Below are 57,671 nucleotides of genomic sequence, written 5' to 3'. Positions count from 1 at the left end.
TCCCGACGCCAATGAAAAACAGCCCCAGCAGCAGCCCTTTGAACGGCTCGATATCGCTTTCCAGCGCGTGACGATATTCAGAGCTCGCCAGCAGAACGCCTGCGAGGAATGCCCCCATCGCCATCGACAGCCCGGCCTCTTCCAGCAGCAAACCAAAGCCAAACACCAGAAACAGCGCCACGGCGCTGAATACTTCGCGCAGGCCTGAGCGGGCAACAAACCGCAGCAGCGGACGGGTAACGTAGCGCCCAAGCAGAACCACCAGCGCCAGCGCGCCCGCCACCTTCAGTGCGGACAGCGCGAAAGCGCCCAGCGTCGTCGAGGAACCACTTGCCGCCAGCAGCGGGATCATCGCCACCAGCGGGATAGCGGCAATATCCTGAAACAGCAGCACGGAGAAGGCGCTGCGGCCCATCTGGGAGACCGTCAGGTTACGCTCGTTCATGGCCTGCATGGCAATGGCCGTTGAGGAGAGCGCCAGCGTCATGCCGATGAGCTCTGCCACTTTCCAGTCCATTCCCAGCAGGATACAGAACCCGCCCAACAGCAGGCCGCAGGCCACCATTTGCAACGCCCCACCGCCAAATACCGAGGCGCGAAGCTTCCACAAGCGCTGCGGATCGAGTTCCAGACCAATTACAAAGAGCATCAGCACAACGCCAATCTCAGCGAAATGGAGAATCGCCTCGGCATCCGTGACCAGACGAAGCCCCCACGGCCCAATGACGCAGCCGGCAATCAGATAGCCGAGAACGGAGCCCAGCCCCAGACGTACCGCCACGGGCACAATCAGCGCCGCCGCGCCGAGGTAAATCAGCGCCTGTATCAGCGTATGGCTATCCATGGTGCGCCTCCTGCCACTCAAGTAAGCGTTGTTTATAATGGCGAGCCTGCGCCTGCAGCGTTTCATCGTCGCAGACAAACGTGCAGTGCATGGCAAAAGGCGGGAGCCAGTTCAGCCCACAATAGAGCGCGGTTGCCTGCAGCGGCTGCGCCAGGACGTCAAACCCCGGGAAGGAACCAATATCAAAGTGGCTTTCACCTCCGCCGGTGGTTACTGCCCACATCAGGCTTTTCCCTTTAAGCGCATTGCCGTTGTGGCCATACGCCCAGCCGTGGGAGAAGACTTTATCAATCCACAGTTTCAGGAGCGGGGGCGTGCTGTACCACTGCATGGGATGCTGCCAGATAATCAGATCGGCGCGGGAAAGTGCCTCCTGTTCGGCGGCGATATCGATATTAAAATCGGGATAGAGTTGATAGAGGGAACGTATCTCTACGTTATCAAGCGTCCTTACCTGCTCAAGCATCCGCTTATTCGCATGCGAGTGCTGCGGATAAGGATGGGCGTAAATTATCAGAATCATTGATTAGCCTGTTGTTACTGCTTTCTTTTAACAAAAGAGTGTAGTCAGTAATTCAACAGGCTAATAGTGAATATTATTGACGGGCTTACGTCAGAATTCTGAATTAGTTATCCAGCTCGCCCATGGATTTAACCTGGTCACGGTTAATCTGCTCGGTTTGACCGGTTTCTGCGTTTTTGTACGACACCAGACCGGTATCGTCATCCACCTGCGGTTTGCCGTCGGTGACAATGGTTTTACCATCGGTGGTTTTTACGGCCTGATTGGACGAACAGCCCGCCACGGTGAACATTGCAGTGGCAGCCAGAACGGAAGCGATCAGTAATTTATTTTGCATGGTGTTTTCCCCTGCTCTCAGTTGAATTTCGTTATCGACCTAACCATTTTAGGCTAACTGACTGAATGCGGATGAAAAACCAGAAGGTTCTGAAGATGGGGAGAATGCCCGGCAACCGAACGGCTCCGGGCATAGTAACTTACTTGCTAATCTGCGCGTGCATTTCCTGCACTGAAATCACCTTCTCGGTGGCATCCGCGTTCAGCGCCATGGCCGTCGCGAAACCGCCGTTCAGGGTGGTGTCATAGTGCACTTTGTACTGCAGCGCGCTGCGACGAATCAGCTTGGAGTCTTCAATCGCCTGGCGGCCCGCGGTAGTGTTGATGATGTAGGTATATTCGCCATTCTTGATACGATCCTGAATGTGCGGACGACCTTCATGCACCTTATTCACCAGACGCGGGTTAATACCGGCTTCACCCAGCACAATCGCCGTACCGTGGGTCGCATCCAGCTCGAAGCCCTGCTTCAGCAGCTTGGCGGCCAGGTCAACCACGCGCTCTTTGTCGCCTTCGCGAACGGAGAGCAGCGCACGGCCTGATTTTCTCATGGTGGAGCTACTGCCCAGCTGCGCCTTCGCGAACGCTTCTGCGAAGGTGCGGCCCACGCCCATCACTTCCCCGGTGGAGCGCATTTCTGGCCCTAACAGCGGGTCAACGCCCGGGAATTTGTTGAACGGCAGCACCACCTCTTTCACCGAGTAGTACGGTGGAATAATTTCTTTGGTCACGCCCTGCTGCGCCAGCGTCTGGCCCGCCATCACGCGTGCCGCCACTTTCGCCAGCGGAACACCGGTGGCTTTAGAGACGAACGGGACGGTACGTGCTGCACGCGGGTTCACTTCAATCAGGTAGACTTCGTTGTCTTTCACCGCGAACTGAACGTTCATCAGACCGCGAACCTGCAGCTCGAAGGCCAGCTTCTGCACCTGCTGGCGCATCACGTCCTGAATTTCCTGGCTCAGGGTGTACGCTGGCAGAGAACAGGCGGAGTCGCCGGAGTGCACCCCCGCCTGCTCGATATGCTCCATGATGCCGCCAATCAGCACCATTTCGCCGTCGCAGATGGCGTCAACGTCCACTTCTACCGCGTCGTCCAGGAAGCGGTCGAGCAGCACTGGCGCATCGTTGGAGACGCTCACCGCCGTCTGGAAGTAGCGACGCAGGTCGGCTTCGTCATAAACGATTTCCATCGCGCGGCCGCCCAGCACGTAGGAAGGACGCACCACCAGCGGGTAACCAATCTCTTTCGCCTTCTCAACGGCCATCTCAATGGCGGTGACTGTGGCGTTCGCCGGCTGTTTCAGCTTCAGACGGTCAACCGCCTGCTGGAAACGCTCGCGGTCTTCCGCACGGTCAATCGCGTCCGGGCTGGTACCGATAACCGGCACGCCTGCCGCTTCCAGCGCGCGCGCCAGCTTCAGCGGGGTCTGGCCGCCGTACTGTACGATAACGCCTTTTGGCTTCTCGATGCGCACGATTTCCAGCACATCTTCCAGCGTCACCGGCTCAAAGTAGAGGCGGTCAGAGGTGTCGTAGTCGGTCGATACGGTTTCCGGGTTACAGTTGACCATGATGGTCTCGTAACCGTCTTCGCGCAGCGCCAGCGAGGCGTGCACGCAGCAGTAGTCGAACTCGATGCCCTGGCCGATACGGTTTGGACCGCCGCCCAACACCATAATCTTGTCGCGGTCGACGGACGGATTCGCTTCGCACTCGTCTTCATAGGTGGAGTACATGTAGGCGGTGTCAGTTGAGAATTCTGCCGCACAGGTGTCCACGCGCTTGTAGACCGGGTGCAGGTCGTACTGGTCGCGCAGCTTGCGAATTTCCGCTTCACGTACGCCCGCCAGCTTAGCCAGACGCGCATCGGCGAAGCCTTTACGCTTCAGCACGCGCAGGAAGTCAGCGTCCAGGCCGGTGATGCCCAGCTCTGCCACCTGCTCTTCCAGACGCACCAGCTCTTCAATCTGCACCAGGAACCAGCGGTCGATGTTGGTCAGGTTGAACACGCCGTCGACGGACAGGCCCGCACGGAAGGCATCGGCGATGTACCAGATACGTTCTGCGCCTGCGTCTTTCAGCTCGCGGCGGATTTTGGTCAGCGCTTCCGGGTCGTCCAGGCTCACTTTCGGGTCAAAGCCGGTCGCACCGACTTCCAGGCCACGCAGCGCTTTCTGCAGGGATTCCTGCTGCGTGCGGCCAATCGCCATCACTTCACCGACAGATTTCATCTGGGTGGTCAGACGGTCGTTCGCGCCCGCAAATTTCTCGAAGTTAAAGCGAGGAATTTTGGTCACAACGTAGTCGATGGACGGTTCAAAGGAGGCAGGCGTGCGGCCACCGGTGATGTCGTTCATCAGCTCGTCGAGGGTATAACCCACCGCCAGTTTCGCCGCCACTTTCGCAATCGGGAAGCCGGTCGCTTTAGAGGCCAGCGCGGAGGAACGGGACACGCGCGGGTTCATTTCGATAACAATCAGACGGCCGGTTTTCGGGTTCACGGAGAACTGCACGTTAGAACCGCCGGTTTCCACGCCGATTTCACGCAGTACCGCCATCGAGGCGTTACGCATGATTTGATACTCTTTGTCGGTCAGGGTCTGGGCTGGCGCAACGGTGATGGAGTCACCGGTGTGGATACCCATCGCATCGAAGTTTTCGATGGAGCAGACGATGATGCAGTTGTCGTTTTTATCACGCACCACTTCCATCTCGTACTCTTTCCAGCCAATCAGCGATTCATCAATCAGCAGCTCTTTGGTAGGAGAGAGATCCAGACCGCGTTCGCAAATCTCTTCGAACTCTTCGCGGTTGTAGGCGATACCGCCGCCGGTGCCACCCATGGTGAAGGATGGACGGATGATGCACGGATAGCCCACGTCAGCCGCGACGGCCAGCGCTTCTTCCATATTGTGTGCGATACCGGAACGCGCGGTGTCGAGGCCGATTTTCTTCATCGCCACGTCAAAGCGACGACGGTCTTCTGCTTTATCAATCGCGTCGGCGGTCGCGCCAATCATGGTCACGCCGAACTCTTCCAGCACGCCCTGACGCTCCAGCTCCAGCGCACAGTTCAGCGCCGTCTGGCCGCCCATGGTTGGCAGTACCGCGTCCGGACGCTCTTTCTCGATGATTTTACGCACCACTTCCCAGTGAATCGGCTCGATGTAGGTTGCATCAGCCATTTCCGGGTCGGTCATGATGGTCGCCGGGTTAGAGTTCACCAGGATAACGCGGTAACCCTCTTCACGCAGGGCTTTACATGCCTGCGCGCCGGAGTAGTCGAATTCGCAGGCCTGGCCGATGACGATCGGGCCAGCGCCAAGGATCAGGATGCTTTTTATGTCTGTACGTTTTGGCATTGTCTTCTCGGCTCCTGATTATTTAGCGGTCTTACGGTATTGCTCGATAAGTTCGATGAAGTGATCGAACAGCGGCGCGGCATCGTGTGGGCCCGGGCTGGCTTCAGGGTGGCCCTGGAAGCTGAATGCTGGCTTATCGGTACGGTGGATACCCTGCAGGGTGCCATCGAACAGCGACTTATGGGTCACGCGCAGGTTAGCCGGCATGGAGGTCTCATCGACGGCGAAACCGTGGTTCTGCGCGGTGATCATCACCGTGTTGTTATCAATGTCTTTCACCGGGTGGTTACCACCGTGGTGGCCGAACTTCATCTTAACGGTGTTCGCACCGCTCGCCAGAGCCAGCAGCTGGTGGCCGAGGCAGATGCCGAATACCGGAATGTCTGTTTCCAGGAAGGACTTGATGGCAGCGATGGCGTAGTCACAAGGAGCCGGGTCGCCTGGGCCGTTAGAGAGGAAGATGCCGTCCGGGTTCATCTTCAGTACGTCTTCGGCAGAGGTCTGCGCTGGCACCACCGTCAGGCGGCAGCCGCGGTCAACCAGCATGCGCAGGATGTTGCGCTTGGCGCCGAAATCGTAAGCCACCACGTGGAACGGCAGCTCGCTCTCTTTTTTCGCTTCCGGCAGGTCGCCTTCCAGCGTCCAGCTACCCTGCGTCCAGCTGTAGGCTTCAGCGGTAGTCACTTCTTTCGCCAGGTCCATGCCGTTCAGGCCCGGGAAGGCTTTCGCTTTTTCCAGCGCCAGGGCCGCATCGAGGTTATCACCTGCGATGATGCAGCCGTTTTGTGCACCCTTCTCGCGCAGCAGACGCGTTAACTTACGGGTATCGATATCGGCAATCGCCACGATGTTATGGCGTTTCAGGTAGGAAGAGAGGTCTTCGGTGTTGCGGAAGTTGCTGGCAATCAGCGGCAGGTCGCGAATGACCAGGCCTTGCGCATGTACCTGAGAGGACTCTTCGTCAGCCGCATTGGTGCCGACATTGCCGATATGAGGATAAGTAAGAGTAACGATTTGGCGAGAATAGGAAGGATCAGTGAGGATTTCTTGATAACCGGTCATTGAAGTATTGAAAACGACTTCCCCAACCGCCGAACCCGTTGCCCCTATGGCCCGACCGATAAACTGGGTTCCGTCTTCCAGAACCAATAGCGCTGACTTAATCAAAACACCCTCCAGAGAATATTCACTCACTTTATTTGCATATTAATTCATAATCATGTCATGGATCAATGCAAATGTGTTGCCAGCGGATTTTTGGCAAACGGCGGCATTCTGGGGATTTGGTGGGTAAAAGTCAACTTAAAACGGATATTTTGTTTAGTCTTTTGCAGACCTGACGGGTTGAATGCTGCTTAAGCGACAAAAAGATCAGGTAAATCACTGTAGAAAACGCTTGCGCGCCTGGTTTAATAAAAAATATCGCAATGGAGCCGAGAAAAGTGGACCAGATGGTCAAAATTTACATTTCAGCAACGGAAAAATGGACAAATAATGATACTTTTAAAGGAAAAATAGATAAAACAGGATGTAACAGACAAAATAAAAGGGCAATAAATTATTGCCCTATGCAATCAAGTAATTACGACTGCAATAACCACATCACGATGGGTAATAACTCTTAAATATTGTTGAGATCAAGCACATCTCTCATATCAAAAAGACCGTTTTTCTTGCTTTTTAACCACAAAGCGGAACGGACGGCACCATTAGCAAACGTCATTCGGCTGGAGGCTTTATGCGTAATTTCTACACGTTCGCCAATATCGGCGAACATCGCCGTGTGTTCGCCGACGATGTCACCGGCACGAACGGTGGCGAAACCAATAGTGCCAGGCACGCGTTCGCCGGTGTGTCCTTCGCGGGCATAGACCGCGCAGTCTTTTAAATCTTTATCAAGTGCATGAGCAATCGCTTCACCCATCGCCAGCGCCGTGCCTGATGGCGCATCAACTTTGTAGCGATGGTGGGCTTCAACAATTTCAATATCGGTATAGTTGCCCATTACCTTCGCGGCTTTCTCCAGCAGCTTCAGCATGACGTTAACGCCCACGCTAAAGTTGGCGGCGAAGACAATCGCAATCTCTTTTGATGCATCCTGGATAGCCTGCTTACCCGCGTCGTCAAAACCGGTGGTGCCGATCACCATCCCCTTGCCGTGCTGGCGGCAAAACGCCAGATGCGTGAGCGTTCCTTCCGGGCGGGTAAAATCGATGAACACATCGAAGTCGTCTTTTACCGCATCCAGACTGCTTTGTATGGTAACGCCGGTCTTTCCCGCGCCCGCCAGCTCGCCTGCGTCAGCCCCCAGGAGCGATGAACCTTCCCGCTCCAGCGCCGCGCCAAGCGCTACGCCATCCATCTGAAGTGCCGCCTGAATAAGCTGGCGGCCCATACGTCCACCCGCGCCCGCAATAGCGACACGGATCTGTGCATCATGCATAGTTATTCTCTTACGTTAAAATGATGTAAACCGTTTTCAGATTAACCAGCCTTGAGAAGCACTGCCAACTGAAAACACCGATAATTAGAATTTAACGTGAAACCGACTTAAATATCAGTAAAAGACATGATTTTGTCGTCACGATAAAGTAACGGGTAAAAAAAAGGCCAGCACAGGAAGTGCTGGCCTTTCATCAGAAAAGGGACTATTCGACTTCGCGGGCATCAATTCTCAGTTCTTTCGGCACTTCGAAAACGATGTTTTCTTCACGTCCTTCCAGCGGCACCGCTTCGCCGCCGCCGAGCTCCTGCAGACGAGTAATGACATTCTGTACCAGAATATCCGGCGCGGAAGCCCCTGCCGTCACGCCCACGCAGGCCGCGTTTTTAACCCACGCTTCCTGAATATCCGACGCGTCATCAATCAGGAAAGCCGCTTTCCCCATCCGCTGTGCAAGTTCGGCCAGACGGTTGGAGTTAGACGAGTTTTTGGAGCCGACCACCAGCACCACATCCGCCTGTTCAGCCAGGGCACGTACCGCTTCCTGACGGTTAGTGGTTGCGTAGCAGATGTCATCCTTACGCGGACCGACGATTTTCGGGAAGCGCTGACGCAGGGCGTCAATCACGTCCGAGGTATCGTCTACGGAGAGCGTTGTCTGGGTCATAAACGACAGACGGGCTTCATTTTTCACGTTCAGCGTTAACACATCTTCTGGCGACTCAACCAGATACATGCCCCCTTCCGGGTTGCTGTACTGGCCCATGGTGCCTTCGACTTCCGGATGCCCGGCATGGCCAATCAGAATCGACTCTTCACCACGACGACTGGCGCGCGCCACTTCCATATGCACTTTCGTGACTAACGGGCAGGTGGCATCGAACACGGTCAAATCGCGGCTTTTCGCTTCGTTGCGTACCGCCTGAGAGACGCCGTGCGCGGAGAAGATCAGGATAGCACCGTCCGGCACTTCGCTGATTTGCTCAATAAAGATGGCACCGCGCTCGCGCAGGCTGTCGACCACGTAGCGGTTGTGCACCACTTCGTGACGCACATAAATCGGCGCGCCGTAAATTTCCAGCGCGTTTTCAACAATGCTGATAGCGCGGTCTACACCGGCGCAGAAGCCGCGCGGGTTAGCCAACAGGATCTGCATTTCAGGCCTCCAGTGCAGGATCGATTTCCAGCACTTCAACATCAAAATGAACGGTACGCCCGGCAAGCGGATGGTTGAAGTCAACGGTAATCGAATCGCCGTTGATTTCGCGGATCACGCCAGGCATTTCGCTGCCGTCCATAGCGGTAAAGAGCATAATCGCCCCAATTTCCGGTTCACCCGCGTCCATAAACTCGCGGCGCGAGAAATACTGGGTCAGGTCCGGGCTCGGGACACCAAACGCGGCATCAGGCTCCAGCGAAAAGGCTTTTTTCTCACCCTCTTTCAGACCCAGAAGCTGCTGTTCAAGACCTTCAGACAGGGAGGTATCACCCAGACGAAACAGGGCCGGTTTGCCGTTATTGCGGGTGGATTCAGCCGTTGAGCCGTCATCCAGTTTCAGCGTGAAGTGAACGAGAACCGCGCTGTTGCTCTGTACGGATTTAGACATGCAAATTGCTCGCTTGTTTTGCCCGGTGACATTACACCACCGGGCGAGTGTATTACGCCTGCTCTTTCGCGGCTGGTTTCGGCAGGAAGCCTTCCAGCACGATTAACGCCGCACCGATGCAAATTGCGCTATCGGCGAGGTTAAAGGTCGCGAAGTGCCAGTCGCCGACGTAGAAGTCGATCATATCGACCACAAAGCCGTGCCACAGGCGGTCAAACAGGTTGCCCAGCGCGCCACCAATGATCAGCGCATAGGCGATGTTATTCAGCTTTTGCGTCGCCTTCGAGCGGTACATCAGCACTGCCAGGATCACGCAGATACCGAGAGCGATACCCGCAAAGAACCAGCGCTGCCAGCCACCGCTGTCGGCCAGGAAACTGAACGCCGCGCCGTAGTTGCGCGCATAGTGCAGGTTAAGCGACGGGAACAGCGGGACCGTATCCCCCAGAGCAAAATTCTGGAGGATCAAGAACTTGCTGCCCAGATCGATAATCAGCACCACCACAACCAGCCACAGCCAGCGCAGTCCTGTTGAACAGAGAGTTTTACTCATCAGGCAAACTTACGTTTTTCGCCGTCACCGGCGACGTTGCTTACACAGCGTCCGCAGATGTCTGCGTGTTCCGCCACCTGACCGACATCGGTAGTGTAATGCCAGCAGCGCGGGCATTTCTCACCGTCGGCTTTGCTCAGCGCGACTTTCAGTCCTTTGAGCAGCTCGCTCTGCTGAGCATCAGCAGAAGCTTCGGCATAATCCGCAACTTTCGCGCCGGAGGTCAACAGGACAAATCGTAATTCATCGCCCAGCGCCGTCAGTTTAGCCGCCAGCTCCGGTTCCGCGTACAGCGTGACCGTTGCTTCCAGAGAACCACCGACTTTCTTGTCAGCGCGCGCCTGCTCGATAACCTTGTTCACTTCACCGCGTACTTTCAGCAGCTCGTCCCAGAAGGCATCGTTCATCGCTTCGGTGCTGGAGAGGTCGAACAGACCTTCGTACCACTCGCCGGTGAAGACATACTTCTCGCGGTCGCCTGGCAGATAGCCCCAGATTTCATCCGCGGTGAAGGACATGATCGGCGCCATCCAGCGCACCAGCGCTTCTGCGATGTGGAACAGCGCGGTCTGGCAGCTACGACGCGCCACGCTGTCCGCTTTCGCGGTGTACTGGCGGTCTTTGATGATGTCGAGGTAGAACGAGCCCATCTCGATGGAGCAGAAGCGCATCAGGCGCTGTACCACTTCATGGAAGTCGTAAGACTCATAGGCCTTCAGGATATCGTCCTGCGCCGCTTTCGCGCAGCCTACCGCCCAGCGGTCCAGCACCACCATCTCTTCCGGTTTCACCATGTCTTTTGCCGGATCAAACCCGTTCAGGTTCGCCAGCAGGAAGCGCGCGGTGTTACGGATACGACGATAGCTGTCGGCAGCACGTTTCAGGATCTCGTCAGACACCGCCATTTCGCCGGTGTAGTCGGTGGAGGCCACCCACAGACGCAGAATGTCTGCGCCCAGTTTGTTCATCACATCCTGTGGAGAAACGGTGTTACCGATAGATTTGGACATCTTGCGGCCCTGACCATCCACGGTGAAGCCGTGGGTCAGTACCTGACGGTAAGGAGCTTTGCCCTTCATGGCGGTGGAGATCATCAGGGATGACATGAACCAGCCGCGGTGTTGGTCAGACCCTTCCAGATACATGTCGGCGGCGTGACCGGAAAACTCCGGACGCACGTCAACCACGGAGGAGTGGGTAGACCCGGAGTCGAACCACACGTCCAGGGTATCCGGCACTTTCTCGTAGCTGTCTGCGTCAGCGCCCAGGATGTCGCGCGAGTCGAGATCCCACCACGCCTGAATACCGTCAACTTCGACGCGTTTCGCCACTTCTTCCATCAGTTCCAGGGTGTTCGGGTGCAGCTCCTGCGTCTCTTTATGCACGAACAGAGACATCGGTACGCCCCAGGTACGCTGACGGGAAATACACCAGTCAGGACGGTTAGCGACCATGGATTCGATACGCGCCTGGCCCCAGTCAGGGATCCACTGCACGCCTTTGATCTCTTTCAGGGACTGCGTGCGCAGGCCTTTCTGATCCATGCTGATGAACCACTGCGGGGTCGCACGGAAGATGATCGGCGTTTTGTGACGCCAGCAGCACGGATAGCTGTGCTGCATTTTCTCTACGTGCAGCAGCGCGCCGCTGGTGCGCAGCATATCAACGATGATGTCGTTGGCTTTAAAGACGTTGATACCGTCCAGCGCCGGGTAGGTGCCAGGCAGATAAGAGCCGTCCGGACCCACCGGGTTAGCGATTTCCAGACCGTACTTCAGGCTGATGCTGTAGTCGTCAGGACCGTGGCCGCCGGCGGTATGTACCGCACCGGTACCCGCGTCCAGGGTGACGTGGTCGCCGAGGATCGCCGGAACATCGAAGTCCAGGAACGGGTGTTTAAAGCGCATCAGCTCCAGCGCGTCACCTTTTACGGTACCCAGCACGGTGTAGTCGGTGATATTCGCGCGTTTCAGCACGCTCTCAACCAGATCTTTCGCCAGGATAACTGCCTGACCTTCTACCTGCACCAGCGCATATTCGAACTCACCGGACAGGGAGATCGCGCGGTTGGCGGGCAGGGTCCACGGGGTGGTGGTCCAGATCACCAGCGAGATCGGGCCGTTTACCGAGGAGACGCCAAATTTAGCTTTCACCGCATCCTGATCCACCGCGTGGAACGCCACGTCGATAGACGGAGAGGTTTTGTCGTAATACTCCACTTCCGCTTCTGCCAGCGCAGAACGGCAGTCCACGCACCAGTGCACGGGCTTAGCGCCTTTATGCAGGTGGCCGTTACCGATGATTTTACCCAGCGCACGGATGATGTTGGCTTCGGTTTTGAAGTCCATGGTCAGGTACGGGTGCGACCAGTCGCCCAATACGCCCAGACGGATGAAGTCAGCGCGCTGACCGTCAACCTGCGTGGCTGCGTATTCGCGGCATTTCGCACGGAACTCAGCGGCGGTGAACTTCTCACCCGGTTTGCCAAACTCCTGCTCTACTTTCAGCTCGATCGGCAGACCGTGGCAGTCCCAGCCCGGAACGTAAGGCGAGTCATATCCCGTGAGGCCTTTGGACTTCACGATAATGTCTTTCAGAATCTTGTTAACCGAGTGACCAATATGAATGCTGCCATTCGCATATGGAGGGCCATCATGCAGAATGAAGGTTTTCTTGCCTTTTTTGGCTGCACGAATGATGCCGTACAGGTCATCATCGGTCCAACGCGCCAGCATTCCCGGTTCGCGCTTGGCGAGATCGCCGCGCATCGGGAACCCTGTTTCCGGCAAATTCAGGGTTGATTTATAGTCACTCATCAGATTCTCGGTTCCGTATTTATCACGTAGGCATTTAAGCCGGGTTCAAAGCCCAAAAAACTCGCGGGCCGTCAATTCATCTCGCGCAATTTGCGCTTTGAGTTCATCCAGCGAACCAAATCGCTGCTCGTTGCGTATTTTTTTACGCAGTATCACATCTATATGGCGACCATAAAGGTCCATTACAACGTCCAGCAGGTGCACTTCTAACTGTTGACGCACACCGGCAACGGTAGGACGCGTGCCAATGTTGGCGACGCCATAAAATGGCTTATCGCCCAGTCCTGCCACTTCTACCGCATAGACCCCTTTAACCGGGGAAACCTGACGACGCAGCGGTATATTCGCCGTCGGGAAACCAATGGTGCGGCCGAGCGCGTCGCCATGGACAACGCGGCCTGAGATGGTGAACGGATGCCCCAGCAGGGTTTCTGCCGTATCCAGTTCATCATTGGCCAGCGCCTGACGTACTGCCGTGCTGCTGACGCGAACGCCGCCTTCACAAAAGGTCATCGCACTGGTGACGTCAAAGCCGTACTCCAGACCAGCCTTCTGTAATAGCAAGAAATCACCCTGACGACCAGCGCCAAAGCGGAAATCATCCCCCACGGCAAGAAACTGCACGCCAAGACGCTCAACCAGCAGGTCACTGACAAAATTTTGTGCTGTCAGCGCGGCAAAGCGACGATCGAAACGTACGCACAATACGTAGTCCACGCCGGACTCCGCCAGATAGCGCAACTTCTCGCGCAGGCGGGTGAGGCGGGCGGGAGATTTATCGCCCGCAAACAGCTCCAGCGGCTGCGGTTCGAAAATCATCACTACCACGGGCAGGCCGCGGGCCTCCCCTTCTTTACGCAATCCCTGCAACAGCGCCTGATGACCACGATGCACGCCGTCGAAATTACCAATTGTCAGCACGCACCCGTGCGGTGCTCTGCTGAGATTATGTATGCCGCGTATCAGCTTCATGTCTGGCTCAAAACAGTGAAAATCGCCAAAGTATACCTTGTACAGCGGTTAAGGTTAACCGGCGATTGTTCGTGCAAAACAGAAAGCCGTAATGATTTCATCAGGCTGACCTTTCGCAGCGAAAAAATCTGCTCGTGAACTGCGATTTTTATGCCGAAAGGCTGTATTCAGAGAAGACAAGCTGGTAGAATCCTGCGCCATCACTACGTAACGTAGCGTCGCTAATTAACGGCGCTTATTTGCACAAATCCATTGACAAAAGAAGGCAAAGAGGGCATATTCCTCGGCCTTTGAATTGTCCACATAGATCATATTTGGGAGTTGGACTTGGCTAATATCAAATCAGCTAAGAAACGTGCCGTTCAGTCTGAAAAGGCTCGTAAGCACAACGCAAGCCGTCGCTCTATGATGCGTACCTTCATCAAGAAAGTATACGCAGCAATTGAAGCTGGCGATAAAGCTGCAGCGCAGAACGCATTTAACGAAATGCAACCAATCGTGGATCGTCAGGCTGCTAAAGGTCTGATCCACAAAAACAAAGCAGCGCGTCATAAAGCAAACCTGACCGCGCAGATCAACAAACTGGCTTAATCGCTACTTGTTGTTGCTTGTTTAAAGAACCCGCTTAACGCGGGTTTTTTTATGCCTTCAGATTGCCGGTGGTGTAAACAGCGCCGAGTAGTCACGGTTACAGATACGCTGCACCGCCGGGTGCTGAATCATCCTTTCCGCAAAAATCGCGTGATACTCCTCCATCACGTTATCGACCCGACCAATTTCCGTAATCCTGTTATCTGAATAGAGATCGTGCGCGTACAGCGTCGGTGCAACGAAGATAGCATTGTGCGCTTCGCCAAAGGCTTTCATCAGCGCCGCGTCGTCGAACTCGCCGAGGATCTCAACGTTCAACCCCTGTGAGTTAAACCAGTTCAGCAGCTTGCGTCCCAGCATGGAACGCCTTCCCGGTACCAGCAGGCGACGCTCTTCCAGGCAGGCCGGGAAGGGTTTTTCCGGCGGCGGGTTAATACACCAGAAGCTCACGCCGCATTCGCCAATCTTCACCGAGAACAGCCCTTCCTGCTGCGTGGAGTCGATAGGACAATCCGAGATAATCATGTCCAGCTTGTGCTGGCTCAGCTGTTCCAGCAGCATCTCGTGGGTGGATTCAAAGCAGCGCAGGTGGATTTGCTCGTCTTCTACCACCGCCGCATCCAGCACGCCACTCACCAGCCGTTTCGACAGCGCATCCGCCACACCCACGTCAAAGAGCAGGTTCGACTCTTTGCGGTAGTTGACGATATCCAGCATCTCCTGGCTTAGGGTGAACATTTTATCCGCGTAGCGGAAAACCAGCTCGCCCAGTTCGCTAGGTTCAATCCCACGCCCCTTACGCTTGAACAGCTTGCCCTGTAGACGTTCTTCCAGCGCCTTGATCTGCCCGGTGATGGTTTGCGGCGTCAGGTAAAGGGCCTCTGCCGCCCCGACCACCGAGCCCTGTTTGTAGACGTGCCAGAAGTAGTAAAGATGGTTGTAATTTAAATGAGACATTGCGTCTTCTCTCCCTGAGTGTGTATCGGGAGAAGGTTCCCCTCCCCCCGGTTTTCCGTTATGCCTGGACGGCCTGTCCGGACAATTTCACCTTCAACAAGGTATAACCGATCACCGCAGCCAGTAATGACCCGATGAGAATGCCGAGTTTAGCCCAGACGATAAGCTCAGGCGCATGCGCGCCAAACGCCAGCGTCGAGATAAAGATCGACATCGTAAACCCGATTCCGCACAGCACGCCCACGGCCATAATCTGCGTAAACGTGGTGCCGTGCGGCAATGTCGCCAGCTTCAGCTTCATCGCCAGCCAGCAGAAAAGGCTAATGCCCAGCGGCTTACCGATAAACAGCCCGGCAATAATACCCAGCGGCAGCACGGACGTCAGCCCGTCCAGCGTAACGCCGCCAAGGGAAACGCCCGCGTTGGCAAACGCAAACAGGGGCAGGATCATAAAGGCGACCCACGGATGCAGGACATGCTCCAGCTGTTTAGCGGGTGATTTGCCCTCCTGCGGCTTAAGCGGCACGAAGAAACCGACAATCACGCCAGCCAGCGTGGCATGCACGCCCGATTTCAACACCGCGGTCCACAGCACCATTCCCACGAGGATGTAGATACCGATGCGGCGAACATTAAAGACGTTCAGCAGCGCCAGGACCGCAATCGCTCCTGCGGCCACGCTCAGAGACAGAATCGACAGATCGCTGGTGTAGAACAGCGCGATAATCACAATTGCGCCCAGGTCATCGATGATCGCCAGCGCCATCAGGAAGATTTTCAGGGCAACCGGCACGCGGTTTCCCAGTAGTGCCAGCACCCCAAGCGCAAAAGCGATATCCGTCGCAGCCGGAATTGCCCAGCCGTGACGTGCAATCGGATCCTGCCAGGTAAACGCCAGGAAGAGCAGCGCCGGAACCACCATCCCGCCGAGCGCGGCAATCACAGGAAACGCCGCACGCTGGCGGCTGGCAAGCGAGCCCAGCACCAGCTCACGCTTAACCTCAAGTCCGACCAGCAGGAAGAACACCGCCATAAGCGCATCGTTGATCCACAGCAGCATGTTCTTGTTGATTTCCAGCGCGCCGACCTTCAGCTCAACGGGCGTTTCCAGAAAAGCATGATACAGATCGCGGGTAAAGCCGACGTTTGCCAGCACCATTGCGGCCGCAGCGGCAATAATCAGGATCACGCCACCGGACGCTTCACTGCTAAAGAAACGGTGTAGTAATTTCACTTTAATTCTCTCTTTTACAACAATACCTCGATAAAACCATAATACCAAGCCTTATAGCTCGGCAAAAACAGATTAATATTGAGTATAGGTTCAGTTTTACCGAACAATACCCATAAATAGAAAAAGCCCGGAATCACTTCCGGGCTTTTGCAAATGAAACCTGCTAACCGATTAGCGGGTCAAATCATCGAAGAATTTTTTGACGCCATCGAAGAAGCTTTTGGAGCGTGGGCTGTTTTTCTCACCCGTCGGGCCGCCAAAGCTTTCCTGCAGCTCTTTCAGCAGCTGTTTCTGCTTATCGTTCAGGCCGACCGGCGTTTCCACGACGACGCGGCACAGCAGGTCGCCCTGCGCACCACCGCGAACGGATTTCACGCCCTTCCCGCGCATGCGGAACAGCTTACCGGTCTGGGTTTCACCCGGGATCTTCAGATTGACGCGGCCATCCAGCGTAGGCACTTCGATTTCGCCACCGAGGGCAGCCATCGCGAAGTTGATCGGCACTTCGCAGTACAGGTTATTCCCTTCACGCTCGAAGATAGCATGCTGCTTCACCTGCACCTGAACGTACAGATCGCCTGCCGGTGCGCCGTGTTCGCCGGCTTCGCCTTCGCCAGCCAGGCGGATGCGGTCGCCCGTATCCACGCCTGCCGGAATTTTCACGGACAGGGTCTTGGTTTTCTCAACGCGGCCGTGGCCGTGGCATCTGGTGCACGGATCTTTAATCAGCGTACCGCGACCGTGACAGTGAGGACAGGCCTGCTGTACCGCAAAGAAGCCCTGACGCATCTGTACCTGACCAGAGCCGTGACAGGTTGGACAGGTCTGCGGCTGAGTGCCCGCTTTCGCGCCGCTGCCGTGGCAGACGTCACACTCTTCCAGCGTTGGAATACGGATCTCTTTGGTGACGCCGCGAACGGCCTCTTCCAGCGACAGCTCCATGTTGTAGCGCAGGTCCGCGCCGCGCGCCGCGCGCTGACGACCACGGCCACCGCCGAAGATATCGCCAAACACATCGCCAAAGATATCGCTGAAGTCAGCGCCGCCGCCAAAGCCGCCGCCGAATCCACCGCCGCCCATGCCGCCCTGTTCAAAGGCTGCGTGACCGTACTGGTCATAGGCCGCACGTTTTTGTGCATCGGTCAGCACTTCGTAGGCTTCTTTGATCTCTTTAAATTTGGCTTCAGCCTCTTTGTCACCCTGGTTACGGTCCGGGTGGAATTTCATGGCCAGGCGCTTATACGCCTTTTTGATTTCACGCTCTTCCGCAGTTTTCGGAACGCCTAAAATCTCGTAATAGTCTTGCTTTGCCATTGGTTTTTTTAAGCCCCTTAACATGCGAGCACGGGCGTGGAGAATTCTCCTACGCCCGTGCCGATTAATTACCCTGCATCAGGGCGATTATTTTTTATCTTTAACTTCTTCGAACTCAGCGTCGACAACGTCGTCATCTTTCGCGTTGTTCTGAGAAGCGTCAGCGCCTGCCTGCTGCTGGGCATGCTGCTGCTGAGCGATTTCCATCAGCTTCTGGGAAGCCTGAGCCAGCTCCTGCATCTTCGCTTCGATATCCGCTTTGTCTTCACCTTTCAGTGAAGATTCCAGCGCGCTCAGTGCAGCTTCGATAGCAGTCTTGTCTTCCGCTGGCAGTTTATCGCCAGCTTCTTCAACCTGCTTACGGGTGCTGTGCAGCAGATGGTCACCCTGGTTACGAGTCTGAACCAGCTCTTCGAACTTACGGTCGGATTCAGCGTTAGCTTCGGCATCGCGAACCATTTTTTCGATTTCCGCTTCGTTCAGGCCAGAAGATGCCTTGATGGTGATCTTCTGCTCTTTACCGCTGTTTTTGTCTTTCGCAGACACGTGCAGGATACCGTCAGCATCGATGTCGAAGGTCACTTCGATCTGCGGCATGCCGCGCGGTGCCGGGTTAATACCGTCCAGGTTGAACTGACCCAGAGATTTGTTATCCGCCGCACGCTTACGCTCACCCTGAATCACATGGATGGTTACCGCAGACTGGTTGTCTTCAGCGGTAGAGAACACCTGGCTGTGCTTCGTCGGGATGGTGGTGTTTTTGTTGATGAGCGCAGTCATCACACCGCCCATGGTTTCGATACCCAGAGACAGCGGGGTAACGTCCAGCAGCAGTACGTCTTTCACTTCACCGGTCAGTACGCCACCCTGAACCGCAGCACCGATAGCAACCGCTTCGTCCGGGTTAACGTCTTTACGTGGCTCTTTACCAAAGAACTCAGCCACTTTCTTCTGAACCATTGGCATACGCGTCTGACCACCAACCAGGATAACGTCCTGGATGTCAGAGACGGACAGACCAGCGTCCTGCAGGGCAACTTTCAGCGGCTCGATAGAACGGTTCACCAGGTCTTCTACCAGGCTTTCCAGTTTCGCACGGGTCACTTTGATGTTCATGTGTTTAGGACCGGTCGCGTCTGCAGTGATGTACGGCAGGTTCACGTCGGTCTGCTGAGCGGAAGACAGTTCGATCTTCGCTTTCTCAGCGGCTTCTTTCAGGCGCTGCATAGCCAGCGGGTCGTTACGCAGGTCAATGCCCTGATCTTTCTTGAACTCATCAACGAGGTAGTTGATCAGACGGGTATCGAAGTCTTCACCACCCAGGTGGGTATCACCGTTGGTTGCCAGAACTTCGAAGGTTTTTTCGCCGTCAACTTCGTCGATTTCGATAATTGAGATATCGAAGGTACCACCACCGAGGTCGTAAACCGCGATAGTGCGGTTGCCCACTTCTTTATCCAGACCGTAAGCCAGTGCAGCCGCGGTAGGTTCGTTGATGATACGTTTTACTTCCAGACCTGCGATACGGCCAGCATCTTTAGTTGCCTGACGCTGAGCATCGTTGAAGTATGCAGGAACGGTGATAACAGCTTCAGTTACCGGCTCGCCCAGGTAATCTTCAGCGGTTTTCTTCATTTTCTTCAGCACTTCAGCAGAAATCTGCGGTGGTGCAGTTTTGGTGCCTTTCACATCAAGCCATGCATCGCCGTTATCTGCCGCGATGATTTTGTAAGGCATGATGGAAACGTCACGCTGAACTTCTTCGTCCTGGAAGCGGCGACCGATCAGGCGTTTAATCGCAAACAGGGTGTTTTGCGGGTTTGTCACTGCCTGACGTTTAGCCGGCTGACCAACCAGAGTTTCACCATCCTGGGTATAAGCAATGATAGAAGGCGTGGTGCGATCGCCCTCGGCGTTCTCCAGCACGCGTGCAGTAGTGCCATCCATAATCGCTACACAAGAGTTGGTAGTACCCAGGTCGATACCAATAATTTTACCCATCTAAACGTCTCCACTAAAAATTCAGTCAACATGTGGTTGTGTACCTGTAATAAGGGCAGAACGTGCTTTTTCAACTGCCCAGATTTGATTTTTTTCAGGTCCACACACTGCGGTTGCTTACAAGATGGGGTCGCAACGTCATCCATCAAGGGGGAAGGATAAAAAAATTTTTAATTTCACCCCGATGAGATCATAGACGCCATCGATTGCGCCCATTATGATGCCGCGCCCCGTCAGGGAGAACTGACGCGGGTTTAACCATTTCACCATATTAATGATGATTTTTTTGAGGACTTATGGGCAACACTAAGTTGGCTAATCCGGCTCCGCTGGGCCTGATGGGTTTTGGCATGACCACTATCCTGCTGAACCTGCACAATATCGGGATGTTCCCGATGGATGGCATTATCCTGGCGATGGGCATTTTTTACGGCGGTATCGCGCAAATCTTCGCGGGCCTGCTGGAATATAAGAAAGGCAACACCTTCGGCTTAACCGCCTTCACCTCTTATGGCTCTTTCTGGCTGACCCTGGTTGCCATTCTGCTGCTGCCTAAAATGGGCCTGGCAGACGCGGCAAACGCCCACTTCCTGGGCGTTTACCTGGGCCTGTGGGGCGTCTTCACCCTGTTCATGTTCTTCGGCACCCTGAAAGGTAACCGCGCGCTGCAGTTTGTCTTCCTGAGCCTGACCGTGCTGTTCGCCCTGCTGGCGATTGGTCACCTGGTGGATAACGAAGGCATCGTTCACGTTGCAGGCTGGATTGGTCTGGTTTGCGGCGCAAGCGCTATCTACCTGGCAATGGGTGAAGTGCTGAACGAGCAGTTTGACCGCACCATTCTACCGATTGGTGAAAAACACTGATCCCTCTGTCGTGCCCGCCTCGCGGGCACGACATCCCCACGCCTGCCGAAGCCAAATTCCCAATACCAGCCCCATGACTGAAAGCGCGAGAACATACCAGGCGGGTGCCATCGGTGATACGCCCATCAGCACCGTGACCGCGATCGGCGTCAGTCCGCCAAAAATGGCATACGACACATTGTAAGAGAAAGAGATGCCGGTGAAGCGAACCTCTGGCGGGAACGCACGTACCATGACATACGGCACCGCGCCGACAACCCCTACGCACAGCCCCACCACACCGTACAACACGAACAGCTGTTCAGGATGACTACCTGCCAGGTGATAAAATGCCCAGCTGGACGCCGCCAGCAGCAGGCTGCCTGTGATAAAGGTCAGGCTCGGGCCAAAGCGGTCGACGGCCAGCCCGGCCGCAAGACAGCCAAAGCAGAGCATAATGGTCGCGATACTGTTTGCCTGCAGCGTCACCGCCGGGGCGAATCCATACTGTTTCTGCAGCCAGACCGGCGACATTAATATCACCACGACAATGCCCGCCGAAAGCAGCCAGGTAAGAAGCATCGACACCACTACCGCTTTTTTATGGCGGACCACGACGGCTTTCACCGGCAGCTCCTGCGCCAGCGCTTTGCGCTGCTGCATCTCCAGGAAAATCGGTGTCTCCTGCAGCCAGCGACGCAGATACATCGCTACCAGACCAAACGCCCCGCCCAGCAGGAACGGAATACGCCAGCCCCAGTCGTGAACGGCCTGCTGCGTCATGCTGGTGTTGACAATCGTCGCCACCACCGACCCCAGCAAGATCCCGACGGTCAGGCCCGCCGTTAAGGTTCCACAGGCGATGCCAATCCGGCGCGCCGGAACATGTTCCGCCACAAACACCCACGCACCCGGCACTTCACCGCCAATTGCCGCGCCCTGAAGCACGCGCATCAGCAACAGCAGCAGCGGAGCAAGAATGCCCAGTGAGGCATAGGTGGGCAGCAGGCCAATGGCCAGCGTGGGTACGGCCATCAGCAGGATGCTGAGGGTAAACATCTTCTTACGACCAACCATATCGCCAAAGTGCGCCATCACAATGCCGCCCAGCGGACGCGCCAGATACCCTGCGGCAAAAATGCCGAAGGTTTGTACCTGACGCAGCCACTCGGGGATATCCGCCGGGAAGAAGAGTTCCCCCACCACGGCGGCGAAGAAGACGAAGATGATGAAATCGTAAAACTCCAGCGCGCCGCCTAAGGCCGCGAGCGTGAGGGTTTTATAGTCCTGTCGATTCAGAGGTCGGGTGTTATGTGACATAGAGAACCATTTAGCTTTTATTGTGGATTTATTTTTACAGTCATCGTAAAGAAAAAATTACTATATCGTAAAAACCTTACCACGCCATCGCCGCTTCAGCTAATGTCACATAATCGTTATTTTCAGGAGATTGTTTCGCGGCGTGCGCTTTTAGGACGAAAAGCTGCTACCACTTTCTCGTCCGTCTCAACGTACGGCCCCTCCAGCAGCTGTATACAATACGGTACACTGGCAAAAATGCCGTGCACAATGACGCTGCCGTCTTCCGCTTTCAGCCCTTCCAGCGTCTCTTTGATCGACTTCGGCTGGCCCGGCAGGTTCAGTATCAACGCCTGTTTGCGGATTACGCCCACCTGACGGGAGAGAATGGCCGTCGGGACAAAGTGTAGACTTATCTGGCGCATCTGTTCACCAAAGCCCGGCATTTCACGATCGGCGATAGCCAGCGTCGCGTCCGGCGTCACATCCCGGCGAGCAGGCCCCGTTCCCCCGGTGGTCAGCACCAGATGGCAGCTCATCTCATCAACCAGCTCACAGAGCGTCTGCTCAATGATCGGCTGTTCGTCTGGGATCAGGCGGGTCTGAATTTCAAAGGGGGTAGTCAGCGCGTTGCCAAGCCACTCTTCCAGAGCGGGGATGCCTTTATCCTGGTAAACACCGCTGGAGGCGCGGTCAGAAATCGACACTAAGCCGATGCGTAAGGTATTCATATCCATTCCATTCAAAAAGTACTGATTAAAGGGAATGATACACGCAGAGAGGAGATTCAGACAGGGTATGAAGGAAGACGCGTGACCGGGAACCCGGCCACGCAGGATGATTACAGCAGGTCGCCGATCATTTTTTCCAGTTTGCCCTGGTCAACAGCAAACTTACGGATACCGTCCGCCAGTTTGTCTACCGCCATTGGATCCTGGTTGTGCTGCCACAGGAACTCGGATTCCGTGATGCGCTCTGGGCGTGCTTTCACTTCACCGGTGTAGGACAGTTTACGCTCCAGGGTACCTTCGCTTTCAGCCAGCTCTTTCAGCAGTGCAGGCGCGATGGTCAGGCGGTCACAGCCAGCCAGCTCGATGATTTCACCGACGTTACGGAAGCTTGCGCCCATAACCACAGTCTCATAGCCGTGCTGTTTGTAGTATTCGTAGATTTCAGTCACGGAAACCACGCCTGGATCTTCTGCTGGCGCATATTCTTTCTTGTCGGTGTTGGCTTTGTACCAGTCCAGAATACGGCCCACGAACGGAGAAATCAGGTACACGCCGGCTTCTGCACAGGCACGCGCCTGCGCGAAGGAGAACAGCAGGGTCAGGTTACAGTTGATACCGTCTTTTTCCAGCTGCTCTGCGGCGCGGATGCCCTGCCAGGTAGAAGCCAGTTTGATCAGGATACGGTCATTACTGATGCCAGCGTCGTTGTACATTTTGATCAGACGTTTGGCTTTCGCGATAGACGCTTCGGTGTCGTAGGACAGACGCGCATCTACTTCAGTAGAGATACGGCCAGGAACCAGCTTCAGAATTTCCAGACCGATGTTTACTGCCAGTTTATCAGTGGCATCCACAACCTGCTGCGCGCGGTCGTTGCTCTGTGCTTTCGCCCAGGTCACTGCGTCGTCAATCAGTTTGCGATACTCAGGGATCTGCGCGGCGTTAAGGATCAGAGAAGGGTTAGTTGTGGCATCCTGCGGCTGGTACAGCTTCATTGCCGCGATATCTCCGGTGTCAGCTACGACAGTGGTGAACTGACGAAGGGAGGTCAATTTATCCGTCATGATAGTGTTTCTCTTTTAACGTGCCCTGGATAATTCACGCTACCGACAGCATGCCTGCAGCGGAAAAATGACAGGTTTACTTGTTAGGGGGATGTAACCGGTCTGCCCTGATGATAACACGACGGAGGGGTAGCGCAACCGCAGACAGTGCGCTTAGGCAGAGTATGATAAACTCGGAATATTAACAGGCTGCTAAGCAACAGCATGCCCAATCAGTGGTAGCGCTTACATATTCACTTTGGCATCAACAAGAGGGACGTTAATGCCTGATTTCTTTTTCTTTATTAACGAAGTCCTGTGGGGCTCGATAATGATTTACCTGCTTCTGGGAGCAGGTATTTGGTTTACGCTACGCAGTGGGTTTATCCAGTTTCGCTATATCCGCAAGTTTGGCAGAAGTCTGAAAAACAGCGTCACGCCCCAGCCGGGTGGATTAACGTCATTCCAGGCGCTCTGTACCAGCCTTGCGGCACGCCTCGGCAGCGGTAATCTGGCGGGGGTCGCACTGGCCATCAGCGCCGGTGGGCCAGGCGCGGTGTTCTGGATGTGGGTAACGGCGCTTCTCGGTATGGCCACCTCCTTCGCCGAAAGTTCGCTCGCGCAGCTCTACAAAGAGAAAGATAAGCACGGCCAGTTTCGCGGCGGTCCTGCCTGGTACATGGCGCGTGGTTTAGGGATGCGCTGGATGGGCGTCCTGTTCTCGCTTTTTTTACTGCTCGCGTACGGTCTTATTTTTAATACCGTCCAGGCTAACTCGGTCGCTAATGCCCTGCGCTACGCCTTCGCGTGTCCAGAGTGGATCGCCGGGACCGTTTTAGCGCTTGTCGTTCTGCTCACGATTTCTGCCGGTCTCAAAGGCATCGCCCGTCTCATGCAGTGGCTGGTTCCCCTTATGGCGCTGCTCTGGATTGCCGCGAGCCTGTTCGTCGCCGCACTGCATGTCGACCAGATTCCGGGCGTGATATCGACCATCGTCAAAAGCGCCTTTGGCTGGCGTGAGGTCGCATCCGGCGCGCTGGGTTACACCTTCAGCCAGGCGCTGATGGCGGGGTTCCAGCGAGGCATGTTTTCCAATGAAGCCGGCATGGGATCGACCCCCAACGCGGCAGCCGCCGCCTCGTCGTGGCCGCCGCACCCGGCCGCGCAAGGCATTGTGCAGATGATTGGCGTCTTTACCGATACCATTGTTATCTGTTCCGCCAGCGCCATGATTTTGCTGCTGGCAGGCCCCGTGCCGCATTCGTCGGAAACTGCCGGAATACAGCTTCTCCAGCAGGCGCTGACGAGCCTGACCGGCGGCTGGGGAGCCGGATTTGTCTCGCTCATCCTGGTCTTGTTTGCCTTCAGCTCAATTGTGGTGAATTACCTCTACGCCGAAAATAACCTTATTTTCCTGAAGCTCGACTCCCGCGCCGCAATCGGAGCGCTGCGTCTGGGGGTCATACTGATGGTCGTCGCTGGCGCCCTCCTCAGCATGCCGCTAGTCTGGCAGCTGGCCGATATTATTATGGCGCTGATGGCAATCACGAACCTCACGGCGATCCTGCTGCTTTCACCGATTGTGACCCTGATTGCCAGAGACTACCTTCGTCAGCGCAAGCTGGGTATTCCGCCGGTTTTTGATCCCGCACGCTATCCCGATGTTAAGGCGCAACTGGCTCCCGGCACATGGGATGATTTGCCCCGGCAATAACAGCTATCGATCAATTCAGAGCGATTTTTTGCTAAAGTCGCTCTAAATTTCCTGCAAGGACTGGATATGCTGATTCTGATTTCACCTGCAAAAACGCTCGACTACCAGAGCCCGCTCGCCACCGAGCGCTATACCCAGCCTGAACTGCTGGACTACTCTCAACAGCTGATCCGCGAGGCGCGTAAACTCTCTGCGCCGCAAATCGCCTCGCTGATGAGCATCAGCGACAAGCTGGCAGACCTTAACGCGACCCGCTTTCACGAGTGGCACCCGGATTTCACTCCCGCTAACGCCCGCCAGGCCATTCTGGCGTTTAAGGGTGATGTCTATACCGGCCTGCAGGCGGAAGATTTTAGCGAAGCCGATTTCGATTTTGCCCAGCAGCATCTGCGCATGCTGTCAGGCCTGTATGGCGTACTGCGCCCGCTGGATCTGATGCAGCCGTATCGTCTGGAGATGGGGATTCGCCTGGCAAATGCCAAAGGCAAAGATCTGTACCATTTCTGGGGCGATATCATCACCGATAAGCTGAATGCGGCGCTGCACGCTCAGGGCGATAACGTGGTGATTAACCTGGCGTCTGATGAATACTACAAGTCGGTGAAGCCGAAAAAGCTGGATGCGGAAATGATCAAGCCGGTGTTCCTCGACGAGAAGAACGGTAAGTTCAAAGTGATCAGCTTCTACGCCAAGAAAGCGCGTGGCCTGATGAGCCGCTACATCATCCAGAACCGCCTGACGAAGCCGGAGCAGCTGACCGCCTTTAACAGCGAAGGCTATTTCTTTGACGAGGCGTCGTCAGGGAAAGGCGAGCTGGTGTTTAAGCGCCACGAGCAGTAAAACAGAACCCCGCCAGCTGGCGGGGTTTTGCATTAATGGTGTTTCCAGTCCGGGCCTGGACGATGATCGTCATGTCGGTCATCGTGACGGTCGTGGTGATTGTCACGATCGCGATGCTCATCATGCGGACGCCAGTGGTTATCGCGCCAGTCATAATGCGCCTTCCACCAGTCATGATCGCGCCAGCGGCCGCCGTCCCAGTAGTGCCCGTTATTATCCTGGTCGCCAATCTGCAGTTTTACCGCAGGAACCAGCGTGATTTCAGATGCCTGTACCGCCATGGGAGCGACCAGCATCAGTGAAAGCGCGATGAGAGCAGGTTTCAGTTTAGACATAGGTGACTCCTCGTTACTCTTGCCCAACGTGGGCCGATGTAAGGAGATTACGCGAGGGGAACGGGGGATGTTATTCTCTGCAATCCTAAACGCTAAGTGACCGCATTTATTGGGAATTCCTGCTTTTTTCCTGCTTATTTTCTCCTTAATTTCTCCATAAAAAAGCCGGGTGGCGGCTTCGCCTTACCCGGCCTACGTTCTGAGCCGTTGTAGGTCGGGTAACGCGAAGCCGCCACCCGACAAAAATCACGCTCGAGCCATCATCAGCTTACGCAGCGCGGCAAAATCCGCCGGCAGCTCATGAGACAGCAGCGGCAGGTCGGCACGCTCAGCCAACTCTTTCGGCAACGGCAGGGTTTCACCCAGAATCGCCTCCACGCTCTCTTTAAACTTCGCCGGATGCGCGGTCCCCAGGAACAGGCCATATTCACCCGGGTTAAGCTGGTCGCGCAGCGCGCGGTAAGCAATCGCCGCGTGCGGTTCAGAGGTGTACCCCACCGCTTTTAACTCACGCATGGTGGCTTTGGTGGTTTCATCCGTCACCGCCGCGTAGCCCAGGTCACCCAGACGCCAGATCTTACGGCGGAACAGCTCTTCCACGCGCGGCCAGTTGTTTGGCTGGGACACATCCATCGCGTTGGAGAGCGTTGCCTGCGTGGCGTTCGGCGCCCACTTCCCGTCTTTCAGGAAGCGCGGCACGGTATCGTTGGCATTAGTGGCAGCGATAAAGCGTTTCACCGGCAGCCCCAGCGATTTCGCCAGCAGGCCAGCCGTCAGGTCGCCGAAGTTACCGCTCGGCACGGAGATCACCAGCTGATTGCGGGCTTCCTGCGGCAGCTGCGCCACCGCTTCGAAGTAGTAGCAGATCTGCGCCAGCAGACGGCTGATGTTGATAGAGTTGGCGGAGTTCAGACCCAGAGCCACCTTCAGCTCTTCGTCGTCGAAGGCCTGTTTAACCAGCGCCTGGCAGGCATCGAAGTCACCGTCGATCGCCACGGTTTCAATATTGCCGCCGAGCGTGCAGAACAGTTTTTCCTGCAGCGGGCTGATTTTGCCTTGCGGATAGAGGATCACCACGCGGACGTTTTTCAGGCCGTAGAACGCGTGAGCAACCGCCGCACCGGTATCGCCGGAGGTGGCGGTCAGGATGGTTACCGGTTTGTCGCCGCTGATGTGGGTCAGCATCTGGGCCATGAAGCGGCCGCCGAAGTCTTTAAACGCCAGGGTTGGGCCGTGGAACAGCTCCAGACAACCGACGTCAGGCTCAACCTGCTGAACCGGTGCCGGGAAAGCAAATGCCGCACGCACGCGTTCTTCCAGCAGCTCCTGCGGGATTTCATCGCCGATAAACGCCGACAGAATTTTGGTGCTGCGGGTGACAAAGTCCAGCTTCAGCAGTTCATCAATCTCGGTCAGCTGAAATTCCGGCAGGTCATGCGGAAAGAACAGCCCCTGATTTTTGCCCAGTCCCTGAGTCACCGCCTGCGCGAAGCTCACCTGCTCGTTATGATCTTTAAGGTTGTAGAGTTTCATTAATTATCCCAGTACTCGTGCGCCAGCCGTGTCCAGACGGCAAATATGAACAAAGCCTTCCTGATTTTGCAGGTAGTGTTTAGAGAGCCAGTCCGCCACGCGCTGCGCGGTGTCTGGCTTATCGCAAAGGGCGAACAGCGTCGGGCCGGAGCCGGAGATGCCGCACGCCTGCGCGCCGATATCCATGGATGCCTGTCGCGCCTCGTTAAAGCCCGGCAGCAGCTTCGTGCGATACGGCTCGGCAATGACGTCTTTCATCAGCTTCGCCGCCAGCTGCGGCTGACGGGTGTAGCAGGCGTGAATAAAGCCCGCCAGGTGACGCCCGTGGGCGATGCAATCCTGACGACGATACTGCGCGGGCAGGATCGCACGCGCTTCTGCGGTTGAAACCTTAATGCCCGGATAGGCCAGCACCCACAGCCACTCATCAAACCCTGGCACCTGCTGGCTGATGATGCCATTTTCTTCGATCATCAGCTGCATGCCGCCGAGGAAGCACGGCGCGACGTTGTCGTAATGAATGCTGCCGGAGATACGGCCTTCCAGCTCGCCCATTAAGGCAAGCATGCGGTTGTTGTTCAGGGGTTTGCCGCAGTGCTCGTTCATCGCCACCAGCGCGGCGACCACGGAGCACGCGCTGGAGCCCAGGCCCGAGCCAATCGGCATACTTTTTTCCAGCGTCATGGTGACCGGCACGTTTTTGCCGATCTCCTGACAGAAGCGCTCCCAGCACTGATAGACAATATTCTCGCGCGGGTCAGACGGCAGCTTGCTGGCGAAACGGCCCACGTTATTCAGGCTGAAACTTTCTGCCGCTTCAACCGTGACCGTATCGCCCAGCAGCGAACCATCCACCGGCGTGACCGCCGCGCCCAGGACATCAAACCCGACGCTCATATTGGCGCTGGAAGCCGGGGCATAAACTTTGACCATGTTAAACTCCTAACTTCCATGACAGGGTACGCAGCAGATCGGCAAACACACCCGCCGCCGTAACATCGTTCCCTGCGCCATAGCCGCGAAGCACCAGCGGCAATGGCTGATAATAGTGGCTGTAAAACGCGAGGGCGTTTTCGCCGTTTTTGACTTTGTACAGCGGATCGTTGCCATCGACTTCGGCAATTTTCACCCGGCACACGCCATCTTCTTCAATGTTGCCAACATAGCGCAATACCTTACCTTCATCACGGGCTTTCGCAACGCGAGCGGCAAAATCGTCGTCAAGCTGCGGCAGCCTGGCCATAAAGGCGCTGACGTCACCGCTGCTGTCAAATTCTGCCGGCAGTACCGGTTCAATCACAATATCGGAAAGCTCAAGCTCGCGGCCCGTTTCACGCACGAGGATCAGCAGCTTGCGCGCCACGTCCATACCGGAAAGGTCGTCACGCGGGTCCGGCTCGGTGTAGCCCAGCTCACGCGCGGCACGGGTCGCTTCTGACAGGCTCATGCCTTCGTCCAGCTTGCCAAAAATAAACGACAGCGAGCCGGAGAGAATGCCGGAGAAACGCTGCAGTTCGTCGCCCGCATTCAGCAGGTTCTGCAGGTTCTCGATAACCGGCAGGCCCGCCCCCACGTTGGTGTCGTACAGGAACTTGCGGCGCGACTTGCTCGCCGCCAGACGCAGCTGGTGATAGTAATCCATCGACGAGGTGTTGGCCTTTTTGTTTGGCGTCACCACGTGGAACCCTTCGCGCAGGAAATCCGCGTACTGATCGGCAACCGCCTGGTTCGACGTACAGTCGACGATCACCGGGTTAAGCAGGTGATACTCTTTCACCAGACGGATCAGGCGTCCCAGGTTGAACGGCTCTTTTGCCTCGTTCATCTCGGCCTGCCAGTTTTCCAGGTTCAGCCCGTGAACGTTGGTCAGCAGCGCTTTCGAGTTGGCAATCCCGCAGACGCGCAGATCGATATGTTTCTTCTTCAGCCACGCCTGCTGACGCTTCACCTGCTCCAGCAGCGCGCCGCCCACGCCTCCGACGCCAATCAGGAATAGCTCGATGACCTGATCGGTATTGAACAGCATCTGGTGAACCACGCGTACGCCGGTGGTGGCGTCATCGTTGTCCACGACAACGGAAATTGAACGCTCTGACGACCCCTGGGCAATTGCCACGATATTGATATTGGCGCGCGCCAGCGCGGCAAAGAATTTGGCGGAGATACCGCGCAGCGTGCGCATACCGTCGCCGACCACAGAGATAATCGCCAGACGTTCCTGAATGGAGAGCGGCTCAAGCAGCTCTTCTTTCAGCTCCAGATAGAACTCTTCTTCCAGCGCGCGACGGGCGCGCAGACAGTCGCCCTGCGGCACGCAGAAGCTGATGCTGTACTCGGAAGAGGACTGGGTGATCAGCACCACAGAGATACCGTTGCGGGACATGGCCGCAAACACGCGAGCCGCCATGCCGACCATTCCTTTCATCCCCGGACCGGAGACGCTGAACATCGCCATGTTGTTCAGGTTGGAAATGCCTTTCACCGGCAGGCCGTCCTCATCGGTACTGGCGCCAATCAGCGTACCCGGCGCCTGCGGGTTACCGGTGTTTTTAATCAGACAAGGAATTTGGAACTGGGCTATCGGGGAGATGGTACGTGGGTGAAGCACTTTAGCGCCGAAGTAGGAAAGCTCCATCGCTTCCTGGTACGACATCGACTTCAGCAGCCTGGCATCCGGAACCTGGCGCGGGTCGCAGGTATAGACGCCGTCAACGTCAGTCCAGATCTCACAACAGTCCGCGCGTAAACAGGCGGCCAGCACGGCGGCGGAATAGTCGGAGCCGTTACGGCCCAGCACCACCAGCTCGCCCTTCTCGTTACCGGCGGTGAAGCCGGCCATCAGGATCATGTGGTCAGACGGGATCTTGCTCGCGGCGATACGGCGGGTTGATTCGGCAATATCAACGGTGGATTCGAGGTAGTGGCCCACCGCCAGCAGTTTTTCAACCGGATCGATCACGGTCACGTTGTGACCGCGCGCTTCCAGCACGCCCGCCATAATGGCGATAGACAGTTTTTCACCGCGGCAGATCAGCGCCGCGTTGATGCTGTCCGGGCACTGTCCCAGCAGGCTGATTCCGTGCAGAACATGTTTGATTTGCGCGAATTCCTGCTCAACAAAGGACTTCAACTGAGCGTGCGGGAAGCCAGGCAGCGCCTCGGCCAGCCCCTGCAGCAGCTCAGCGAAGATACGCTCGGCGTCGCTAATGTTCGGGAGTGCATCCTGGCCACCGATGGTCTTTTCAATCATTGCCACCAGATGGTTAGTGATTTTTGCCGGGGCAGAGAGCACGGTTGCAACCTGCCCCTGCCTGGCGTTGCTCTCCAGGATATCGGCAACACGCAGAAAACGTTCTGCATTTGCCACTGATGTACCGCCGAACTTCAACACTCGCATGGTTCTACCTCGTTTCCTTTAGCCGAAAAAAAAGCCCGCACTGTTCAGGTGCGGGCTTTTTTTTGTTTTTCCTGTACGCGTCAGCCCGCATCGTTACCTGTGGTAATGATGATGGTTGTGGTAATGGTGGTGATGCTGATGCGTTTCATGGATGTTGTGTACTCTGTCATTATTATCTGTCTGTGCTGTATTCTTTTAGGGTTAAAGGATCGGGCCCCTTAAGTCAATGGATTTTTAATTTGATCACATTTTGGGGGACTCTCACGTCCCGCTGCGTGCAGATTTATTTTCATCCGATTCCGCCAGATGCAACCCTTTGCAACAGACTTATCTGCCATAGTAAAAACTTATGACAGTATTTTACTCGGCCAATTTTTTTTCAATATCATGCAGCAAACGATGCAGCATTGCAGTGTCTCGCTGCTCAAGGCGCCCAAGACGCTGCTGCAGCCAGTCAGCCATTTTTTGATCGTCCGCTACCCCCAGCCGGGTTAACAGCTGTTCAACGCGAACGCGCAGCGCGGCCAGCTGATTTTCGTTTGCCCCTTCAGCCTGAGGTTGGGGAATTTGTATTAGGGAGGCTAATTGATAGCAATAAACCATTACCGCCTGGCCTAAGTTCAGGGAGGGGTAATCGGCCACCATCGGCGCGCCGGTAAGAACGTCAGCCAGCTCCAGCTCTTCGTTTGTTAATCCGGAATCTTCACGACCAAACACCAGCGCCGCTTTTTCCAGCCACTGGCTTTTCTCGCTCAGTATAGGCACAAGCTCCGCTGGCGTGGCGTAATAGTGAAACTTCGCCCGGCTGCGCGCCGTGGTGGCGACGGTGAAGGAGATATCATGTAACGCAGCGGCGAGCGTATCGTAAGTGGTTATATTATCAAGAATATCTCCTGAACCGTGCGCCACCCAGCGTGCCGCAGGCTCCAGGTGGGCAGTGCTGTCCACGATACGTAAATCGGTAAATCCCATGGTCTTCATGGCGCGCGCGGCAGCGCCTATATTTTCTGCTCTGGCTGGGGCGACCAGTACAATCGACAGATGCATTTATGCTCTCTTTTTAATCAGTTAGCGCGTAAAAATGTGATGCGCTTCAACATATTACGCAGCGCGAATTTACAAAATTGCAACACAAATCACCGAAATAGCGTTTCATAACAAATTAAAAACGCTAAACTATTCCTTGTCTGAACAATCAGTTAGAATGTTAACAGAACACTATTATCCCTATGTTTTATAATGATAATAGCGATATGAATACCCTATTCTGATTGGATTCGCTTCGTTTATAAATCAATGTCCGCAACTAGTTGGTTTATTGAAAAATTGTGACAAAGGCTAGCATTCGGCTACGATGATTTCATCAAACTGTTAACGTGCTACAATTGAACTTGATATATGTCAACGAAGCGTAGTTTTATTGGGTGTCTGGTGTCACTTAGCCTGTTATGTTGCTGTTAAAATGGTTAGGATGACAGCCGTTTTTGACACTGTCGGGTCCAAAGGGAAAGTACCCAAGACCAAGCTAATGATGTTGTTGACGTTGATGGAAAGTGCATCAAGAACGCAATTACGTACTTTAGTCACGTTAAGCCGATCATGTTAATTTGCGACATGCATCAGGCAGGTCAGGGACTTTTGTACTTCCTGTTTCGATTTAGTTGGCAATTTAGGTAGCAAACATGCAGACCCCGCACATTCTTATCGTTGAAGACGAGTTGGTAACACGCAACACGTTAAAGAGCATTTTCGAAGCAGAAGGCTACGATGTCTTTGAAGCGACCGATGGCGCAGAGATGCATCAGATCCTTTCTGAAAATGATATCAACCTGGTGATCATGGATATTAACCTGCCGGGCAAAAACGGTCTTCTTCTGGCGCGCGAACTGCGCGAGCAGGCGAACGTCGCGTTAATGTTCCTGACGGGCCGTGACAACGAAGTTGATAAAATTCTTGGCCTGGAAATCGGTGCGGATGACTACATCACCAAGCCGTTCAATCCTCGCGAGTTAACCATTCGTGCACGCAACCTGCTGTCCCGCACCATGAACCTGGGTACGGTCAGCGAAGAGCGTCGTAGCGTAGACAGCTACAAATTCAACGGCTGGGAACTTGATATCAATAGCCGTTCGCTGATTAGCCCGAACGGTGAGCAGTATAAACTGCCGCGCAGTGAATTCCGCGCGATGCTGCACTTCTGCGAGAATCCGGGCAAAATTCAGTCCCGTGCAGAACTGCTGAAGAAAATGACCGGCCGTGAGCTGAAGCCACACGACCGTACCGTAGACGTCACCATCCGTCGTATTCGTAAACATTTCGAATCTACGCCAGATACGCCGGAAATCATCGCCACCATTCACGGCGAAGGGTACCGTTTCTGCGGCGATCTGCAGGAGTAATCCCGCAGTTAATGCATTAAAAAACGGCGCTTACGCGCCGTTTTTTTATTTCCAGATCCGCATCGTGTCGTTATCAGGCTCTGCAGGAGGTTGAGGACGCTTCGGCTGAGAGAGCGAGTACCAGTCAAAATGACGGGTCAGATACATCACCGCGAACAGCGCCAGGGCGAGAACCGCCGACCCCAACAGCAATGCGCTGTCCTCCGAACGCAGCAGGAACCACATCACCACATCCAGTCCGAGGAGTGCCAGCACAAACATTCCGCTGCGCTTCCAGCTTTTCAGCACCGCCTGCAGGTACATCCCGTTCATTGCCGCCCCAACGAGGCTTGCGACAATCCAGGCGGGGGTAAACCCGACGTGTTCAGACAGGGCCAGCAACACCAGATAGAACAGTACCAGCGACAGCCCCACCAGCAGATACTGCATCGGGTGAAGGCGTAATCCGGTTAAGGTTTCGAAAACAAAGAAGGCCATAAACGTCAGGGCAATCAGCAAAATAGCGTATTTAATTGCCCGGTCCGTCAATTGATACTGGTCGGCTGGCGTGGCTACCGTCACGCTAAAGGCCGGAAGCGCTTCCCACTCCGGCGATTCCTTGTCGTAGAACCAGCTCTCAAGGTTATTTGCAAACCAGCTGCTCTGCCAGTTTGCCTGGAAACCAGACTCGCCTATCTGGTGCTTAACAGGGAGATAATCGCCCATGAAACCCGGGTGCGGCCAGTTGCTGTTGAGCGTCATTTCGCTATTACGCCCTACCGGCACCACCGCAAAACTGCCGGTTCCCGCCAGGTTGAGTGACATCTCAAGTGCAAACGTTTTGGCTTCCAGCGCTTTGTCGGTCAGCGGGATGTGGACGCCCGCTAGCGCCCCGTAGACACCGGAACCGGGTTCCACGCTTAGCGTTTCACCATTGATTTTAGAGATGCTGACCGTGCCAATACCCCGCGCGTCTCCAACGCCCGTCACGATAAACGGCTGCCCTGTTGTTATCGTTTCTCCTCTCAGCTGCTTTAGCTCTTCGGTATTAAACTGCGCTTTTATCTTCAGGTCAGTGTTCCAGATTTGCCCGTCATAGATGCCAATATTTCTCGACTCCACGCGCTGGTTCCCCTCAACAACCAGAGATTCCGGCAGAATGAAATGCATATAGCTTTTCTTAAATTCGACCTTCTTCTCGTCCTCTATCTTGTAAAAGATCTCCGTCATCGGAATGGCAATCATCGGACCGACCAGTTTTTGCGGTCCGCTGGTGCTTTGGCGCAGCGTATTTTCAACGTCGTTGCGATAGCTCTCGCGCTCTGAAATCAGGTTACTGACCATAAACAGCGGGACTAACAGCAGCAGGATGCACCCCAGCAGGGTGCTAATTTTCCAGAACAGGGGGGATTTCATCATTACGTCTCCTTTGTGATGGGGAGAGCGTAACCGGGCCGTGTGGGGCCAGTTTGAAGTTATGTGAAGGGACGGTGAAGTGTGAGCGTGGCCATCACGCCTCCTTCATCACGATTGCGCAAATCGATCTCTCCCTGATGCAGACGCGCGACCTCCTGGACAAACGCCAGCCCGAGACCGCTGCTCTTCAACCCGTTCTCACGAGGAAGGGAATAGAAGCGTTCAAAAATACGTTCCCGCGCATAGTCCGGGATCCCGCTTCCGCTGTCGGTGACGATCAGCTGGACCTGCTTGCGATCTTCCCGGGCCTCCAGTGCAATGGCCCCGCCCTGCGGCGTGAAATCGACAGCGTTATCCAGCAAATTGCCAAGCGCCTGTTCGAGAAGGTCAGGATCGCCCGCCACGTAAAGCGAGGTCGGCTGAAGGGTCAGCACAATCTCTTTCGCTGCCAGCACTGCCGCGCGCGCGTCGGCAAGCCGCGTGAACAGCGAGTCGACGCTGACGACCTCAGGAATAATCTCGACGCGATTTTCAAGCCGCGCCTGGGTGAGCAGCTTTTCAACCAGCGACTGCATGCGCGCGTTCTGTACCAGAATATTATCGATAAACCGCGCGGCCACCTGCGGTGGAGGCTGTTCAGAGAGGATTTCTGCCGCACCGCGAATGGCTGCGATCGGGCTTTTCAGCTCGTGGGTGAGCGCATGGACATAGTGTTCAATATAGTTTTTCCCTTCCAGGCGAATGCGCATATTTTCCAGAGCCTGCGCCAGCTTGTGCAGCTCACTACTGCCGGGATTCGGCAGCGGGAGAGGTGTATCGGTGGTCACCGAGTCGGCATAGCGCGATAAGGTGCCGATGGATCGATTGATCCACCACGCCACAGCAAAGCCAATCAGCAGGGCAATGCCGAGCAGCGCCCCGCCTGCCCACAGGATCCGTCGCTCGCTACGGTGAATCACCGGCGCCATCGCGCTGTTCGGTTTACCTACCGAGATCGCACCGATAATCTTGCCCCGATCCCTGATCGGTGCCGCAACATACATCACCGTGCTCTCCGGATCGTCGGGAAAGCTCTGGGTGCTGCGCGCGCCATATTCACCGCGAAGCGTCAGCCAGACGTCGTTCCAGCGCGAATAATCTTTTCCCACGGCCAGACCGGCGGAATCAAACACGACCCGGCCCTGTGCATCGGTCATGTAGACGTGATACTCGTTACGCACTTTATGAATCCCGCCGATATTGGCGCGCAAAGGGCGTTGATGAAGCTGCGAAAAGGCCTGCGCCAGCTTGCCCTGCTGCGCATTACCCGAAAGCAAATCGTCACGTCCGATTTCGGCCAACAGGGTCGCGGTATCGATCAACGTGCCCTCGGTTGCTCTGCGCACGCCGGGCTTCACTTCCTGAACAAAGATCGACAGCACAAACCACGCGGCGATGGCGACGATCAGGAAATACCCCAGCAGCAACCGCATCCCAATGCGCATTAATAAAGCCCCAGGCTATAGCCCATACCGCGATGGGTACTGATGGGTGAAAGTTCCTCATTCACCGCCCGCAGCTTGGCGCGCAGGGTTTTGATGTGGGTGTCCACGGTACGATCGAAACTGTCGCCGTCTTCGCCCCACACCTTGTCCATTAACTGCTGACGAGAGAACACCCGTCCGGGAGCCTGCATTAAGGTTTTAAGCAGTAAAAACTCATAGCGCGTGAGCGGTAATGCTTCACCGCACCAGCTAATTCGCGCGGCAGGTTCATTTAGTTCAAACTGGCCGATGCGCACAATCTCTGAAGGCGCGGCGGATTTTTGCATGCGCCGTAAAATTGTCCGCACCCGCGCACAGACTTCACGGGGGGAGAAAGGTTTAGCCACGTAATCATCGGCCCCCATTTCGAGCCCAAGCAGCTTGTCCACCTCATCACTGCGCGCCGTCAGAAACAGCACCGGCAGCGAGGGGTGCTGCGCCAGCAGTCGGCGACAAAGCTCAAACCCACTGATGTCCGGCAGCCCGACATCCAGAATGGCGAGCGCCGGAGCCTGTCGCCTCGCCTCCTCCAGCACCGGCAAACCCCGTTCAAACGCCTTTACTGCAAATCCCTCCTGCTGGAGCATGTAGATAAGCGTATCGGCGATACTGATTTCGTCTTCAACCAGCCAGACCACAGGTTGTTGCATGGTTCATCCCTGAATTAGTGCCACGGCATAATCGGCACCGCGCTGATCGCGTTTTTCGGTGAGCCTTCCACCACTTTGTCGGAATAGGCCAGGTAAGCCAGCGTATTGCGTTTCGCATCGTAGAAACGCACCACCTGCAGCTTTTTGAACACCAGCGAGGTCCGTTTCTGGAACACCACGTCGCCCTGCGCTTTACCGTTTTTAATTTTATCGCTCAATTCTACCGGCCCCACCTGCTGGCAGGAGATCGCCGCATCGGAGGTATCCTCCGCCAGCCCCAGGCCGCCTTTTATACCGCCCGTTTTCGCGCGGCTGACGTAGCAGGTGACGTTTTTCACGTCCGGATCGTCAAACGCCTCCACCACAATTTTGTGGTCCGGGCCGAACATTTTGAACACGGTATCGACGGAACCAATCTGTTCTGCCTGTGCGACGCGGCCAATCATCAACATCAATGCGGTGAAGATCAAAGTCTTGTATTTCATATTGTTACCATTCTTTAAAATTACGCTGAGCGATTATTCAACACTTTAGACAAAAATGTAGCAAGATCACAGGATTAGAATATATTTGCCCATAATGTGCTCCAAAAAGCATGAATGCGCAAAAAAAAACACTGAATGCTAAAACATCAAAAAATGCTATTATCCGCTAACCTGTTATCAGGCACCTGCTGTTTTAAGGATGAGGATAGTATATGGATCAGGCTGGAATTATTCGCGACCTGCTCACCTGGCTGGAAGGTCATCTCGACCAGCCTTTGTCACTGGATAATGTGGCGGCTAAAGCAGGCTATTCCAAGTGGCATCTGCAAAGGATGTTCAAGGATGTCACCGGTCATGCTATCGGGGCCTATATTCGCGCACGTCGTCTGTCAAAGTCTGCTGTGGCATTGCGCCTGACCGCACGCCCGATTCTGGATATTGCCCTGCAATACCGTTTCGATTCGCAGCAAACCTTCACCCGCGCCTTTAAGAAACAGTTCTCGTTGACGCCAGCGCTTTATCGTCGCTCGCCTGACTGGAGCTCGTTTGGCATGCGTCCGCCGCTGCGTCTGGGCGAGTTCGCGATGCCGAAATACGAAATTGTCACGCTGCCTGAAACCCATCTGATCGGTACAACGCAGAGTTACTCGTGCTCCCTGGAGCAGATTTCTGAGTTCCGTCATCAGATGCGCGTCCAGTTCTGGCGCGACTTCCTGAGCCACGCGCCGGCGATCCCGCCGATTCTGTATGGTCTCAACGAAACGCACCCGAGCCAGGAAAAAGACGACGAGCAGGAGGTGTTCTATACCACCGCGCTGACGCCGGATATGGCCAATGGCTACATTCAGGGGTCAAAGCCTGTTGTGCTGGAAGGCGGTGAGTACGTGATGTTCGCGTATGAAGGGCTGGGAACGGGGGTTCAGGAGTTCATCCTGACCGTTTACGGGACATGCATGCCAATGCTGAATCTGAATCGCCGTAAAGGTCAGGACATTGAGCGCTACTACCCGGCGCAGGATGCTAAACCGGAAGAAGGCCCAATCAATCTGCGTATGGAATTTTTGATTCCGATACGTCGTTAACGCTGCAGTTCATCAAGCGCAGGGGCATCGAGATGCGAAATGTCCCCTGCCATCTCCACTACCCAGCCCGACGCCAGCCACGCGCTCTCCTGATAATCAATCCGGGAAATGGAGCAGTTGCGCAGACGCAAACGGCGCTCAGCATACGCCGGTAACCCCAGAATGGTGCTCACCAGGCAACCCAACGCAATCCCGTGACTCACCAGCAGCGGACGGCTTCCTGCCGGAAGCTTCAGGCACTCGGCCAGTGCAGCATGCATGCGCACGCTGAGCTCCTGCATGGATTCTCCCTCAGGGATACGGCCATCTTCGGTACCGTTCACCAGCGTGCGACGCCAGCCCTCTTCCGTTTCCGTCAGCGTATCGATATGGCGTTTTTCCAGCACGCCCATATCCAGCTCGCGCAGGCGCGGCTCAAGCATGACGTCACAGCCGCAGGCGTCTGCGATGATGCGCGCCGTCTGCTGTGTGCGACCTAAGTCGCTGGTGATGACGTGGGTAATGCCCAGCGTTCTGGCACGCTCTGCCACCTGCCACGCTTGCTGCACGCCCTTCTCAGTGAGGGGACTGTCTGACTGGCCTTGAATACGTCGCTCGGCGTTCCACTGCGTTTCACCGTGGCGAACAAGGTATACCTGTAACATGCTTTTTTTCCGTTATACTGCGATGAGTTTTTTTGAATCGAGCTTAATTATGCACCATGTTGTCTCTGCTACCACTAATCCTGCCAAAATTCAGGCAATTCTAAGGGCATTTGAAGAGATCTTCGGCGCAGGATCCTGCCATATTGAGGCCATCGGCGTCGAGAGTGGCGTCCCTGAACAGCCGTTTGGCAGCGAGGAAACGCGCGCTGGCGCACGAAATCGCGTGGCGAATGCGAAGGCTGCGGCACCGGATGCTGACTTTTGGGTGGCCATTGAAGCAGGTATCGACGAAGGCGCAACCTTCAGCTGGGTGGTCATCGAAAGCCGCGAACAGCGCGGTGAAGCGCGTTCGGCCACCCTGCCGCTGCCGGCGATCATTCTGGAAAAAGTCCGTGCGGGTGAAGCGCTCGGGCCGGTGATGTCGCAGTACACCGGCATTGATGAGATTGGCCGTAAAGAAGGGGCCATTGGGGTCTTCACCGCAGGCGCGCTGACGCGTTCAGGCGTGTATCACCAGGCAGTAATTCTGGCGTTAAGCCCGTTTCATAACGCGATTTATCGTTGAATATGTAGGCCGGATCAGGCGAAGCCGTCATCCGGCGTTTTTCAGCAATACCGCTTCCAGCCACTGGCGCAGCTCAACGGGTGCCGACTTCAGGCTGTTCGATCCGCGGGTAATCGTCGCGATGCCCGCGCCGAGCTCATTTTTCAGCTCGCGCTGGCTCATCTCGCCGCGCAGCAGCTCTTCAATGATCCGCACGCGCGTGCCCAGCGCCTCGCGCTCGTCCGGCGTGAGCATCAGCTGCATCAGGGGTAAATGCAAATCCTGATCGTACGACTGGCGAAGCAACTCCACAAAACGAAGCCACTCCTGATGACGTTGTTCGGCCATTGCCGAGGAATACGGGGAATGCTGGGTCATGTTATGCTGCCTCTTGTACTCATTAGCGAGTACAGCATAACACAACCCACGCCGATCAGTAACGTCTCTGCCACTCGGCATCGCTCATCAGGGTATCTTTCTGTCCCATGAAGTAGCGATAGTACGCATCATACGCCAGCACGTTTTTCACGTATCCGCGCGTTTCCGAGAACGGAATGCTCTCGACAAACGCCACGGCGTCGATGCGCCCGGCGCTGTTGCCGAGCCAGGTGCGCACGCGCCCAGGGCCCGCGTTATACGCCGCCGAAGAGAAGATGCGGTTATTGCCGAACTGCTGATACACGTACTGGAGATAGCTAGTACCGATGTTGATGTTGGTATCCGGATCCAGGAGCTGTGACGGGCTGCTGTACCCAGGAATATTAAACATCTTCACCGTGTGCGTCGCCGTGCCCGGCATGATCTGCATCAGACCGCTGGCGCCCACCGGGGAACGGACTTTAGGGTTCCACGCGCTCTCCTGACGGGCAATCGCCATCGCGTAACTTTGCGGGATATCTTTGCCGCTGGTGTAGCGATCGAAAAGATCTTTATACGCCAGCGGGAAACGCTCTTCGAGATGATCCCACAGCTTGCCGGCGATCGTCGCCTGCACGCTCAGATTCCACCAGTGATTATCAAACGCATAGCGGGCAAGCTGGGCTTTCTCGTCGGTGGTGCGGCTGGTCACCAGGTTCGCCCATTCGCTGCGCGCGGTGTTGTCCATGTTCCAGTACATCAGCTCGCGCACGCGCGCCATTTCTGGCCCCTGCGTCAGCGCCGGGTTCGCGTTAGCGGGTGCTTTATCAATGCGGAAGGTGTACTCCTCGCCCAAACGCTGTGCGGCCACCATCGGGTAGAACCCGCGCTGCTGCATCAGCGCATGGAGGATTTCTTTGGCTTCATCATCACGACCGCGCTCCAGCAGCAGGTCGGCCTGCCAGTAGCGCCATTCATCTTTCTCTTTGGCATCCATCGGCAGACGCGCAAGCCAGGTATTCAGCCCACGACGATCGCCCGTGCCCAGCGCCATTCGCACGCGGCGCTCGACAAGCGAGGTGGAGTTTGAACGCATGATCGCGTCGTCACGCCAGCGCGCCTGTTCGTCGGTCACATCGGTGCCCATCAGTCGCCACGCCACGATGTCGCGCAGCTCCTGGGTTTGCTCCTCGTTAAGCTGCTGCGCCTGCACCAGCTGCGGGATCATCAGCCGCGCGTTTTCCACATCGTCACGCGCCACGCTGGCAAAAGCCACCGCCGCCATCTGGCGGGTAAAATCGGTCGCCCCCGTAGTGCGGGCAAAGGTCAGGACGCTGTTCGGATCGTTTGCCAGGGCAATAACGGCCGTAGAGATAGTCTGGTAATCGGACGGCATTTGCCCCGCCAGGGTGGTCACCAGCCGCGTGTTGCCAGCTTTCATCGCCAGACGGATGCGCTCAAGGTAGGCCAGCGGGTCCTGCTTGCCGGAAGCACGCCATGCACCAAACAGGGAATCACAGGCGTTTGGCTGGCTTTTGCCGGTAAGCCAGAGCTCTTTCGCCCCGGCCCAGGCCTCTTCCTGCTGCCCGGTCGCCCATTTCGCATAGTAATAATTACACTGGGCTTCGGTGGCGTTCGGCTTTTCAGGGCTAAACGCCAGCAGTCCTCGCCAGTCTTCGCGACGCGCCAGCTCGTTAACGAAACGAGACTTGAGGTTCCGCGCCGGCGGCAGGGTCGGGTTCGCCTGAATGAAATTATTCACGGTGACGGTCGGTTGGTTCATGAGATCGTCCGTGATCTGGCGATACTCCAGATACGGATACAGCGGATAATCCTTTAGCGTCGGCATCAGCGCCTGCACGGTATCCATCTGCTTGTTGTCCCACGCCTGTTTAATCTGGGCGTAGCGGTTACGTTGTTCATCCAGTGAATCGGCATGCACCGCCTGGCTTACCGCCATTACGCATACGCTGGCAGCCAGCAGACGCCAGACCACCCGTTTGGCTTTTTCCACAAGCTCTTCCTCATTGTTTTTTCGTCAATTGCAGCGTCTTGCCACGTCAAAGTCTAATCAACTTATGCTAACCAGGCATCCTGCAACGCGCCACGTTATGGACACTTTTTTACCTTTCCTGCGCGTTTTAACACTCCCGGCGTTCCTGACTGGGATTAGGGCATGAAAAAGGCTACACTTCGAGGCTGAAATTCCTTCTCATTACGATAAAAGAGGCGAAGTCCAACGTGGCTCAATTCGTTTATACCATGCATCGTGTCGGCAAAGTGGTCCCGCCGAAACGTCATATTCTTAAAAATATCTCGCTGAGCTTCTTCCCGGGCGCAAAAATTGGTGTTCTGGGTCTCAACGGTGCCGGTAAGTCCACCCTGCTGCGCATCATGGCGGGCATCGATACAGACATCGAAGGTGAAGCCCGTCCGCAGCCTGGCATCAAAATCGGCTACCTGCCGCAGGAACCTCAGCTGAACCCGGAACACACCGTGCGTGAGTCCGTAGAAGAAGCCGTTTCCGAAGTGGTTAACGCCCTGAAAGGTCTGGATGAAGTGTATGCCAAATACGCCGAGCCGGATGCGGACTTTGACAAGCTGGCCGCTCAGCAGGGCAAATATGAAGAGATTATCCAGGCGCACGACGGTCACAACCTGAACGTGCAGCTGGAGCGCGCGGCGGATGCCCTGCGTCTGCCGGACTGGGATGCGAAAATCGCCAATCTTTCCGGTGGTGAACGCCGCCGCGTGGCGCTGTGCCGCCTGCTGCTGGAAAAACCAGACATGCTGCTTCTCGACGAACCCACTAACCACCTGGATGCGGAATCCGTGGCGTGGCTGGAACGCTTCCTGCACGACTTCGAAGGCACCGTTGTGGCGATTACCCACGACCGTTACTTCCTCGACAACGTCGCGGGCTGGATCCTGGAGCTGGACCGCGGTGAAGGCATTCCGTGGGAAGGCAACTACTCCTCCTGGCTGGAGCAGAAAGATCAGCGTCTGGCGCAGGAAGCTTCTCAGGAAGCGGCGCGTCGTAAGTCTATCGAGAAAGAGCTGGAGTGGGTGCGTCAGGGCGCGAAAGGCCGTCAGTCCAAGGGCAAAGCCCGTCTGGCACGCTTTGAAGAGCTTAACAATACCGAATACCAGAAACGTAACGAAACCAACGAACTGTTTATTCCACCTGGAGCACGTCTGGGGGATAAAGTGGTTGAAGTCAGCAATCTGCGTAAGTCTTACGGCGACCGCCTGCTGATTGACGACCTGACCTTCTCCGTACCGAAAGGCGCTATCGTCGGGATCATCGGTCCGAACGGCGCGGGTAAATCAACCCTGTTCCGCATGATGTCCGGTCAGGAACAGCCTGACAGCGGTTCTATCACCCTGGGTGAAACCGTGAAGCTGGCGTCCGTTGACCAGTTCCGTGACGCGATGGATAACAGCAAAACCGTATGGGAAGAAGTCTCCGGCGGTCTGGATATCATGCGTATCGGCAACACCGAGATGCCAAGCCGCGCCTATGTTGGTCGCTTTAACTTCAAAGGCACCGACCAGGGCAAACGCGTGGGCGAGCTGTCCGGCGGCGAGCGCGGTCGTCTGCACCTGGCGAAGCTGCTGCAGGTGGGCGGTAACGTGCTGCTGCTCGATGAACCAACCAACGACCTGGACATCGAAACCCTGCGCGCGCTGGAAAACGCCCTGCTGGAGTTCCCGGGCTGCGCGATGGTTATCTCGCACGACCGCTGGTTCCTTGACCGTATCGCGACCCACATTCTGGACTACCAGGATGAAGGTAAAGTCGAGTTCTTCGAAGGTAACTTCACCGAATACGAAGAGTACAAGAAACGCACGCTGGGCGCAGACGCGCTGGAGCCGAAGCGTATTAAGTACAAGCGTATTGCGAAATAACAGCAAAACGGCAACTTCGGTTGCCGTTTTTTTATGGTACGCCGAAGCGTTTCCGTAAGGCCGGGGCGAGGCGCAGGAATGCGCCGAGAGGGCGTGGCCTGCAGGGAGGCAGGCTCATGCCCGACCCGATAGCCTGAAGGAATAAGCTGAGGGCACCGCGAAGCGGCGATTTACCGCCGGGAGCCCGGGTCGCCAGGGTGGTGGCGATTGAGCCACCCTGGCACGTTCACCGGTCATGTCGTTACAGAGTAGCAAGGAACATGAAGTGAACGGAATAACCTCCACAGCCGTATGTTCCCCCTCACCCCAGCCCTCTCCCTCAAGGGAGAGGGGGTCGTCAGTGCAGACATTATTTTGTGGGGATCCCTCTCCCCGGGGCAGAGGGTCAGGGTGAGGGCATCAGGCCGCACATAATCACCCTGCCACGTAATACCGCTTCACCTCATCAAACTGCATCGCAAAGTCGATATAGCTCATTAGCGCGGGCGAGTTCAGCTTACGGCTCGGATAGGCCAGCCACAGGTCGTTTCCTTCGACGTTCCACTCCGGCAGCACCTGCACCAGCGCTCCTTTCTCGACCTTATCTTCCAGCAAAAAAGCCGGAAGCAGCGTGATCCCTGCACCGGCCATCGCGCACTCGCGGGCGTATACCAGGTTATCCGTCAGATGGGCGTTATCCGGCAGATAGCGATAATCCTCACTCTTACTTTGCAAAAGCCACTCGGACCAGGCTTTGTGGGTAATGCAGCGGTGCTCCACCAGTTGGCGAGGATGCGTCAGCGGCTCCCGACGCGCCAGGTATGCCGGCGAGGCCATCATATAGCGCGGGCAGTGGCCGATCATCCGGCCAATCAGAGAGGAGTCCTGCGGCTTACCGGTGCGCAGCGCCACGTCAAAGCCAGACTCGACCAGATCGAGCACGTCGTCAGAAATCGAAACATCGAGCGAAACGTCGGGATAGCGGAGCTGGAATTCGGCGTTCATATGCGCCAGCAGCGTGGCACCGATCCCCGCCGGACAGGTGATGCGAAGCCGCCCGCTCGGGTTTTCGCGCAGGCGCTGAATGGCGTACTCCGCCCGCTCGCTGGCCGCCAGCATCTCCCGGCAGTGCACGAGATAGTGCTCGCCCGCAAACGTCAGGTTCAGCCTGCGCGTGGTGCGGTTAAGCAGGCGAATGCCCACCTGCTGTTCAAGCTGGCTGATGCGCTGGCTCACGCTGGATTTCGGCAGTTCCGCTTTGTGTGCCGCTGCGGTAAAGCTGCCCATCTCCGCCACCAGCGCAAACAGCGCCATGTCCTGCAGCTGTTTAAACATGATTGTTCATCCTGTACGAACGCTGAGTTCTTGATTGTCCATCTTATCATGCAGCTGACCACTTAATAGACTAGCCTCAACAAAACGCATTCCATTGAGGAGCACACCATGTCAGTTAAAGCCATTGCCGTTAACCCAGAAAATCCCTCCACCTTCATTGAAATCACCCCGCCGATGGCGCAGCCCGGCGAGCACGATCTGCTGGTGGAGGTGAAAGCCGTCTCCGTTAACCCTGTAGACACCAAGGTGCATGCGGGCATTGCCAAAAACGGGCTGAAAGAGCCGCGCGTGCTCGGCTGGGATGCCAGCGGGATCGTCAAAGCCGTTGGGACGGGCGTCACCGGATTCAAGCCGGGAGATGAAGTGTGGTACGCGGGCGACATCACCCGTCCGGGCAGCAACACCACGCATCAGCTGATCGATGCGCGCATTGTCGGGCGCAAACCTGCCAGCCTCGACTGGGCGGCTGCCGCTGCACTGCCCTTGACCGCGCTCACCGCGTGGGAAGGTCTGTTTGAACGGCTGAACATTCAGGACGCCGGCGCGGACAAAACGCTGCTGATTATCGGCGGTGCGGGCGGGGTGGGATCGCTGGCGATCCCGTTTGCGAAGCACAACAGCAAGGTGAAAATCGTCGCAACCGCGTCACGTGAAGATTCCGCGCAGTGGTGCCGCGACCGCGGTGCAGACGTGGTGGTGAACTACCGCGATCTGAAAGGCGAGCTGGTGAAAGAGGGATTCACCTTTGTGGATTATATTTTCATCCTCAACGACACCGACGGGCACTGGGATGCGGTCAGCGACCTGATTGCGCCTCAGGGGCATATCTGTTCCATCGTCGAGAACGCGCATCCGCTGAACCAGGACAAGCTGAAGTCCAAATCCGCCGCCCTGCACTGGGAATTTATGTATACCCGCAGCATGTATCAGACCGCGGATATGGCGCGTCAGGGTGAGATCCTCAATGAGGTGGCGAAGCTGGTGGATAACGGCGTGGTGGAAAGCTCGCTGAGCGAAACGCTGCACGGGCTGAGCGTGGAAAGCATTACCGAGGCGCACCGTAAGGTGCTGGACGGGCATATGCGCGGGAAAGTGGTGGTTGAGTATTGAGCGGATTGTTTCCCCTCACCCCGGCCCTCTCCCCAAAGGGGCGAGGGGGTAATCGTTCCCTCTCCCCTTTGGGGAGAGGGTTAGGGTGAGGGGGGAAGTTTTTTACCCCTGCTCCCCCATCATCTCCTTCACCAGCTCGACGCAGCGCAGGAAACGGGAGTCGTAGTCCGACTCTTCCACATGCACAAACTCAACGTTGTTCTCATTGAGCATCTCCACCAGCATGGTCTGGAATTCCCGCCTGTCCACGGAGCTGCCGAGGCTGCGCATGCCGTCAGCGACCCACGGGGTGTTGTTCTCCAGCAGGATCACCAGGTCAAAGCGGTATTCGTCAATCAGCGCCTGCACGAACGGGTGCTCGCGTCCCTCGTACTTTTTACAGAACGCCTGCGTGGTCACGAAATCGGTATCGATAAACGCCACTTTGTTGGCGTATTTGACCGCAAAATCAATGTACTGGGCGTGCCCGAGTGCAATTTTATCGTAGTCGGAATACTGCAGCGCCATCTCATCGCCACCCAGATGGGAGAAGACATAATCGCGTCCGTACTCCCACGCGCTGGTGGTATTGAAGATATTCGCCAGCTTGTTGACCAGCGTTGATTTCCCGCTCGACTCGCCGCCCAGGATCGCGACGGTGCGCACAAAGAACGGCTTCACCTCGGTCGGGATGTAATCCCAGTAGCGGAACGGGTTTTCGCGGATCTGCGCCCCGCTGATGTTCATGAAGGTGCGCTTCGGATCGATAAGCACGGTTTCAATGCCCAGATGCTCACGGAACTGCGGCGCGTCGGACTCTTCAGAGGTGTAGATCCAGTTCGGCGCAATCCCCTTCTCTTCCATAAACGCTTTGATGCCGTTACTCCACACGTCCCAGCCGTGCGGATAGGGCTCCATACCTTCTTCGTTGAAGGCATGAATGCGAATATTTTTCTGATATTTGAAGGTCTGAAGCAGCCAGCGCAGACGATCAGGCACGGTCGGCTGCTGCGACATGGCGCTGTCCTCAAACAGCTGGCGATCGCGGGTTTCGTCGTACCCCATGATGATGTGCAGTTCATCCACCTGGCTACAGGCGCGCTGGATCAGATAGATATGCCCGGTATGCAGCGGGTAAAACTTGCCGAACACCACGCCGATGTTCTTTTGCATACGCGGGAATTCAAGCCCCAGAAAGCGATGCAGCGCTTCGAGCTTCTGCGCGCTGGGGCTTTTGATTTTGGCGTTCAGCAGCTGGCTCAGGTAGCCTTTGGTCATACCGCTGGCGTCCGCCACCTGCTGTAGCGTGCAGCCTTTCTGACGGATTGCGGTTTTGATGTAGTCAAATGATGACATAAATTACGGTGCCTCCTGCAAAATCGAATACGTAATTATAAGTCGTCAAAGACATTTAACGCATCTGCGAGTTTTTTCACGCCAAATACCTGCATCCCTTCCGGGATCTTTTTCGGCACGTTAGCGGCCGGAACGATAGCCCGACGGAAACCGTGTTTTGCCGCCTCGGAGATACGCTCCTGCCCGCTGGGCACCGGACGGATTTCCCCGGCCAGTCCCACTTCGCCGAAGACGACCAGATCCTGCGGCAGCGGTCTGTCGCGCAGGCTGGAGACCATTGCCAGCAGCAGCGCCAGGTCAGCGCTGGTCTCGGTGACTTTAACGCCGCCCACCACGTTAACGAAGACGTCCTGATCCGCCATCTGCAGCCCGCCGTGACGGTGCAGCACCGCCAGCAGGATCGCCAGACGGTTCTGTTCCAGACCGACCGCCACGCGCCGCGGGTTGCCCATCATCGACACGTCCACCAGCGCCTGAATTTCAACGAGCAGCGGGCGCGTCCCTTCCCACAGCACCATCACCGAGCTGCCGGAAGTGATCTCATCTCCACGGCTCAGGAAGATGGCCGACGGGTTGCTGACTTCACGCAGACCCTGCTCGGTCATGGCAAACACGCCCAGTTCGTTCACCGCCCCAAAGCGGTTTTTATGGCTGCGCAGGGTGCGGAAACGAGAGTCCGCGTCGCCGTCGAGCATGACGGAGCAGTCGATACAGTGTTCGAGCACTTTCGGCCCCGCCAGCGAGCCGTCTTTGGTCACGTGGCCGACCATCACGATCGCCACGCCGCGCGTTTTGGCAAAGCGCGTGAGGTAGGCCGCCGTTTCACGCACCTGCGCCACGCTGCCCGGCGAGGACTGAATGTCCGCCATGTGCATCACCTGGATGGAGTCGATCACCATCAGCTTCGGCTGCTCTTCTTCGGCGATCATGCAGATCTGCTCGATACTGGTTTCCGACAGCATGTTCAGGTTGCCGGTCGGCAGGCCCAGACGGTGCGCGCGCATCGCCACCTGCTGCAGAGACTCTTCGCCCGTGACGTACAGGGTTTTCATCTGTTCAGCGAGCTTGCAGAGCGTTTGCAGCAGCAGGGTCGATTTACCCGCGCCGGGGTTACCGCCGATAAGAATCGCGCTGCCCGGCACCACGCCGCCGCCGAGCACGCGGTCAAACTCTTTGAACCCGGTGGAGAAGCGCGGCAGCTCCTCCAGGCTGATGTCCGAGAGTTTTTGCACCTTCGCTACGCCCGCATTGCCGGCGTAACCGCTCAGGCGTTCGTTGCGGGCTACGCTCGGCGAAGCCGCCACACCACGCACTTCGGTGATGGTGTTCCAGGCATGACAGGCGCTGCATTGCCCCTGCCAGCGCGGATAATCCGCACCACATTCATTACAGACAAATGCGCGTTTTGGAGCTTTCGCCACGGTTTACCTCGTTATTTCTGATTAAGGCTGCCGGAGAGAATGCAGAACACCCCCATCAGGTCAGCGTGACGGATAGTCACTTCCGTCTTTTCATTCACTTTTGGTTTGGCATGGTAGGCAATGCCAAGCCCGGCCGCTTTGATCATCGGCAGGTCGTTCGCCCCGTCCCCGATGGCGACGGTCTGGACGACCGGAATTTCATATTTTTCCGCCAGACGGGTCAACGTATTGGCTTTGTACTGGGCATCCACAATATCGCCGATCACCTGGCCGGTCAGCTTGCCGTCCATGATCTCCAGCTCATTGGCCACCACGGTGGTCAGGTGCAGTTTTTCACGGAGGTAATCTGCGAAGAAGGTGAAGCCACCAGAGGCGATCGCCACTTTCCAGCCGAGGGACTGCAGCTTCAGCACCAGCTGCGTTAATCCGGGCATCAGCGGCAGCACGTCGCGTACCTGACGCAGAATATTGGCATCGGCCCCTTTCAGGGTCGCCACGCGCTGTCTCAGGCTGGCGGTAAAGTCCAGCTCGCCGCGCATCGCACGCTCGGTGACTTCCGCCACCAGCTCGCCGCTGCCCGCCAGTTTCGCAATCTCGTCGATACATTCGATCTGGATCGCCGTAGAGTCCATGTCCATGACCAGCAGACCCGGCGTTTTCAGGTGCGGAATTTTCCCCAGCGGCGCGACGTCCAGCCCGGCGTCATGCGCCAGACGCGTTGCGCGCTGCGTCAGGGAACCGGCCAGGCGAATGACCTGGTAGTCTTCCACGCACCAGGCGGCGACGATTACCATCGCGGCGCCCAGCTTGCTTTGATACTGGGTCAGGCGTTGCTTATCCAGACCGCGTCCGTAGAGGAGCCAGCCGCTACGACCGGCGTGGTAATCCAGAGGCATCACCTCATCGCCACTTAAAGAGAGCGGCAATCCTGGCCATAAAGAGACATCCGTTGGCAGGTCACACCAGGTAATGTTCGGCATTAAAGCTCCTGTAATTTCGTTCGCGCCGGAAGGTTGCAGAGGGAAAATAACGCATGAGGCTACCCTGTAACCATCACTTCTGGCAACATTAAGCCGTAAATTTTCAGCAGGTGGAATATGGCTCGCGAAAAACTGAAATTCCGGCTCCATCGCGCCGTGATTGTCCTCTCCTGTCTCGCACTGTTAGTGGTGCTGATGCAAGGGGCATCCTGGTTTAGCCAGAACCATCAACGGCAACGCAACCCGCAGTTTGAAGAGCTGGCCCGCACGCTGGCACGCCAGGTGACGCTCAATATCGCGCCGTCCATGCGTACCGAAACGCCGGACGAGAAGCGAATAGGCCAGGTTTTACGCCTGCTCACGGAAAACAGCCGCATTCTTGATGCCGGCGTCTATGATGAGCAAGGCGACCTGATCGCCCGCGCGGGCGAACACGTTGACGTGCGCGACAGGCTGGCGCTGGACGGTAAAAAAGCCGGGGGCTATTTCAACCAGCAGCTCGTCGAACCTATTCAGGGCAAAAATGGGCCGCTCGGGTATCTGCGCCTGACCCTCGATACTCACACCCTGCCAACCGAAGCCAAACAGGTCGATAATACCACCAACATTCTGCGCCTGATGCTGCTGCTTTCACTCGCCATTGGCGTTGTTCTGGCGCGTACCCTGCTTCGGGGCAAACGCTCGCGCTGGCAGCAATCCCCGTTCCTGCTGACCGCCAGCAAATCCGTCCCTGAAGACGAAGAGAGCGAGAAGAAAGAATAGTGATAAAGTAGGCGAACGATTCGGAAAAGGAACTCTGCCATGACGACGTTACGCCTGCTTATCTCTGACTCTTACGATCCCTGGTTTAATCTCGCGGTAGAAGAGTGCATCTTCCGCCAGATGCCCGCCACCCAGCGCGTCCTGTTTCTCTGGCGTAACGCTGATACGGTGGTCATCGGCCGCGCGCAAAACCCGTGGAAAGAGTGCAATACGCGGCGTATGGAAGAGGACAACGTTCGCCTCGCGCGCCGCAGCAGCGGCGGCGGCGCGGTGTTTCACGATCTGGGCAATACCTGCTTTACCTTTATGGCGGGTAAACCGGAGTATGACAAAACCATCTCAACGTCCATCGTCCTCAACGCGCTCAACTCGCTCGGCGTGACGGCGGAAGCCTCCGGGCGTAACGATCTGGTGGTCAAAACGCCCGACGGAGATCGCAAAGTGTCCGGCTCTGCCTATCGCGAAACGATGGATCGCGGGTTCCACCACGGCACCCTGCTTCTTAACGCCGATCTCAGCCGCCTGGCGAACTACCTGAATCCCGACAAGAAAAAACTCCAGGCCAAAGGGATTACCTCCGTGCGCGGCCGCGTGGCAAATCTGGTCGAACTGCTGCCGGGCGTCACTCATGAGCAAATCTGTAAGGCCGTGCGTGAGGCGTTCTTTGCGCATTACGGCGAGCGCGTGGAAGCAGAAGTGATTTCACCGGATAAGACCCCGGACCTGCCAAACTTCGCGGAAACCTTCGCCCGCCAGAGCAGCTGGGAGTGGAACTTCGGCCAGGCGCCTGCGTTTTCCCATCTGCTGGATGAGCGTTTTACCTGGGGCGGCGTGGAGCTGCATTTTGACGTCGAGAAAGGCCATATCACCCGCACGCAGGTGTTTACGGACAGTCTGAATCCGGCGCCGCTGGAAGCCCTTGCGGCACGCTTGCAGGGCTGTTTGTACCGGGCGGATATGCTGCAGCAGGAATGCGACGCGTTGATTGGGGATTTCCCGGCGCAGGAAAATGAGCTGCGGGAGCTGTCAGCGTGGATTGCGCAGGCCGTGCGCTAGCTGGTGCCCTCACCCCAGCCCTCTCCCACAGGGAGAGGGAGGGAAGAGACAGAATTACTCTTTATCGCCCAGCAGAACGGATTCCAGCGCGATTTTAATCATGTCGTTGAAGGTGGTCTGACGCTCGGCGGCGGTGGTCTGCTCGTGGGTACGGATGTGGTCAGACACGGTGCAGATGGTCAGCGCTTTCGCACCAAACTCAGCCGCTACGCCGTAGATGCCCGCCGCTTCCATTTCCACGCCCAGAATGCCGTATTTCTCCATCACGTCGAACATCTCGCCGCCGTCCGGTGCATAGAACAGGTCAGCAGAGAAGATGTTACCCACGCGAGCCTCCACGCCCAGCGCTTTCGCCGCGTCAACCGCGTCACGCACCATGCCGAAGTCTGCAATGGCAGCAAAGTCATGGTCTTTGAAACGCATGCGGTTAACTTTGGAATCGGTGCAGGCACCCATACCGATAACGATGTCGCGCAGCTTAACGTCCATGCGCACCGCGCCGCAGGAGCCAACGCGGATGATTTTCTTCACGCCGAAGTCGGTGATCAGCTCTTTGGTGTAGATAGAGCAGGATGGGATACCCATACCGTGGCCCATCACGGAGATTTTGCGGCCTTTATAGGTACCGGTGAAGCCCAGCATGCCGCGAACGTTGTTCACTTCACGCACGTCTTCGAGGAAGGTTTCTGCAATGTGCTTCGCGCGCAGCGGGTCGCCCGGCATCAATACGACGTCAGCGAAATCACCCATTTCTGCATTAATGTGAGGAGTTGCCATCTTCAGTTCCTTTTCATTTAAATTCTCCCTCTCCCTGTGGGAGAGGGTTGGGGTGAGGGCATCAGACCGCACCCGTGTTTCTCGTGGGAGAGGGCCGGGGTGAGGGCATCAGACCGCACCCAACATGATTCAGAACATGGCCTTGCCATATTCCATGTCAGACGTACCAAAGTATTTCGCGATAGTCTGGCCGATGTCCGCGAAGGTTTCACGGTGACCCAGCGAGCCCGGCTTCACTTTCGGGCCGTACACCAGCACCGGAATGTGCTCACGGGTGTGGTCGGTACCGGTCCAGGTTGGGTCGCAGCCGTGGTCCGCGGTCAGGATCAGAATGTCATCTTCACCCACCAGCTCCATCAGCTCCGGCAGACGGCGGTCAAACAGCTCCAGACCGGCCGCATAGCCCGCAACGTCGCGACGGTGGCCCCAGGAGGAGTCGAAGTCCACAAAGTTGGTGAAGACAATGGTCTTGTCGCCCGCTTCTTTCATCTCTTTGATGGTGGCATCGAACAGCGCATCCAGACCGGTGGCTTTCACTTTTTTGGTGATACCGCAGTTGGCGTAGATATCCGCGATTTTACCCACGGACACCACGTGGCCGTCTTTCTCTTCAACCAGCTTCTGCAGCACGGTCGGTGCCGGTGGCTCAACGGCCAGGTCGTGACGGTTGCCGGTACGCTGGAAGTTACCCGCTTTGTCGCCGATAAACGGACGTGCGATCACGCGGCCGATGTTGTAGCCGCCTTCGGTCAGCTCTTCACGGGCGATTTCGCACAGTTCGTAGAGTTTATCCAGGCCGTAGGTCTCTTCGTGGCAGGCAATCTGGAACACGGAGTCGGCAGAGGTGTAGAAAATCGGCTTACCGGTTTTCATGTGCTCTTCGCCCAGCTCGTCCAGAATCACGGTACCGGAAGAGTGGCAGTTACCGAGGTAGCCCGGCAGGTTGGCACGCTTAACCAGCTTATCCAGCAGCTCCTGCGGGAAGCTGTTCTCGTGATCGGAGAAATAACCCCAGTCAAACAGTACCGGCACACCGGCGATTTCCCAGTGTCCAGACGGGGTATCTTTACCGGAAGAGAGTTCGTGAGCCCAGCCGTAGGCGCCCACCACTTCCGCGTTGCCGTCCATACCGGCTGCGATTTTACCGGTAGAACCTTCATGCGCTTTCACCAGACCGAGGCGGGTCAGGTTGGGTAGAGTCAGAGGGCCTTTACGACCGTTGTCCGCTTCGCCTTTCGCACAGGCTTCCGCGATGTGACCCATGGTATCGGAACCCAAGTCACCAAAACGTTCTGCATCTTCGGTTGCGCCGATGCCGAATGAGTCCAGCACCATAATAAATGCACGTTTCATAATTGTTCTCCGTACGTAGTGCTTAAAAATGATTGATCAGATCAGTATACCGCTATTCGGTGATGCGGCGATAGACGGTCGGTGTGGTTTCTGGCGCTTTATCATCAAGCGCAATGGCCGCCTTCACCGCTTTCGCCGCTTCCTGCCAGCTGGCTTCGTCTTTGGCGTGGATCACCGCCAGCGGACGTTGGCCGTCAACGCTGTCGCCCAGGCGGGCCATGTCGGTAAAGCCGACGCTGTAATCAATGGTGTCTGATGCCTGACGACGACCGCCGCCCATCGAGACCACCGCCATGCCCAGCGCGCGGGTGTCCATGGCGGAGACAAAACCTTCGGTGTCCGCATAAACGGCTTTGCTGAGCATCGCTGTCGGCAGGTATTTCGCGTAGTTTTCGACGAAGTCGGTCGGGCCTTTCTGGGCAGCAACCATGCGGCCGAAGATCTCCGCCGCTTTGCCGTTGTCCAGCACCGCCTGCAGCTTCGCGCGCGCGTCAGCATCGTCTTTCGCCAGCTTACCGGAAATCAGCATCTCTACGCAAAGCGCCATGGTGACGTCGAACAGGCGCGGGTTACGGTATTCACCCGTCAGGAACTGCACGGCTTCACGCACTTCGACCGCGTTACCGGCGCTGGAGGCCAGCACCTGGTTCATGTCGGTCAGCAGCGCGGTGGTGCGCACGCCCGCGCCGTTGGAGACGCCAACGATCGCTTCGGCCAGCGCCTCTGAGAGTTCATAGGTTGGCATAAACGCGCCGCTACCCACTTTAACGTCCATCACCAGCGCGTCCAGCCCTTCTGCCAGCTTCTTCGCCAGGATAGAGGCGGTGATCAGCGGGATGGAGTCAACGGTCGCGGTAATATCACGCGTCGCGTAGAAACGCTTGTCTGCCGGAGCAAGAGAGCTGGTCTGGCCGATAATCGCCACGCCAACGTCTTTAATAATGTCGCGGAAGCGGTTGTCATCCGGGAAGATATCGAATCCCGGAATGGCTTCCAGCTTGTCGAGCGTACCGCCGGTGTGGCCCAGGCCGCGTCCGGAGATCATCGGGATGTAACCGCCGCAGGCTGCCACCATGGGGCCAAGCATCAGAGACGTCACATCGCCCACGCCGCCGGTGGAGTGTTTATCGACAATCGGGCCGTTAAGGTTGAGGCTCTTCCAGTCCAGGACGGTTCCTGAATCTCGCATTGCCATGGTCAGCGAGACACGCTCGGGCATCGACATATCGTGGAAGAAGATGGTCATCGCCAGAGCCGCAATCTGCCCTTCTGAGACGGTGTTATCACGAATGCCGTTGATAAAGAAGCGGATCTCTTCGTCGCTTAATGCATGACCATCACGTTTTTTACGAATAATTTCTTGTGCGAGAAACACGGTAACCTCCATGCGGAATCGGGGGAGTTGTGGCGGGTGGCGCTACGCTTACCCGCCCTACGATCCTGTAGGCCGGATAAGCGAAGCGTCATCCGGCATTGTCTGGCAATCAGTAGCTGCTTGCGCTCTTACCGTCGCCGTGACCCAGCGCTTTCAGCAGGCTGGCCAGCAGGCTGGACGCGCCGAAGCGGTAGTGACGGGAATCGGCCCAGTCGGCGCCAAACAGCTCGTCGGCAATCGCCAGGAACTGCTGCGCGTCTTCAGCGGTACGCACGCCGCCCGCCGGTTTGAAGCCCACGGTTTTGGACACGCCCATATCGCGAATCACTTCCATCATGATGCGCGCGCTTTCCGGGGTGGCGTTAACCGGCACTTTACCCGTTGAGGTTTTGATGAAATCCGCACCGGCTTTGATGGAGATTTCAGAGGCTTTACGAATAAGCGCCTCTTCTTTCAGCTCGCCGGTTTCGATGATCACTTTGAGCAGCACGTTTGCCGCCGCGCAGGCCTCTTTACAGGCTTTCACCAGGTCAAAACCAACCTGCTCGTTGCCCGCGATCAGCGCGCGGTACGGGAACACCACGTCCACTTCGTCTGCACCGTAAGCAATCGCCGCGCGGGTTTCTGCCAGCGCAATCTCGATATCGTCATTGCCGTGCGGGAAGTTAGTTACGGTTGCAATGCGCACGTCCGGGGTGCCCTGCTCGTTCAGCGTCTTGCGGGCAATCGGGATAAAGCGCGGGTAGATACAGACGGCGGCGGTGTTACCGACGGGCGTTTTCGCCTGATGGCACAGGGCGATGACTTTTTCATTGGTGTCGTCATTGTTCAGGGTGGTCAGGTCCATCAGTTTCAACGCGCGCAGGCTGCTTGCAGTTAAATCGGTCATAACATTCTCCAACGGCAGTGCCGTATAAATTTTACCTTGCGGGTCTGTGAGTATTCTAACATCCACCCGCATCCACACTTCGACATTCATCACAGTTAATGAAAACTGCGTACAAATTTGCATTACTGTAATGCGATCTTCTTCAAACTTTAGGGCGCAAATTGCCGACTAAAGCAGCGATACCCCCTGTCGGATCAAAAGCCCCGACGGGCTGGCTTTCTACAATCCGTTCATCATCCGCAGAACCATTAAGGAAGCGAACATGCCCCACGCCAGCCCCGACGCCCTGCAGCAGCGCTGCCAGCACATTGTGACAAGCCCGGTGTTAACCCCGGAACAAAAACGTCATTTTCTGGCGCTGGAAGCGGAAAACAATCTGCCTTATCCGGCCCTTCCTGAGGCTGCCCGTGCCGCGCTGGACGAGGGATTTATCTGCGACATGTTCGAAGGCCATGCGCCCTACAAGCCCCGTTACGTTCTGCCGGATTACGCAAAATTTCTGGCTAACGGTTCAGAGTGGCTGGAGCTGGAGGGGGCAAAAGATCTCGACGACGCCCTCTCGCTGTTAACCATCCTCTACCATCATGTTCCGTCCGTCACATCAATGCCGGTCTATCTCGGCCATCTCGATGCACTGCTGCAACCGTATGTTAGAATTCTAACACAAGAAGACATCGATAGCCGAATAAAACGTTTCTGGCGCTATCTCGACCGTACGCTGCCGGATGCCTTTATGCACGCCAACATTGGGCCGGAAGATACCCCCATCACGCGGGCGATACTGCGTGCAGATGCAGAACTGAAGCAGGTTGCGCCGAACCTGACGTTTATTTACGACCCCGAAATCACCCCGGAAAATTTGCTGCTTGAGGTGGCCAAAAACATATGCGAATGCAGCAAACCGCATATTTCTAATGGCCCAGTAAATGATAAAATTTTCACAAAAGGACGTTATGGCGTGGTGAGCTGTTACAACTCCCTGCCGCTGGCGGGCGGTGGCAGCACTCTGGTGCGCCTTAAC

The 57,671-nt window shown here is 56.3% G+C and carries 52 protein-coding genes, 1 pseudogene and 1 other annotated feature (2 of these 54 only partly in view); of the genes and pseudogenes, 12 read left to right on the top strand and 41 right to left on the bottom strand.

The window, feature by feature from the left end:
• From kefC to M2433_RS14770, 12 genes and pseudogenes are all read right to left on the bottom strand, one after another.
• On the bottom strand, positions 1–844 hold the beginning of the coding sequence (gene kefC, locus M2433_RS14825; protein ID WP_429055049.1) for a glutathione-regulated potassium-efflux system protein KefC. 1,022 nt of this gene lie to the left of the window's left edge; 844 of the gene's 1,866 nt are visible here — the first part of the coding sequence; the start codon lies at positions 842–844; the stop codon falls past the left edge of the window.
• Positions 837–1,367: a glutathione-regulated potassium-efflux system oxidoreductase KefF gene (kefF, locus tag M2433_RS14820; protein ID WP_024907429.1), complete on the bottom strand. Its 531-nt coding sequence runs from the start codon at positions 1,365–1,367 to the stop codon at positions 837–839. Before kefF ends, kefC begins: the two co-directional genes overlap by 8 nt.
• A 103-nt stretch (positions 1,368–1,470) precedes the next feature.
• The gene (locus M2433_RS14815) at positions 1,471–1,704 is read right to left on the bottom strand and encodes a YgdI/YgdR family lipoprotein (protein WP_003856439.1); all 234 of its coding nucleotides are present in this window, start codon (positions 1,702–1,704) and stop codon (positions 1,471–1,473) included.
• 139 nt (positions 1,705–1,843) lie between these two features.
• On the bottom strand, positions 1,844–5,068 hold the full coding sequence (gene carB / locus M2433_RS14810) for a carbamoyl-phosphate synthase large subunit (protein WP_023310356.1): 3,225 nt from the start codon (positions 5,066–5,068) through the stop codon (positions 1,844–1,846).
• Positions 5,069–5,086: 18 nt separating this feature from the next.
• Positions 5,087–6,235, bottom strand: coding sequence for a glutamine-hydrolyzing carbamoyl-phosphate synthase small subunit (gene carA, locus M2433_RS14805; RefSeq protein ID WP_063429527.1), 1,149 nt, complete (start codon positions 6,233–6,235; stop codon positions 5,087–5,089).
• A 454-nt stretch (positions 6,236–6,689) separates the two neighbouring features.
• Positions 6,690–7,511, bottom strand: a complete 822-nt coding sequence (gene dapB, locus M2433_RS14800; RefSeq protein WP_429055046.1) for a 4-hydroxy-tetrahydrodipicolinate reductase — start codon at positions 7,509–7,511, stop codon at positions 6,690–6,692.
• 205 nt (positions 7,512–7,716) lie between these two features.
• On the bottom strand, positions 7,717–8,667 hold the full coding sequence (gene ispH, locus M2433_RS14795; protein ID WP_063429531.1) for a 4-hydroxy-3-methylbut-2-enyl diphosphate reductase: 951 nt from the start codon (positions 8,665–8,667) through the stop codon (positions 7,717–7,719).
• A 1-nt stretch (position 8,668) separates the two neighbouring features.
• The gene (gene fkpB, locus M2433_RS14790; RefSeq protein WP_199027354.1) at positions 8,669–9,118 is read right to left on the bottom strand and encodes an FKBP-type peptidyl-prolyl cis-trans isomerase; all 450 of its coding nucleotides are present in this window, start codon (positions 9,116–9,118) and stop codon (positions 8,669–8,671) included.
• A gap of 52 nt (positions 9,119–9,170) precedes the next feature.
• On the bottom strand, positions 9,171–9,671 hold the full coding sequence (lspA, locus tag M2433_RS14785; RefSeq protein ID WP_047346316.1) for a signal peptidase II: 501 nt from the start codon (positions 9,669–9,671) through the stop codon (positions 9,171–9,173).
• Positions 9,671–12,487: an isoleucine--tRNA ligase gene (gene ileS, locus M2433_RS14780; protein ID WP_429055043.1), complete on the bottom strand. Its 2,817-nt coding sequence runs from the start codon at positions 12,485–12,487 to the stop codon at positions 9,671–9,673. Before ileS ends, lspA begins: the two co-directional genes overlap by 1 nt.
• Positions 12,488–12,532: 45 nt before the next feature.
• A complete protein-coding gene (gene ribF / locus M2433_RS14775) occupies positions 12,533–13,459 on the bottom strand; it encodes a bifunctional riboflavin kinase/FAD synthetase (protein ID WP_047346314.1) in 927 nt (308 codons plus the stop codon).
• A 7-nt stretch (positions 13,460–13,466) separates the two neighbouring features.
• Positions 13,467–13,685: pseudogene (locus M2433_RS14770) on the bottom strand (DUF2575 domain-containing protein).
• Between the two features lie 101 nt (positions 13,686–13,786).
• Here M2433_RS14770 and rpsT point away from each other — a divergent pair.
• Complete coding sequence (gene rpsT, locus M2433_RS14765; protein ID WP_003856458.1) at positions 13,787–14,050, top strand: 30S ribosomal protein S20; 264 nt, start codon at positions 13,787–13,789, stop codon at positions 14,048–14,050.
• Between the two features lie 57 nt (positions 14,051–14,107).
• Here rpsT and nhaR read toward each other — a convergent pair whose 3' ends face one another.
• The 4 genes from nhaR to dnaK all read right to left on the bottom strand — a co-directional run bounded on the left by nhaR (position 14,108) and on the right by dnaK (position 19,556).
• Complete coding sequence (gene nhaR / locus M2433_RS14760; protein ID WP_059312603.1) at positions 14,108–15,007, bottom strand: transcriptional activator NhaR; 900 nt, start codon at positions 15,005–15,007, stop codon at positions 14,108–14,110.
• 58 nt (positions 15,008–15,065) lie between these two features.
• On the bottom strand, positions 15,066–16,241 hold the full coding sequence (nhaA, locus tag M2433_RS14755) for a Na+/H+ antiporter NhaA (protein ID WP_429055040.1): 1,176 nt from the start codon (positions 16,239–16,241) through the stop codon (positions 15,066–15,068).
• Between the two features lie 171 nt (positions 16,242–16,412).
• Positions 16,413–17,555: a molecular chaperone DnaJ gene (dnaJ, locus tag M2433_RS14750; RefSeq protein WP_429055038.1), complete on the bottom strand. Its 1,143-nt coding sequence runs from the start codon at positions 17,553–17,555 to the stop codon at positions 16,413–16,415.
• Positions 17,556–17,642: 87 nt separating this feature from the next.
• The gene (dnaK, locus tag M2433_RS14745) at positions 17,643–19,556 is read right to left on the bottom strand and encodes a molecular chaperone DnaK (RefSeq protein ID WP_128348228.1); all 1,914 of its coding nucleotides are present in this window, start codon (positions 19,554–19,556) and stop codon (positions 17,643–17,645) included.
• Positions 19,557–19,852: 296 nt separating this feature from the next.
• Here dnaK and satP point away from each other — a divergent pair, with 296 nt between their 5' ends.
• Positions 19,853–20,419, top strand: a complete 567-nt coding sequence (satP, locus tag M2433_RS14740; RefSeq protein WP_047346310.1) for an acetate uptake transporter — start codon at positions 19,853–19,855, stop codon at positions 20,417–20,419.
• Here the strand turns inward: satP and M2433_RS14735 are convergent.
• The 3 genes from M2433_RS14735 to tal all read right to left on the bottom strand — a co-directional run bounded on the left by M2433_RS14735 (position 20,396) and on the right by tal (position 23,492).
• A complete protein-coding gene (locus M2433_RS14735) occupies positions 20,396–21,718 on the bottom strand; it encodes an MFS transporter (protein ID WP_429055037.1) in 1,323 nt (440 codons plus the stop codon). The genes satP and M2433_RS14735 overlap by 24 nt on opposite strands.
• Before the next feature lie 122 nt (positions 21,719–21,840).
• The gene (gene mog / locus M2433_RS14730; protein WP_047346308.1) at positions 21,841–22,428 is read right to left on the bottom strand and encodes a molybdopterin adenylyltransferase; all 588 of its coding nucleotides are present in this window, start codon (positions 22,426–22,428) and stop codon (positions 21,841–21,843) included.
• A gap of 110 nt (positions 22,429–22,538) precedes the next feature.
• Complete coding sequence (gene tal, locus M2433_RS14725; protein WP_023334458.1) at positions 22,539–23,492, bottom strand: transaldolase; 954 nt, start codon at positions 23,490–23,492, stop codon at positions 22,539–22,541.
• A gap of 262 nt (positions 23,493–23,754) precedes the next feature.
• Here tal and M2433_RS14720 point away from each other — a divergent pair, with 262 nt between their 5' ends.
• Positions 23,755–25,185: an alanine/glycine:cation symporter family protein gene (locus M2433_RS14720; protein WP_429055035.1), complete on the top strand. Its 1,431-nt coding sequence runs from the start codon at positions 23,755–23,757 to the stop codon at positions 25,183–25,185.
• Positions 25,186–25,251: 66 nt separating this feature from the next.
• The gene (gene yaaA, locus M2433_RS14715) at positions 25,252–26,025 is read left to right on the top strand and encodes a peroxide stress protein YaaA (protein ID WP_429055034.1); all 774 of its coding nucleotides are present in this window, start codon (positions 25,252–25,254) and stop codon (positions 26,023–26,025) included.
• Between the two features lie 32 nt (positions 26,026–26,057).
• On the opposite strand, the gene M2433_RS14710 is transcribed toward yaaA, so the two are convergent.
• The 7 genes from M2433_RS14710 to yjjY all read right to left on the bottom strand — a co-directional run bounded on the left by M2433_RS14710 (position 26,058) and on the right by yjjY (position 32,877).
• Positions 26,058–26,360, bottom strand: coding sequence for a DUF2502 domain-containing protein (locus M2433_RS14710; protein WP_059312610.1), 303 nt, complete (start codon positions 26,358–26,360; stop codon positions 26,058–26,060).
• A 246-nt stretch (positions 26,361–26,606) separates the two neighbouring features.
• Positions 26,607–27,893: a threonine synthase gene (gene thrC / locus M2433_RS14705; protein WP_429055033.1), complete on the bottom strand. Its 1,287-nt coding sequence runs from the start codon at positions 27,891–27,893 to the stop codon at positions 26,607–26,609.
• Positions 27,894–27,896: 3 nt separating this feature from the next.
• Positions 27,897–28,826 carry a homoserine kinase gene (gene thrB / locus M2433_RS14700; protein ID WP_429055031.1) on the bottom strand — a complete coding sequence of 310 codons (930 nt, stop codon included), beginning with the start codon at positions 28,824–28,826 and terminating at the stop codon, positions 27,897–27,899.
• A 1-nt stretch (position 28,827) separates the two neighbouring features.
• The gene (gene thrA / locus M2433_RS14695; RefSeq protein ID WP_429055029.1) at positions 28,828–31,290 is read right to left on the bottom strand and encodes a bifunctional aspartate kinase/homoserine dehydrogenase I; all 2,463 of its coding nucleotides are present in this window, start codon (positions 31,288–31,290) and stop codon (positions 28,828–28,830) included.
• A gap of 24 nt (positions 31,291–31,314) precedes the next feature.
• Positions 31,315–31,432 (bottom strand) — a sequence feature (Thr leader region).
• Positions 31,371–31,439, bottom strand: coding sequence for a thr operon leader peptide (gene thrL, locus M2433_RS14690; RefSeq protein ID WP_015572623.1), 69 nt, complete (start codon positions 31,437–31,439; stop codon positions 31,371–31,373). (Overlaps the previous feature by 62 nt.)
• Positions 31,440–31,650: 211 nt before the next feature.
• Complete coding sequence (locus tag M2433_RS14685; protein ID WP_429055027.1) at positions 31,651–32,337, bottom strand: tRNA/rRNA methyltransferase; 687 nt, start codon at positions 32,335–32,337, stop codon at positions 31,651–31,653.
• Between the two features lie 399 nt (positions 32,338–32,736).
• Positions 32,737–32,877: a protein YjjY gene (gene yjjY, locus M2433_RS14680; protein ID WP_085928893.1), complete on the bottom strand. Its 141-nt coding sequence runs from the start codon at positions 32,875–32,877 to the stop codon at positions 32,737–32,739.
• Between the two features lie 95 nt (positions 32,878–32,972).
• Here yjjY and arcA point away from each other — a divergent pair, with 95 nt between their 5' ends.
• On the top strand, positions 32,973–33,689 hold the full coding sequence (gene arcA, locus M2433_RS14675) for a two-component system response regulator ArcA (protein ID WP_003856501.1): 717 nt from the start codon (positions 32,973–32,975) through the stop codon (positions 33,687–33,689).
• Positions 33,690–33,734: 45 nt separating this feature from the next.
• On the opposite strand, the gene creD is transcribed toward arcA, so the two are convergent.
• Genes creD through creA form a run of 4 tightly spaced genes read right to left on the bottom strand, consistent with a single transcriptional unit; the run spans position 33,735 to position 37,742 of the window.
• Positions 33,735–35,087: a cell envelope integrity protein CreD gene (gene creD / locus M2433_RS14670; RefSeq protein WP_429055024.1), complete on the bottom strand. Its 1,353-nt coding sequence runs from the start codon at positions 35,085–35,087 to the stop codon at positions 33,735–33,737.
• A 56-nt stretch (positions 35,088–35,143) separates the two neighbouring features.
• Positions 35,144–36,568 carry a two-component system sensor histidine kinase CreC gene (gene creC, locus M2433_RS14665; RefSeq protein WP_429055023.1) on the bottom strand — a complete coding sequence of 475 codons (1,425 nt, stop codon included), beginning with the start codon at positions 36,566–36,568 and terminating at the stop codon, positions 35,144–35,146.
• Positions 36,568–37,257: a two-component system response regulator CreB gene (gene creB / locus M2433_RS14660; protein ID WP_429055021.1), complete on the bottom strand. Its 690-nt coding sequence runs from the start codon at positions 37,255–37,257 to the stop codon at positions 36,568–36,570. Before creB ends, creC begins: the two co-directional genes overlap by 1 nt.
• Positions 37,258–37,271: 14 nt before the next feature.
• The gene (gene creA, locus M2433_RS14655) at positions 37,272–37,742 is read right to left on the bottom strand and encodes a protein CreA (protein WP_429055019.1); all 471 of its coding nucleotides are present in this window, start codon (positions 37,740–37,742) and stop codon (positions 37,272–37,274) included.
• Between the two features lie 212 nt (positions 37,743–37,954).
• Here creA and robA point away from each other — a divergent pair, with 212 nt between their 5' ends.
• Positions 37,955–38,824 (top strand): MDR efflux pump AcrAB transcriptional activator RobA, encoded by an 870-nt coding sequence (gene robA, locus M2433_RS14650; protein ID WP_025758049.1) that lies wholly within the window; start codon positions 37,955–37,957, stop codon positions 38,822–38,824.
• Here robA and gpmB read toward each other — a convergent pair.
• Complete coding sequence (gene gpmB / locus M2433_RS14645; protein ID WP_008502057.1) at positions 38,821–39,468, bottom strand: 2,3-diphosphoglycerate-dependent phosphoglycerate mutase GpmB; 648 nt, start codon at positions 39,466–39,468, stop codon at positions 38,821–38,823. The genes robA and gpmB overlap by 4 nt on opposite strands.
• A 49-nt stretch (positions 39,469–39,517) precedes the next feature.
• Between gpmB and yjjX the strand changes: the two genes are divergently transcribed.
• Positions 39,518–40,033 carry an inosine/xanthosine triphosphatase gene (gene yjjX / locus M2433_RS14640; protein ID WP_429055016.1) on the top strand — a complete coding sequence of 172 codons (516 nt, stop codon included), beginning with the start codon at positions 39,518–39,520 and terminating at the stop codon, positions 40,031–40,033.
• A 27-nt stretch (positions 40,034–40,060) separates the two neighbouring features.
• On the opposite strand, the gene trpR is transcribed toward yjjX, so the two are convergent.
• Positions 40,061–40,390: a trp operon repressor gene (gene trpR / locus M2433_RS14635; RefSeq protein ID WP_047346298.1), complete on the bottom strand. Its 330-nt coding sequence runs from the start codon at positions 40,388–40,390 to the stop codon at positions 40,061–40,063.
• Positions 40,391–40,445: 55 nt separating this feature from the next.
• Positions 40,446–42,383, bottom strand: a complete 1,938-nt coding sequence (gene sltY, locus M2433_RS14630) for a murein transglycosylase (RefSeq protein WP_429055014.1) — start codon at positions 42,381–42,383, stop codon at positions 40,446–40,448.
• 227 nt (positions 42,384–42,610) lie between these two features.
• Between sltY and ettA the strand changes: the two genes are divergently transcribed.
• Positions 42,611–44,278, top strand: coding sequence for an energy-dependent translational throttle protein EttA (gene ettA, locus M2433_RS14625; RefSeq protein ID WP_032649883.1), 1,668 nt, complete (start codon positions 42,611–42,613; stop codon positions 44,276–44,278).
• Positions 44,279–44,692: 414 nt separating this feature from the next.
• Here ettA and M2433_RS14620 read toward each other — a convergent pair whose 3' ends face one another.
• Positions 44,693–45,592, bottom strand: coding sequence for a LysR family transcriptional regulator (locus M2433_RS14620; RefSeq protein WP_429055012.1), 900 nt, complete (start codon positions 45,590–45,592; stop codon positions 44,693–44,695).
• Positions 45,593–45,700: 108 nt separating this feature from the next.
• Here M2433_RS14620 and M2433_RS14615 point away from each other — a divergent pair, with 108 nt between their 5' ends.
• Complete coding sequence (locus M2433_RS14615) at positions 45,701–46,702, top strand: zinc-binding alcohol dehydrogenase family protein (RefSeq protein ID WP_429055011.1); 1,002 nt, start codon at positions 45,701–45,703, stop codon at positions 46,700–46,702.
• Between the two features lie 102 nt (positions 46,703–46,804).
• Here M2433_RS14615 and nadR read toward each other — a convergent pair whose 3' ends face one another.
• Genes nadR through serB form a run of 3 tightly spaced genes read right to left on the bottom strand, consistent with a single transcriptional unit; the run spans position 46,805 to position 50,438 of the window.
• The gene (gene nadR / locus M2433_RS14610) at positions 46,805–48,037 is read right to left on the bottom strand and encodes a multifunctional transcriptional regulator/nicotinamide-nucleotide adenylyltransferase/ribosylnicotinamide kinase NadR (protein WP_015572616.1); all 1,233 of its coding nucleotides are present in this window, start codon (positions 48,035–48,037) and stop codon (positions 46,805–46,807) included.
• 35 nt (positions 48,038–48,072) lie between these two features.
• Positions 48,073–49,458, bottom strand: coding sequence for a DNA repair protein RadA (gene radA, locus M2433_RS14605; protein ID WP_014068810.1), 1,386 nt, complete (start codon positions 49,456–49,458; stop codon positions 48,073–48,075).
• Positions 49,459–49,469: 11 nt separating this feature from the next.
• Positions 49,470–50,438, bottom strand: a complete 969-nt coding sequence (gene serB, locus M2433_RS14600) for a phosphoserine phosphatase (protein WP_025757501.1) — start codon at positions 50,436–50,438, stop codon at positions 49,470–49,472.
• A 117-nt stretch (positions 50,439–50,555) separates the two neighbouring features.
• Between serB and M2433_RS14595 the strand changes: the two genes are divergently transcribed.
• The gene (locus M2433_RS14595; RefSeq protein WP_429055008.1) at positions 50,556–51,200 is read left to right on the top strand and encodes a YtjB family periplasmic protein; all 645 of its coding nucleotides are present in this window, start codon (positions 50,556–50,558) and stop codon (positions 51,198–51,200) included.
• A 39-nt stretch (positions 51,201–51,239) separates the two neighbouring features.
• The gene (gene lplA / locus M2433_RS14590) at positions 51,240–52,256 is read left to right on the top strand and encodes a lipoate--protein ligase LplA (protein ID WP_429055007.1); all 1,017 of its coding nucleotides are present in this window, start codon (positions 51,240–51,242) and stop codon (positions 52,254–52,256) included.
• A 54-nt stretch (positions 52,257–52,310) separates the two neighbouring features.
• On the opposite strand, the gene deoD is transcribed toward lplA, so the two are convergent.
• The 4 genes from deoD to deoC all read right to left on the bottom strand — a co-directional run bounded on the left by deoD (position 52,311) and on the right by deoC (position 56,650).
• Positions 52,311–53,033: a purine-nucleoside phosphorylase gene (gene deoD / locus M2433_RS14585; RefSeq protein ID WP_010427122.1), complete on the bottom strand. Its 723-nt coding sequence runs from the start codon at positions 53,031–53,033 to the stop codon at positions 52,311–52,313.
• A 129-nt stretch (positions 53,034–53,162) separates the two neighbouring features.
• The gene (gene deoB, locus M2433_RS14580) at positions 53,163–54,386 is read right to left on the bottom strand and encodes a phosphopentomutase (RefSeq protein WP_429055006.1); all 1,224 of its coding nucleotides are present in this window, start codon (positions 54,384–54,386) and stop codon (positions 53,163–53,165) included.
• Between the two features lie 52 nt (positions 54,387–54,438).
• Complete coding sequence (deoA, locus tag M2433_RS14575) at positions 54,439–55,761, bottom strand: thymidine phosphorylase (protein ID WP_059312624.1); 1,323 nt, start codon at positions 55,759–55,761, stop codon at positions 54,439–54,441.
• 109 nt (positions 55,762–55,870) lie between these two features.
• Positions 55,871–56,650 (bottom strand): deoxyribose-phosphate aldolase, encoded by a 780-nt coding sequence (deoC, locus tag M2433_RS14570; protein WP_429055004.1) that lies wholly within the window; start codon positions 56,648–56,650, stop codon positions 55,871–55,873.
• 262 nt (positions 56,651–56,912) lie between these two features.
• Here deoC and M2433_RS14565 point away from each other — a divergent pair, with 262 nt between their 5' ends.
• On the top strand, positions 56,913–57,671 hold the start of the coding sequence (locus M2433_RS14565) for a YjjI family glycine radical enzyme (RefSeq protein WP_429055002.1). Its footprint extends 789 nt past the window's final position; the window shows 759 of its 1,548 coding nt (coding positions 1–759); the start codon lies at positions 56,913–56,915; its stop codon lies off the right edge, out of view.

It is taken from the genome of Enterobacter sp. AC1, assembly GCF_050434705.1.
GTDB classification, from domain to species: domain Bacteria; phylum Pseudomonadota; class Gammaproteobacteria; order Enterobacterales; family Enterobacteriaceae; genus Enterobacter; species Enterobacter cloacae_L.
This window is presented reverse-complemented; position numbering and strand designations above follow the sequence as displayed.

What these genes read in the sequence shown, in the direction of transcription:
- kefF (WP_024907429.1), bottom strand. Translation starts at nt 1,367, where the DNA reads ATGATTCTGATAATTTACGCCCATCCTTATCCGCAGCACTCGCATGCG.
- M2433_RS14815 (WP_003856439.1), bottom strand. Translation starts at nt 1,704, where the DNA reads ATGCAAAATAAATTACTGATCGCTTCCGTTCTGGCTGCCACTGCAATG.
- carB (WP_023310356.1), bottom strand. Translation starts at nt 5,068, where the DNA reads ATGCCAAAACGTACAGACATAAAAAGCATCCTGATCCTTGGCGCTGGC.
- dapB (WP_429055046.1), bottom strand. Translation starts at nt 7,511, where the DNA reads ATGCATGATGCACAGATCCGTGTCGCTATTGCGGGCGCGGGTGGACGT.
- ispH (WP_063429531.1), bottom strand. Translation starts at nt 8,667, where the DNA reads ATGCAGATCCTGTTGGCTAACCCGCGCGGCTTCTGCGCCGGTGTAGAC.
- fkpB (WP_199027354.1), bottom strand. Translation starts at nt 9,118, where the DNA reads ATGTCTAAATCCGTACAGAGCAACAGCGCGGTTCTCGTTCACTTCACG.
- lspA (WP_047346316.1), bottom strand. Translation starts at nt 9,671, where the DNA reads ATGAGTAAAACTCTCTGTTCAACAGGACTGCGCTGGCTGTGGCTGGTT.
- ileS (WP_429055043.1), bottom strand. Translation starts at nt 12,487, where the DNA reads ATGAGTGACTATAAATCAACCCTGAATTTGCCGGAAACAGGGTTCCCG.
- ribF (WP_047346314.1), bottom strand. Translation starts at nt 13,459, where the DNA reads ATGAAGCTGATACGCGGCATACATAATCTCAGCAGAGCACCGCACGGG.
- nhaR (WP_059312603.1), bottom strand. Translation starts at nt 15,007, where the DNA reads ATGTCTCATTTAAATTACAACCATCTTTACTACTTCTGGCACGTCTAC.
- dnaJ (WP_429055038.1), bottom strand. Translation starts at nt 17,555, where the DNA reads ATGGCAAAGCAAGACTATTACGAGATTTTAGGCGTTCCGAAAACTGCG.
- dnaK (WP_128348228.1), bottom strand. Translation starts at nt 19,556, where the DNA reads ATGGGTAAAATTATTGGTATCGACCTGGGTACTACCAACTCTTGTGTA.
- satP (WP_047346310.1), top strand. Translation starts at nt 19,853, where the DNA reads ATGGGCAACACTAAGTTGGCTAATCCGGCTCCGCTGGGCCTGATGGGT.
- M2433_RS14735 (WP_429055037.1), bottom strand. Translation starts at nt 21,718, where the DNA reads ATGTCACATAACACCCGACCTCTGAATCGACAGGACTATAAAACCCTC.
- mog (WP_047346308.1), bottom strand. Translation starts at nt 22,428, where the DNA reads ATGAATACCTTACGCATCGGCTTAGTGTCGATTTCTGACCGCGCCTCC.
- tal (WP_023334458.1), bottom strand. Translation starts at nt 23,492, where the DNA reads ATGACGGATAAATTGACCTCCCTTCGTCAGTTCACCACTGTCGTAGCT.
- M2433_RS14720 (WP_429055035.1), top strand. Translation starts at nt 23,755, where the DNA reads ATGCCTGATTTCTTTTTCTTTATTAACGAAGTCCTGTGGGGCTCGATA.
- yaaA (WP_429055034.1), top strand. Translation starts at nt 25,252, where the DNA reads ATGCTGATTCTGATTTCACCTGCAAAAACGCTCGACTACCAGAGCCCG.
- M2433_RS14710 (WP_059312610.1), bottom strand. Translation starts at nt 26,360, where the DNA reads ATGTCTAAACTGAAACCTGCTCTCATCGCGCTTTCACTGATGCTGGTC.
- thrC (WP_429055033.1), bottom strand. Translation starts at nt 27,893, where the DNA reads ATGAAACTCTACAACCTTAAAGATCATAACGAGCAGGTGAGCTTCGCG.
- thrB (WP_429055031.1), bottom strand. Translation starts at nt 28,826, where the DNA reads ATGGTCAAAGTTTATGCCCCGGCTTCCAGCGCCAATATGAGCGTCGGG.
- thrA (WP_429055029.1), bottom strand. Translation starts at nt 31,290, where the DNA reads ATGCGAGTGTTGAAGTTCGGCGGTACATCAGTGGCAAATGCAGAACGT.
- M2433_RS14685 (WP_429055027.1), bottom strand. Translation starts at nt 32,337, where the DNA reads ATGCATCTGTCGATTGTACTGGTCGCCCCAGCCAGAGCAGAAAATATA.
- arcA (WP_003856501.1), top strand. Translation starts at nt 32,973, where the DNA reads ATGCAGACCCCGCACATTCTTATCGTTGAAGACGAGTTGGTAACACGC.
- creD (WP_429055024.1), bottom strand. Translation starts at nt 35,087, where the DNA reads ATGATGAAATCCCCCCTGTTCTGGAAAATTAGCACCCTGCTGGGGTGC.
- creC (WP_429055023.1), bottom strand. Translation starts at nt 36,568, where the DNA reads ATGCGCATTGGGATGCGGTTGCTGCTGGGGTATTTCCTGATCGTCGCC.
- creB (WP_429055021.1), bottom strand. Translation starts at nt 37,257, where the DNA reads ATGCAACAACCTGTGGTCTGGCTGGTTGAAGACGAAATCAGTATCGCC.
- creA (WP_429055019.1), bottom strand. Translation starts at nt 37,742, where the DNA reads ATGAAATACAAGACTTTGATCTTCACCGCATTGATGTTGATGATTGGC.
- robA (WP_025758049.1), top strand. Translation starts at nt 37,955, where the DNA reads ATGGATCAGGCTGGAATTATTCGCGACCTGCTCACCTGGCTGGAAGGT.
- gpmB (WP_008502057.1), bottom strand. Translation starts at nt 39,468, where the DNA reads ATGTTACAGGTATACCTTGTTCGCCACGGTGAAACGCAGTGGAACGCC.
- yjjX (WP_429055016.1), top strand. Translation starts at nt 39,518, where the DNA reads ATGCACCATGTTGTCTCTGCTACCACTAATCCTGCCAAAATTCAGGCA.
- trpR (WP_047346298.1), bottom strand. Translation starts at nt 40,390, where the DNA reads ATGACCCAGCATTCCCCGTATTCCTCGGCAATGGCCGAACAACGTCAT.
- M2433_RS14620 (WP_429055012.1), bottom strand. Translation starts at nt 45,592, where the DNA reads ATGTTTAAACAGCTGCAGGACATGGCGCTGTTTGCGCTGGTGGCGGAG.
- M2433_RS14615 (WP_429055011.1), top strand. Translation starts at nt 45,701, where the DNA reads ATGTCAGTTAAAGCCATTGCCGTTAACCCAGAAAATCCCTCCACCTTC.
- nadR (WP_015572616.1), bottom strand. Translation starts at nt 48,037, where the DNA reads ATGTCATCATTTGACTACATCAAAACCGCAATCCGTCAGAAAGGCTGC.
- serB (WP_025757501.1), bottom strand. Translation starts at nt 50,438, where the DNA reads ATGCCGAACATTACCTGGTGTGACCTGCCAACGGATGTCTCTTTATGG.
- M2433_RS14595 (WP_429055008.1), top strand. Translation starts at nt 50,556, where the DNA reads ATGGCTCGCGAAAAACTGAAATTCCGGCTCCATCGCGCCGTGATTGTC.
- lplA (WP_429055007.1), top strand. Translation starts at nt 51,240, where the DNA reads ATGACGACGTTACGCCTGCTTATCTCTGACTCTTACGATCCCTGGTTT.
- deoD (WP_010427122.1), bottom strand. Translation starts at nt 53,033, where the DNA reads ATGGCAACTCCTCACATTAATGCAGAAATGGGTGATTTCGCTGACGTC.
- deoB (WP_429055006.1), bottom strand. Translation starts at nt 54,386, where the DNA reads ATGAAACGTGCATTTATTATGGTGCTGGACTCATTCGGCATCGGCGCA.
- deoC (WP_429055004.1), bottom strand. Translation starts at nt 56,650, where the DNA reads ATGACCGATTTAACTGCAAGCAGCCTGCGCGCGTTGAAACTGATGGAC.